Genomic DNA, 57,671 nt, shown 5'->3' with positions numbered 1-57,671 from the left:
GTCAATCAATTCTTTGATGAGGCGGGTGGCATGAACAGTTCCTTGGCTATGGGACGCGATAATGAATGGCCGACCGTTATTATGTTTTTCCAGATAGTATTCGAATGCTTTTTTGACATCGGAGTAGGCGAGTTGTAACGAGGAGTCTTTGTCGGCCTTATTCGGTGTTACAAATGCATAGTAATGAGCTTGGCGGTAGCGTGGAGCATAGACACGACCCGCTGCATTAAATATGGTTGCTTGATTTAAGATGGTAGACGAATCGACTTTATGATTCAAATACTGATCTTGAATATTTGCGTTCCATTGAAAGGGGGTATTGGGTGCGTAGGTGTAAATGGTTGGATGGATAAAAAAAACATCAGCCTGTGCTTGGTCTTGTTCATCCTTTAGGGGTGATTTTGCGGGAACTGCGTCCGCTGCATCTTTGCGATTCGGCAATGCGGCCCAGTTTTCTGAAAGGGCATAATTAATCTCAGGGGGTATTGGGCTTTCTTTCCAAGCAACAGAAAGGTTTGCGGGAACCTGAGTTTTACAAGCCGCTGCTAAACAGAGGGTTATGCTCAGAAGAAATATTTGCCGAAGAATCAACATATTTGAAATAATTGGTCAAAGCTACTAAGAAATTAAGCGTTTAGGAAGCAATATTGATTTAATGGATGTTAAGATTTGTTTTCAATTAAAATATTTTCGGAAAAATTGGTATAATTTTAATATGAAAGATTGGGCAAATTCTCAAATCTTGTTTAGCTTTGTTTCAGAAGTGGAAAAATATTCACAACAACTTCAAACAATTACATTTATGAAAAAACTTTTTACTCAAATCTTGCCGATTTTCACGGTCATCTTTTTACTTGCGTTTGTAGCGAATGCGCAGACAAAAGTAGGGGGAACAGTTAAAGATGCGGCATCCAAAGAACCATTAATCGGGGTAAGTGTTTCGGTTAAAGGAAAAGTAATCGGTACGATTACCGATGCAAATGGTCGTTTTTCATTTACGACAACAACGCCCGTTCCATTTACGATCTCTGTATCGATGGTGGGATATGAGCGTCAAGAAATTGCGGTTAAATCAGCAAAATCTGATATTTCTATTGACTTAAAAGAGCAGTCTGTTTTAGGGCAGGATGTGGTAGTTTCTGCTTCTCGTATTGAGGAATCTGTTTTACAATCACCTGTGTCGATTGAGAAAATGGACTTACGTGCGATTCGCGAAACTCCTTCTGTTAACTTCTATGATGCCTTGCGCAACATGAAAGGGGTTGAGGTAAGTACACAGTCAGTGAACTTCTCTTCAGTGAACATGCGTGGTTTTAATAGCAATGGTAACGTTCGTGTGGTTCAATTAATTGACGGTATGGACAACCAAGCGCCAGGTTTGAACTTCTCGGTAGGTAACATCGTAGGTATTTCGGAGTTGGATTTGGAGGGTGTCGAGGTATTGCCAGGTGCAGCATCTGCTCTTTATGGTCCGAATGCGATGAATGGTATCATTTTGATGAATTCAAAGTCTCCATTCTTGTATCAAGGTTTGAGTGCTCAGGTAAAAGCGGGTGCGATGTACGCAGGTAATCGTACAGAGGCATTGACGCCATACAGTGATATCTCTTTGCGTTACGCAAAAGCAATCAATAACAAGTGGGCTTACAAGATCAACTTCAATACATTAAGTGCGGAAGATTGGCAAGCAACTGATGATCGTGATCAAAGTTTGTTAAATGGATCGTCGTTAAGCTTCGGGAGTCGCTCATCTAATTTGGCGTACAATGGAGTAAGTATTTATGGAGATGAGACGAATGCGAATATGTTATCGTCATTATCTCCTTTATTGGGAATTCCTACAAACCCATTAACTGCGGGTATTAATCAAATTTCTAAAGCCACTGGAGGGTTGTTAACTCCTTCGGCTATTTTGGGATATATCGTTCCCAATGTGAATATTTCACGTCAAGGTTATGCAGAGCGCGATATCGCATCTTATGCGAACCGCAATATGAAATTCAATGCGGCATTGCACTATCGTTTTAATGACAAAGTTGAATTGATTTTACAAGGTTCTTATGGTCAAGGTACTACCTTATATACGGGAGCTGACCGTTACTCTATTAAGAACTTCTCAATGGGTCAATACAAGGCGGAGTTGAAGGGTGCTAATTTCTTCTTACGTGCTTACACGACACAAGAGAATTCAGGAGATGCTTATGCAACAGGTACTTTGGGTCAGTTGATCAACGAGGCAGCTAAGCCTAGTACGGCTTGGTATCCGGAATACTTCAGCACATTTGCTGGTTTAGCATTGACAAACTTTAGTACTGTATTACAAACTACTTTAGCACAAACGAAAAACCCAACTACTGCAGTAGGTGCAGCGATTGCTAGTACACAAGCTAGCTTCCCATTCTACCATGGAACGGCTCGTTCGGTAGCTGATGCGGGTCGTTTGATTCCAGGTACTGCAGCGTTTAATACAGCTGTGGAAGCCATCAAAGGAAGACCTTTACCACAAGGAGCGAAGTTTACGGATAAGTCGGCCCTATACCACTTAGAAGGTATGTACAATTTCACAGAGAAGTTGAACAATAAATTAGAGGTAATTGTGGGTGCTAACTACCGTCAATATGCGTTGAACTCAGAAGGAACTTTGTTTGCTTTGCAAGATAATGGCAAAGAATTTACAATCAACGAATTTGGTGCATATGCGCAAGTAGCTAAGAAAATGTTTGACGATAAGTTTAAGTTAACAGGTTCGATGCGTTATGATAAGAATGAGAACTTTGATGGTCAATTTAGCCCACGTTTAACAGGGGTTTATACAGAAGGCCGTTCGAACTTCCGTGCGTCTTACCAAACTGGTTTCCGTATTCCTACGACACAAGATCAATACATTGATTTGAATACCCCATCCGCTCGTTTGTTAGGTGGTTTGCCAGTCGTTCAGGATCGTTACAAGTTATCAGGTAATTCATTTACGCTTCAATCGGTATTAGCTGGGAAGCCTTCAGTTTATCAATCTAAAGCTTGGAAGCCTGAGCAAGTTCGTACCATGGAATTCGGTTACAAAGGGTTCTTAGGGGATCGTTTATTAGCAGATTTCTACATCTACCAATCGAACTTCACAAACTTCTCAGCTGGACAGGTTGTTGTTCAGACACCGGCTCAACACCAAGATCCAACGGTCTTAGGAAACAAGCTTTTCTCGTTCCCATCTAACGTGGATAACGAAGTTGTTACAAACGGTTGGGGCTTAAGCTTAGATTACCAATTAGGTTCGAACTGGACTTTGGGTTCAAACGTGTCTTACAATGCGGTGAAGGACAACGGTGGATTGGGTGATTACCAATTAGCGTTTAACACACCAAACTATCGTACAAACGTTTCTTTAGGAAATCGTAATATCGGTGGTTCAGGTTGGGGTGTCAATGCAGTTTGGAGATACCAAGAGAAATTTGTTTGGCAATCATCGATTGTTAATCAAGTGGTTAACCAATCTCAGTTGAGTTTAATTCCAGCATTCAATACATTAGATGCTCAGGTGAGCAAGAAATTGCCGGGCTTGAAGTCAATCTTGAAGGTGGGTGGAACCAACTTGTTTGGTACTCCTTATACGACAGGATGGGCTAACCCAACAGTGGGTAGCATGTACTATGTAAGCTTAACATTTGATGAGTTATTGAACAAATAAGATAATCTCATTTTTCTTGAGGCTGCCCCGAAAAGGGCAGCCTCTTTTTTTGTACCTTTAAGGATTGAATTTTTAGGAAAAGGCATGGACTTAACGGGTTTTTCACATATTGAGGTATTGGGTGCGCGTGAGCACAATTTGAAAGATATTGATGTTTCCATCCCAAGAAATCAATTGGTTGTCGTTACGGGTATTTCAGGTTCAGGGAAGTCATCGCTGGCTTTTGATACGATCTATGCCGAAGGACAGCGCCGTTATATGGAGAGTTTCTCTGCTTATGCGCGCTCATTTTTAGGAAACATGGAGCGTCCGGATGTGGATAAAATTGAGGGGCTTTCTCCGGTGATTTCCATTGAACAGAAAACGACGTCTAAAAATCCCCGTTCTACGCTGGGGACAGTCACTGAAATCTATGATTTCTTACGTCTCTTGTACGCCCGTGCCTCAGAAGCGTATTCGTATTTGAGTGGGGAGAAGATGGTTAAGCAATCGGTCGACCAGATTATTGGCACCTTGATGTCTCAATTCGCCCAGGGGAAAGTCATTTTGTTGGCCCCGGTTGTCAAGGGTCGTAAAGGGCATTACCGTGAATTATTTGTTCAGATTGCCAAGTGGGGTTATACCAAGGTACGTGTGGATGGGGAAGTCATGGACATCGAGCCAAAAATGCAATTGGATCGTTTTAAGGTTCACGATATCGAGGTCGTAGTTGATCGTTTGGTTATCTCGGAAGATGAACGCGTACGTTTATCCCAAAGTCTACAAACGGCAATGAATGTGGGGAAAGGTCAGGTTTTTGTGTTAGATGCATCAAATAAATTGCATTATTTTTCCCAAACCCTGATGGATCCCAAGACGGGTTTATCCTATGATGAACCTGCGCCCAATACATTTTCTTTCAATAGCCCATACGGGGCATGTCCTTGTTGTTCGGGACTCGGGGTCGTAGAGGAAATCACGGAAGAATCTGTTATTCCAGACCCATCATTAAGTATCGTACGTGGAGCAATTGCGCCGATTGGGGAGTATCGGGAGTTATGGATTTTCAAGCAGTTGGAGGTGTTGTTGAAGCCCTATCAAGTTAGTTTATCGACGCCCATTGCGAAGTTTCCGCGGGAAGCTGTTGAGTTGATGTTGTATGGAACCGATGAGCCCGTTCCGGTACCTTCGAAGAAATATGTGGGTTCGGAATGGAATTCGAAATACGATGGTATTATCAACTTTTTGAAAAGGCAGCAAGAGAGTGGTTCGGAGAAGACGCAGGATTGGTTACAAGATTTTTTAGTGATAAAAACGTGCCCGGAATGTCAAGGCTATCGCTTGAAAAAGGAGGCATTGCATTTTAAGATTGATGGGAAACACATTGGGGAATTAGCCCAAATGGACATCGCGGAGTTGGCGATTTGGTTGAGTGATGTGGAGACTCGTATTTCGGAACGTCAAGTTCAAATTGGGTCGGAGGTACTTAAGGAGATTCGTAAACGGGTTTCGTTTTTAACTCAAATTGGCTTGACGTATTTGACTTTGGACCGGCCGATGAAGACCTTGTCTGGAGGGGAATCTCAACGGATTCGTTTGGCTACGCAGATCGGTACACAATTAGTGGGCGTATTGTACATTATGGATGAACCTTCAATCGGCTTACATCAACGTGATAATGAGAAGTTGATTCAGGCCTTGAAGGATTTGCGGGATTTAGGAAATTCGGTCTTGGTGGTGGAGCATGATAAGGATATGATGTTGGAGTCAGATTATATTCTGGATATAGGTCCGGGAGCTGGCCGACATGGTGGTCAGGTAGTGGGCTCGGGTACTCCGGCTGAATTTATCAAATTAGGTACCCCGACCGCTCAATTTTTAAATGGAAGTTTAGCGATCAAAGCTCCTGCAAAGCGACGTGAAGGAAATGGGCATCGCATTGAATTGAAAGGCGCAACGGGCAATAATTTAAAGGGTGTCTCCGTGTCTTTTCCTTTAGGGAAATTCATTACCGTGACGGGAGTTTCGGGCTCGGGAAAATCGACGCTTATTCATGATACCTTAGTGTTGAAACTGAAGCAACATTTTGATCGGACTAAACGAGATCCATTACCCTTTAAATCAATCACAGGATTAGAACATATAGATAAAATCATTGAGGTAGATCAATCCCCGATTGGTCGGACGCCTCGTTCCAATCCAGCGACCTATACGAATATGTATACAGATATTCGTGCCTTGTATTGTGAACTACCCGAGTCGAAGATTCGTGGGTATAAGGCGGGAAGATTTAGTTTCAATGTGAAGGGTGGCCGATGTGAGGATTGTGAAGGAGCGGGGCGCAAGAAGATTGAGATGGAATTTTTGCCTGATGTGTTAGTGGAATGCGAAACATGTAAGGGCAAACGATTTAATCGGGAGACCTTGGAGGTTCGTTTCAAAGGGAAGTCGATTTCGGATGTGTTGGATATGACGGTGGAGCAGGCCTTGGAATTTTTTGAGAATCAGCCTCGCATTCATCGCCGTGTACAGACCTTGTCTGAGGTTGGCTTAGGTTATATTACGTTGGGCCAGCATGCCACTACTTTGTCGGGTGGGGAAGCCCAACGTGTAAAGTTGGCCGAGGAATTGTCTAAAAAGGATACAGGGAAGACTTTGTATGTTTTGGATGAGCCGACAACCGGTTTACATTTTCAAGATGTGAAATTATTATTGGATGTCCTTCAAAAGTTAGTTGATAAAGGGAATACCGTATTAATTATCGAACACAATTTAGATGTCGTTAAAGTGTCGGATTATGTGATTGATATGGGACCTGAAGGAGGGAATGCCGGAGGTAAACTTGTTGCGGCGGGTACACCGGAAGAAATATGTAAGGTGAAAGGCAGTGAAACAGGCCGTTTCTTGAAGAAAGAAATGTCATAGCCCAAGCGGACGCTAATTCGAATACGATAATTTAATTTAATCTCCTTGGATTCGCGTCGAATTCGTTTAACTATTTTGGTAGAAATTATCATCATTTTGATTTTTTTCTCTCGTGATTTTGCGCTAGTTTGGTATTGGATTTCGTTGATGCTTTCGGGTGAAAAAACTTGAGCGTATTAACAAGCAAACACTTCATTATGAACCAAATTATCTTCATCCTCCTAATGGGCTCGATGGGCTACTTAATTGCGCGTCGATTTGCACTTATTGCGAAGACAATGCATCTAGCCAAGCCTATTCATGTGACCAATTCTGCGGCGCGTTGGAAGCGTGTATTGCTTCTCGCTTTTGGGCAAAAAAAGATGTTTGAAAAGCCGCTGGTAGGTGTTTTTCATTTTTTGATTTATGCGGGATTTGTTTTAATAAATATTGAAATCCTTGAAATTAGCTTGGATGGTCTTTTGGGGACGCATCGAATTTTTGCACCTACCCTGGGTGCTTTTTACGTGTTTATCATTAATTTTTTTGAATTATTGGCTGGCGGGGTAGTCATTGCCTGTCTCGTATTTATCTTTCGGAGAATTTCAAAAAATCCGGAGCGCCTAGATCCTGATAAGCAACGTGAATTAAAGGGATTTCCTGTGAAGGATGCGATGAACATCCTCGTTATCGAACTCGTTCTTATGTCAGCTTTGTATGTGATGAATGCGGCTGATCCAGCATATTCCTTTGTCATTTCAAAGCATTTAAAATCGCTTCTCCCGGAAGGGAATCTGCATTTTATTGAGCAGGCTGCCTGGTGGATACATTTGGTGGGCATACTTCTATTTGCCTTGTATGTGACTTATTCCAAACACTTACATATCTTTTTTGCCTTTCCGGCGGTTTATTATTCCAATCTTGATTCTAGCGCGCGCATGCAGGATATGCCTCATGTGATGAATGAGGTGAATATCATGTTGGGGAAACCCGGAGAGCCTTCCAATACAGAGGTGAAGTTTGGTGCACAGGACATCAAGGATTTGACAATTAAAAATGCTTTAGATGCTTACAGTTGTACCGAGTGTGGGCGCTGTACGGAACAATGTCCCGCCAATCAAACGGGAAAGTTGTTATCTCCACGTAAAATCATGATGGATACCCGAGATCGCCTGGAAGAGCTTCAAAAAGATCCGAATTCGACCAATACACTTTTGGGGAATTACATCAGTGCGGAGGAGTTACGTGCTTGTACAACCTGCCAAGCCTGTGTCGAAGCTTGTCCGATTCAATTATCCCCATTAGATATTATCTTAGAATTACGTCGCTATCAAATCATGGAGCAATCAGATGCTCCGGGGGCATGGAATGCCATGTTTGCGACGATTGAAACAAATCAAGCACCCTGGAAGTTTGATGCAAATGACCGCTTAAATTGGGCAAAATCATGAAAAAAATCCTCTTTGTTATTCTCGCTTTAGTGGTTCTTTATTTCCTCGGGCCACATCCGGATGCACCGACCTTACCCGGCCCATCTTGGAATGACATTCCGCAAGATCCCATGGCAGTTAGTGCCTATTTGAAAGCCAAGGAAGCCACAAATCGTAACCTGAAGCCGGATAACGAGGGCCAGATTATTTGGGCTGATTCGGCGAATCCGCAAAAAACAAAGACGGTTGTTCTCTATGTACACGGTTTTTCAGCCTCGCCAATGGAGGGGAATCCTTTGCACAAGGCGGTTGCGAAGGCGTTGAAGGCCAACTTAGTTTTGGCGCGTGTGGAGGATCATGGGGAATTCCCAACAGATTCGACAATGGCTAAAGCCACCGCAGATAAATTTTATCAGAGTGTTGAAAATTATTATGCACTGGCAAAAAAGCTCGGTGATGAGGTCATTGTTTTAGGTACGTCCTTTGGGGGTGCGATGTCTTTGGTTTTAGCCTCGAAACACCCGGACATAAAGGCTTTGATGCTTTATGGGCCATGCATTGCGATCAAGGATCCTACTGCCCCCTTGGTGGATAATCCGTGGGGATTGCAATTAGCGCGAGCTGTGATGCGAAGTGATTTTCGCGATATTCCATCGGTTAGCTCGGGACATAAAAGTTTTTGGAGTTTGCATTATCGTTTGGAGGGAATTGTGGCCATTCAGAATTTCTTGACACACGAGATGACCGAGGAGACGTTTTCACAGGTTAAAGTGCCTGTTTTCCTCGGTTATTATTACCAAGACGAAGAACATCAAGATAACGTCGTTTCAGTACAGGCTATGCGCGACATGTTCCCTAAATTAGGAAGTAAGATCAAACAAGAACAAGCATTTCCGCTTTCAGGTTATCATGTAATCACTTCGGATATTCTTGGAAAGCGAGTGGATTTGCCTATTAAAGCCTCGATTGAATTTATCAACAAACTATGACGCCTCAATTAATACTATATGCCGTTCCCTTTTTTCTGGCGACGGTACTTTTTGAGTCTTGGCTTTCTTACAAGGAGCAACGAGATTTTATTGAGTCAAAGGACTCGTTAACATCGATTGGTCTTGGATTAGGGAATTTGGCCGTAGGGACGATTACGAAGAGCTTAGCCTTCGTGACCTACTTTTATATTTATAATAATTGGCGTTTGGCTGATTTCCAGTTTAATTGGTGGCCTGTATGGGTATTTGCCTTTTTCGCTGAGGATTTTACCTATTATTGGGTTCATCGGATTTCACATGTTGTGCGGTTTTATTGGGCTTCGCACATGGTGCATCATTCCTCGCCTCGGTATAATTTGGCGGCAGCCTTGCGACAAACTTGGACTGGCAATTTAACGGGTGGGTTTTTGTTCTGGGCTTGGTTGCCTCTTTTGGGCGTTCATCCGTTTATTGTGTTCTTTTTCCAACAAACCAGCTTGCTTTATCAATATTGGATTCACACCGAATTCATTCAAAAAATGCCAAATTGGTTTGAGCAAATTTTTAATACCCCATCTCACCACCGCGTGCATCATGGGACGGATTTGGAGTATTTAGATACGAACTATGCGGGGGTATTGATTATCTGGGATCGAATCTTTGGTTCTTTTAAAGAGGAAAAGGCTCGGCCACATTATGGTTTAACCAAACAAATTGTGAGCTATAATCCTGCCAAAATTGCTTTTTACGAATGGGTACAAATTGGAAAGGACTTGGCGCAGGCAAAATCCATGAAACAGGTAATCGGATTTTTGTTTGGCCCTCCAGGTTGGAGCGATGATGGGAGTCGGCTGACCGTAGAACAAATGCGAGCTTTAGAAAAAAAGAAATAGTCATGGAACTGCAAGTAACAACGATGGCCGAATGGGCTGCAAAAGGAGAGAGCCCTGATTTATTGTTTTGGGTAGGTTGTGCGGGATCATTCGATGACCGACATAAAAAAGTGACACGCGCCTTGTGTGAAATATTGAACCATGTAGGTGTCAAATTCGCTGTTTTGGGCACTGAAGAGTCCTGTACGGGGGATCCAGCTCGGCGAGCGGGGAACGAGTTTTTGTTCCAAATGCAGGCCATGCAGAATATTGAGGTCTTGAACATGTATGGTGTAAAGAAAATAGTAACGGCATGTCCTCATTGTTTTAATACATTGAAAAATGAATATCCATCATTGGGTGGGAGCTATGATGTGATTCATCATAGCCAATTGCTATCGGAATTATTGGCAGCCGGAAAGATTCAATTCAATGAAGAGAAAGAAACGATTGCCTTTCATGATTCGTGTTACTTAGGGCGTGGGAATGGCGTATATGATGCGCCACGCGAGGTCATTACGGGTTTAAAAAAGGAACTCAAGGAACTGAAAAGCTGTCGGACCAAAGGCCTCTGCTGTGGTGCCGGTGGCGCCCAGGTTTTTAAGGAACCTGAACCCGGTAAAGAAGATGTACAAGTAAAGCGTACGGGAGAAATCTTAGAATCTGGCGTAAATAAAGTAGCTTTGGGTTGTCCTTTCTGTATGGTGATGCTGCAAGATGGCTTGAATAAATCCGGCAAAGAACATGAAATCCAAGTAGTAGATTTAGCTGAATTGGTTCAGCAAAGCTTAAAATAAGATGTATATACCCTTTCAAGATCTACCTGATTCCGCCCGAATTTGGGTATACCAAGCCTCGAGATTCCTAAATTCACAGGAACTCGATTTAATTTCCCACACGCTTATTCAATCTTGTCAAGCCTGGGAGGCACATGGGGCACCTTTACAGGCATCTTTCGAGATTCGCTACCATCAAGTTATTATAATCGCTGTAAATGAAGCGATGAATGCAGCATCGGGTTGTTCCATTGATGCCTCGACGCGCTGGTTTAAGTCATTAGGGGAATCTTTGGAAGTCGATTTTTTCAGTCGGGACGTTGCCGTCATCCGTGACGAGCAAGTTCATTTAGTTGCTTTAGGTCAATTGAAATCCGCTGTTCAAGCGGGTGAATTAAGTCCCTCAGACGAAATCATAACTCCACTATTGCAAACGCTTGGTCAATACCGGTCAACTTGGTCGAGCAAAGCAGCAGATTCTTATTTAAAGCGTTATTTTTAACATGGCAGAAGATTTACAGATTCCGACGGGTTCACGGGAGGAAAAATATGCAGCATTATATCCTCAGATTCAAGGCTTGTTGGCCGGAGAAAATGATCAAACAGCTAACTTGGCCAACATCGTTGCCGCGATTAAAGAAGTATTCAGTTTTTTCTGGGTAGGTTTTTATATCGTGAAGGACGGTCAATTGGTCTTGGGGCCCTTTCAAGGCCCCGTAGCTTGCACGCGGATTCCCTTTCATAAAGGCGTTTGCGGGCATGCTTACACGATTGCCGAGACTGTGATTGTTCCGGATGTCGATGCTTTTCCAGGGCATATTGCTTGTGCATCTGCCTCTAAATCAGAGATTGTACTACCCGTAAAAAATCAAGTAGGTAAGGTTACGATGGTACTAGACGTCGATTCGGATGTCTTGAATGACTTCTCGCTTGTCGACCAACAAGGCCTTGAGAAAATATTGGGCTTAATTAACGAAGCTTGGCAATAACCGTTTCGGAACCGACAGGTTTGTCACCGATATTCACACAAATTTCCGCATCCAAAGGAAGGTAGATATCTATTCGAGAACCGAATTTGATAAAGCCAAATTCCTGACCTTGGGTTACTTGGTCGCCTTCTTTTACATACCAACAAATACGTTTAGCTAAGGCACCAGCAATCTGACGGAATAAGACCTCTGTCCCATTTTCATGTTTAACGACAACCGTGGTACGCTCGTTTTCAGTACTTGATTTGGGATGCCAAGCGACAAGGTATTTGCCTGGGTGATATTTAAAATAACTTACCATGCCGGAAATTGGATTAAAGTTCACGTGTACGTTAATCGGAGACATAAAAATCGATACCTGCTTTCTTTTGCCCTTGAAGTATTCCGGCTCCTCTACTTCCTCGATAACAACAACTTTACCATCTGCAGGTGCAATGATGTGATTCGGATTAATGTCCGTGTGACGTTTAGGTACACGAAAGAATTGGAGGATGATTAAAAAGAAAAGAGAAGTAATGACAACAATACCTTCGCGTAAATATACTTGTTCAGGGAAAAAGTAAGCGACTAGGCCATTAATTACTAAAACGATAAGCAATGAACTGATTAATAATGATTTTCCTTCTCGATGTAATGTCATGTAATTGTATTTTATACTGCGGGACTAGGCAGGAAGGACAAAATTACTACATTTTTTGGACCGTTACCTAAACAATATTCAATTTTTGTATAAAAAAAGTGCATTTTTGGGCTGTCGTTATTCAGATTTATGCGTATTCGTATCGTCGTTTTATTAATCTTTTTCTCCTTAGTAGCTTTATTTGCTACTCGAGCACAGACAATTTCTTGGCGAGAACCAGGTATTTCTACTTGCTATAAAATCGATTTTTTTAATAGCCATTTATATCAATCCAATGCCCAAGGCAGATGGGATGATTTGGGAGTCGTTCATTTTCAAGATGTAAAAGCAGGTGAAGTTTATTCGAGCGCTGATGGATTAAATCCCGTGAAATTAGATGGTCAGGTAGGTACTTTTCTGATCATGGAATGCAGCGGTCAGGTCTATCGGTTCACTTTAGCCTCAAAATCGTTAAAACGCGAGGATTTAACTTTTTTCCGCGGTGCCAATTGTCAAGCGGTGCAATTTGCGCGCAAAAATGAATTGTATAGTTTTGGCGGTTATGGTTTTTGGCAATCGACAAACATCATGACCAAATATAATCCTGTATCCAAAGATTGGCAGCACATTTTGGCCCAAGGGGATATTCCTCGATCTATTCACAAACATTTTGGTGTTTATATTCCTGAGACAGATATTTTTGTTCAAATTGGGGCAAATCGCATTAATCAAACCGAATCCGCCGAGGTGTTGGATCTTGATTTTGGTATCTATAACTATACCTTTTCTGATAAACGATTTAAGCGTTTGGGGGAGGTATTTGAACCCAGGTTACGTCAAATCATTGGGCATAAACGCAATAATTTTATGCTATCGCTGGGACGTTACATTATCATTTCGCCCTATGAAATAACCTCGGGTTACAATCATGACTTACTCTACATTATTGATACGCAAGATTCTTATAAGGGCTATCTGTGGACGAACCCTGCCCGTTTTCAAATTAGAAAGTTTAATGAGGAGCGTGGTATTATTTACGGAGTATTTACTCGAGGGCAAAGTATCTTTTTGCCACAGGTGCAAGAGTCCTATCCTTATGGGAATTTCCAAGTAGCGGAAGTCTCGATACAAACGCTTTTGAAGGAAAGTGAATATATGGGCCCTGTCATGGAGAAACCTTTACTCGAGAATATTCAGCAAATCGCTTTAGCTATTTTAGGGGTGGTCCTGTTGATTGTCATCTTGCGTTTTCTCGTACTTTTAAAGCACCGTAAGAAAAAACAACAGCTCAATCTATTATTAGGTGTAAACGAACGTCAATTCCTAGATTTTCTTCGTTTGAATTATCGCCAAGGCCATGTCTCGGGGCATCAGATTGTTGCCTTCTTTGGCAAACATAAAAGTAGCCCCGAATCACAAAGGCAATTCAGGGCTAAATTAATCGATGGTTTGACCAAGTCCCTCGGACTCGTTTTCCCAGGCGAACAAGTGTTGGACATTCAAGCCGATGAAAAGGATCAACGCATGCTGACCTATCGCTTGACCGATACCATCTACAAGGAACTCAAAAAATTATAAGTTCTTTTCTAAGAAATTCGTCAACATCGTGTATAGGTGTAATCGGGTATTCCCTCCTGAAATTCCATGATTCCGGTTCGGATAATAAAAGCTTTGAAACTGTTTATTCGCCTTAATCAACGCATCTTCTAAGGCCACCGCATTTTGGAAATGAACATTGTCATCCCCCGTTCCGTGTACGAGCAATAAGTTGCCTTTCAATTTATTCACATGGTATACCGGAGAGTTTTCATCGTAACCCGCCGCATTTTCTTGAGGGGTGCGTTGGTAGCGTTCTGTGTAAATCGAATCATAGAATCTCCAGTTGGTCACCGGAGCCACTGAAATCGCCGCCTTAAACACATCTGCACCTTGCATGAGGCAATTGGCCGACATGAATCCGCCGTAACTCCATCCCCAAATTCCGATCCGACTTTTATCCACATAAGGTAAGTTGCCAATATACTTAGCGGCAAAGATTTGGTCTTGTACCTCGATGCGACCTAAGTTTTGGTACGTGATTTTCTTGAAGGCTACTCCGCGGCCACCCGTTCCACGGTTGTCGACGCAATAAATCAAATAGCCTTTTTTCAACAGCATTTGATACCAATAAAAATCAGCCCCCGGGTACGAATCAAGAACTTGTTGGCTTCCTGGTCCTCCATAAACATGCATCAATACCGGGTATTTCTTGTTCGGATCAAAATTTGCGGGCTTAATCCAATAGGCATTCAAATGATCTCCATTCGCCAAAGGAATCTCGAAAAATTCACGTGGGGATAATTGATATTCCGTGATTTGAGCCTGCAATTTTTGGTTATCTTCTAATACTCTCACCAATCCTTTAGTCGAGCTTAACAAAGAGATTGTTAAGGGTTTTTTTGCCGAGCTATTATTTAACATGTAAAATGAAAAGTCGGGACTAAAGCTGGCTGTATTTGTTCCGCCGGATGTAGAGATTAACTTCTTCCCAGTCCCATCGATTTTGATCGCATAAACTTGACGACCAATCGGCCCTTGCTCCGTAGAATTGAAATACAATGTTTTGGTTTTTTCTTGGTAGCCATAGAAGTCATCTACCTCCCAATTTCCAGCTGTGATCGCCGTATATTTACCGGTTGCAATTTCGCCAACATACAGATGTTTGAAACCGCTTCGCTCGGAACTAAATATAAACGATTTCCCATCAGCTAAATAGGTGATGTCATTCCCAATTGCCTCAATCTCAATCGAGGTATCCGTATGTTCATCATACACGAGGCTAGTTGTTGCTTTGCTAATGCTATGGTGCAACAATTCCATGTGATTTTGTAAGCGATTTAGGCGAATAAATCCCACCACATCCGGATTCGTGGTCCATTTCAAACGAGGGATGTATTGGTTCTTTTCGGTACCTACATTAATAGGCTGGATTTTGTTCTCATCCAAAAGGGCCACCGATAAACTCACGATTGAATTTGCCTCGCCTGCCTTTGGGTACTTGTAGCGATAATCTTGTGGATATAATTCACCCCACATCTGCATGTTGTATTCGGGTACCCGACTTTCGTCGAAGGTATAAAAGGCAACCCTCTTACTATCTGGCGACCAAACAAATGCCTTCGCAAACGAAAACTCTTCCTCATAAACCCAGTCACAAGCTCCATGAATCAATTGATTGACCTTGCCATTCGTGGTGATGGCTGTTTCTTTTCCACTTGCTACATCCACCCAAAAAAGATTGTTATTACGAACAAATGCTACACGTTTCCCATCAGGTGATAATGTTGCATGCATCTGTTTGTCTCCCTGGGAGAGTAATTTTAAACTGCCATTTGATCGATTAAACAAATAGTTTGTCTCCTTTGAGCTGCGGCGATAGATCGGTTCTGATGCAGTTCCGATAAGAATCGTTTGTTCATCTGATGATATTTCAAATTCCTGTACATGGATGGTACCTCCCATGCTTGTTTTGTGAATCGCTTCATCAAAAAGAATCTCGAACTTACTTGGGTCAAGGACATTGTATTTGAGAATTTTGCCTTCTTTTAACTCTAAATAGGACTGTCCATCCTTCGTCCAGTTTAAATTTTGAATGTTCTTTTGACGGAATATGGGCTTCGACCAGATGTCATCCAAAGAAATGTCTTTTTGGGCGAATGTTGTCGCTGATCCCAGGATAAGGAATCCTAACAGAAGGTATTTGATTTTCATATTGTTGGAAGTAGGTGTTAATCTTGAAAGATTACAATGGGGTCTGTTTCTACCACATTGCTAGTTTGCAAGGCATTGTCTCGTATGAATATTTGAAATTTAAGGGTGTCGTTTTTTTCAGTAAATAAAGGCGAATAGCCTTTGTAAAAGGCGTAAACGAATTGGGTTGAGTAATCAACTGAGCCTTCGATCGGCCCCGACTTCTGATCTGCTTTGAATTTGAAATTCATTAATCCCCCTAGACTTGGACTAAAGGTAATGGGCACGAATTTGCCATTCTTTTTAAGCATCACATTGACTTCAAAATTGCGGAAATCTTTGTATTTGGTTGGGTTTGCTCTCAACTCAGCCTGTGTGATGCCTAAGTCGCCATCCCCATCTCGGAAATTGATCGACATGACAACCGAATCAATCTTCGCTTGACCTCCGAATCCATCATTACTGATTTTAGTAATTTTCTGAATTTGCTTGAAACTGATCGAAGGGACGGTACTCCATTCGGGTTCTTTCACGCAGGCCAAAAGTCCGCCAACGAAAATCAGTAAGCCCAGAATGCGAATGCTCCATTTCATAATTCGTAAAGTTAATGAATTGGTTTAATTTTGTATGAAATTTCAATAAAAGCCGTGCGCAACGATTCAAACATGTGGGAACCCTGGCGTGCAGAACTCAAGAATAAGGTTCTGTCCATGCAAGAAACTGACTTTGAATTCATTGCCTTGGAAATGTTTCAATATACTTTTGAGCACAATCCTTTATATGCACGTTATGTGCAATTAATGGGCGTGAACCCTGCAAGGGTTGAAGCGTTAACAGATATCCCCTTTCTACCCATCGAGTTATTCAAAAATAATCAAGTAGTAACAGGTAGCGCTCCCGTCTTGTTTAATTTTGAAAGCTCCGGAACGACGGGTCAAATTCCCTCCAAACATCCCGTTTGTGACCCCGAATTTTACCAAAAACAATCGAAACGAATTTTCGAAGAGCAATATGGTTCACTTACGGATTATCATATTTTTGCTTTATTACCCTCTTACCTCGAGCGAAGTACCTCTTCATTGGTTTTCATGATGGACCATTTTATCAAAGAGTCTGGTTCGGAGCTTTCAGGCTTCTTTTTGAATCAATATGAAGACTTGGTGGTCCAAATTAAAAAGGCCCTTTTGACTAATCGAAAGATTTGGGTGATGGGCGTGACTTTTGGTTTGCTTGATTGGGTAGATTCCGGGCAAGATTTTTTATTTTGGCAAGAAGCTATCGCAGCGAGTCGAATTACGGTCATGGAAACGGGTGGGATGAAAGGCCGCCGGGAGGAATGGATCCGTGAGCGGGTACACGATTTCTTAAAAGACAAAATGGGCCTTCCCCACATTGCCTCTGAATATGGCATGACGGAATTGTTTTCGCAAGCTTATGCAGCGCAGGATGGTATTTTTACTCCCGGTGTTTCGATGCGTATTCAGTTACGTGAGGTGACGGATCCTTTAGCCAAGGTAATCAAGCCAGGTCGAGTAGGTGGAATTCAAATCATTGATTTGGCCAACATTGATTCCTGTCCCTTCATTGAAACCAAAGATTTAGGCTCGCTGGAATCCGACGGATTCCGATTTAAAGTCTTAGGCCGTTTTGATAATTCCGAAATTCGGGGTTGTAATTTGATGGTTGATCAAGGGTGGGGTACCAGCCAAGCTGAACCGTCCAAATAAAACTCATTTTTCCAGATAGGAACTTCTTTTTTGAGCGTATCGATTAGCCATTCACAAGCCTTGAAGGCTTCCGCTCGGTGAACCGAACAAACGCCGATGATTACCGCGATATCGCCAATCTCTAATTTTCCGGTACGATGTGATACACTGATTTTACGAATCGGCCATTGTTCAGCGGCTTCGGTCGCGATGCGTTCCATCTGTTTTTTAGCCATAGCTGAATAGGCTTCCATGGTTAAATGTTCGACGTCCTTATTCTGGTTTTTATTTCGAATCGTTCCGATAAACAAACAGATTCCGCCGGCCTCCGGATCCTGTAAATACTGGTAGGTCGCATCAATCGATAAGGCTGTCTCGCTAAGTATGATTTGATGTGTCATTTACGCGAATAGGTTAGGTAACTATACTGATAGGCATTTTTCTCATCAGTCACTCCACGCTCTTGCTCGATTACTTCCCAGCTATCCAACGGGATTTCGGGGAAAAAGGCATCACCCTCAAAAATATCATGCAGCTGGGTAACTAAAATCTGGTCAGCCAAAGGAAGACTCAAGGCATATATTTCCGCACCACCTACAATGAAAATATCTTCGCGTGTTAATGATTTTGCTTTCAAAATCGCCTCCTCTACGGAATGGGTGATGATAGCGCCCTCGATTTGCAGATCTGCTTGCCGACTGATTACGATCGTCGTACGATTCGGAAGTGGCTTGCCTATCGACTCGAATGTTTTCCGGCCCATGATGATAACATGACCCGTAGTTAGGGCCTTGAAGCGCTTCAAGTCGGCCGGTAAATGCCAAATCAACGTATTGTTTTTTCCAATCACTCGATTTTCATCGAATGCAACCAAGATTTTTAGCACGATTTTAGGTTTTAATTGTCAAAAATAAGGGAATTTTTGGCCGGAATAACGTTATCAATTTTATTTTCAAAAACGCTTCACTTTTCGGGTTCAAAGCCCTAATTTTGTACAATTTTTGAGCCTGGTGTTAAGGACTTAAAAATTGCTAATCAATACTCTTAAAATTATATCATCTCGTGCCAAAAGATTCCTCGATTAAATCCGTCCTCATTATTGGTTCTGGTCCCATTGTCATTGGTCAAGCCTGTGAATTTGATTACTCTGGTTCTCAAGCCGCTCGTTCCTTACGTGAGGAGGGCATTGAAGTCATCTTGATCAATTCGAATCCGGCAACCATCATGACCGATCCGATGAATGCGGATCATGTGTATTTGAAACCTTTAGAGAAGGCTTCGATTATTCACATTTTGGAGAATCATAAGATTGATGCGGTTTTACCTACCATGGGGGGGCAAACGGCCTTGAACTTGGCGATTGATTGTGATGCAGCAGGGATTTGGGAGAAATATGGAGTAAAGATTATCGGGGTTGATATTGCGGCGATTGAGACGACGGAGGATCGTGAAAAATTCCGTTTGAAGATGTTGGAAATTGGTGTTGGGGTTTGTAAAGGGCGTACGGCTCGTTCATTCCTGGAAGGGAAAGAGATTGCGCAAGAGACAGGTTTCCCATTAGTAATCCGTCCATCGTTTACCTTAGGTGGAACAGGTGGTGGATTCGTTAATGATCCCAAAGATTTTGATGCGGCCTTGAACAAGGGTTTGCATGCTTCGCCCACGCATGAGGTGCTCGTAGAGCAGTCCATCATGGGTTGGAAAGAATATGAGTTAGAGTTGTTGCGGGATAATTTAGGCAACGTAATTATCATCTGTTCGATTGAGAACTTTGATCCGATGGGTATCCACACAGGGGATTCGATTACGGTAGCTCCGGCGATGACATTGCCGGATACCATTTACCAGCGTATGCGTGACATGGCCATTAAGATGATGAATGCCATCGGTCAGTTCGCGGGGGGATGTAACGTGCAGTTCTCATTGAATCCGGAAACGGATGAGATTATTGCGATTGAAATCAATCCGCGTGTATCTCGTTCTTCTGCCTTAGCATCGAAAGCAACGGGTTACCCGATTGCCAAGATTGCCGCGAAAATGGCGATCGGTTATAATTTAGATGAATTGACCAATGCCATCACGGGAACTACATCAGCTTATTTTGAGCCAGCATTGGACTACGTGATTGTAAAAGTTCCACGTTGGAACTTCGATAAATTTAAGGGCGCTGATCGTACTCTTGGACTTCAAATGAAGTCGGTAGGCGAGACCATGGGTATCGGTCGTAACTTCCAAGAGGCGCTACAAAAAGCTTGTCAGTCCTTAGAGATCAAGCGAAATGGTATGGGTGCCGACGGCAAAGAATTGCGTGATCAAGATGCGATTATGCATTCCTTAGCGAACCCATCTTGGAATCGTTTGTTCCATATTTACGATGCGTTTAAGTTGGGGATTTCGTTTAAGACGATCCAACAAGCCACTAAAATCGATAAATGGTTCTTGAATCAAATTGAGGATTTGGTTCGTGTGGAACGTGAAGTTGAAAAATACAGCATTTCGAATATTCCGAAGGAATTATTGGAAGAAGCAAAACACAAGGGATTTGCGGATCGTCAGATTGCGCATACCCTACGTTGTTTGGAATCTGAAGTTTACGACAAGCGTAATGCGATGGGTATCAAACGTGTTTACAAATGCGTAGATACTTGTGCGGCGGAATTTGAGGCGAAGACACCTTATTACTATTCGACATTCGGTCAGGTAGGTTCGGATGTGTTGGATAATGAGTCCCAAGTAACGCCGAAGAAAAAGGTCGTTGTTTTGGGTTCAGGTCCGAATCGTATCGGTCAAGGAATTGAATTCGACTACTCTTGTGTGCACGGGGTTTTGGCTGCGAAGGAAGCAGGTTATGAGACGATTATGATTAATTCGAATCCAGAGACGGTGTCGACCGACTTTGATATTGCGGATAAATTATACTTTGAGCCGGTATTCTGGGAGCATGTGTATGACATCATTCAGCACGAGAAACCGGAGGGAGTTATTGTGCAGTTGGGCGGTCAAACGGCCTTAAAATTGGCGGAAAAATTATCTAAATACGGAATTAAGATCATAGGTACTTCCTTTGAGGCCTTGGATTTGGCGGAAGATCGCGGAGCATTTTCAAGCTTGTTGAAAGACTTGAATATCCCTTATCCTAAATTTGGTGTTTGTGAGGATGCGGATAATGCGGTGGCACTTGGACGCGAATTAGGTTATCCTTTATTGGTTCGTCCTTCTTATGTTTTAGGAGGTCAGTCGATGAAGATTGTGATCAACGAGCAGGAGTTGGAGCAACACGTAGTAGATATTTTACGGGATATTCCGGGAAATAAAATCTTGTTGGATCACTTCTTGGAAAATGCGATTGAAGCGGAGGCGGATGCGATTTGCGATGGGGAAGATGTTTACATCATCGGTATGATGGAGCATATTGAACCGGCAGGTATTCACTCGGGTGACTCGCACTCGGTATTGCCTCCATTTGATTTGTCGGACAATGTCTTGAAGCAAATCGAGGATCATACGCGCAAAATTGCCGTGGCCTTAAAAACCAAAGGTTTATTAAATATTCAGTTCGCGGTGAAGGATGAGGTGGTATATATCATTGAGGCAAATCCGCGTGCATCGCGTACGGTTCCGTTTATTTGTAAGGCATACCAAGAGCCGTATGTAAACTATGCGACCAAGGTGATGTTGGGCGATAAGAAGGTGAAGGATTTTAATTTCCAACCTGTTAAGAAGGGCTTTGCAATAAAGATACCAGTATTCTCGTTCTCTAAGTTCCCGAACGTAAATATGGAATTAGGACCTGAGATGAAATCAACGGGTGAGGCAATTTATTTCATTGATGATTTAAAGGACGATTTCTTCCGTAAAGTTTATGGGGAAAGAAATTTATACTTAAGTAGATAAGATGTTAAAACTTATTGCGATCATATTGGTTATGATTTATGTTGTGATGCCCTTGCTTCGCTTTTTGATGAAGGCATTTGTCATCACACAGGCGCATAAGATGATGTCGGAACAAGAAATTCGAGCCAAACAAGCGGCTTCGAAAGCTAAAAAAGAAGGGACGATTGATGTCGATTATGTGCCACCAAAAAAGAAATCTAAATCAGATGAAGTAGGTGGTGATTACGTCCCCTATGAAGAAGTGAAAGAATAATATGTTGAAGCAAATTCTTTTGTATTTCTTGCTGGCATTTTGTCTCCTCTCGAAAGATGGGGTCACATTGATTATTGATGCCATGCGGGTCAAGCAATCTGTCTTTGCCCTTATAGAAAAAACGACTGATAATTTAGCGGAAGAAGAGGATGTAGCCGAAGACCTTTGGCATTTTGCCCCGACTGGATTAGAAGATTTATCTTTGCTCTCCATTGAATTTACCGAACAAAAAATACCTTGTGACTCCGATGGGAATCTTTTGCAGGTTCACTTGGAGCGTTTAATTCCCCCTCCCGATAAGGCCTGAGATTCCTTTGCCTTATAGAAACAAAATCATTAAACATTCTTGCAAGTCTATGCTTTTAGCATAGTATTAAAAACGATGAAAACATGCGTCATGACGTCTGTGTTTGTCATTCTTTTTTTTGTTGGCTTCGGACAAGAGAAGCATTACAAGAATCAGATAAACCGGACATTAACTGAAAAAGTGAATATCGAACAAAGTGTAATTGAGCAAGTCAAAAAGCCGAGTTCGGAAACGCCTAAGTACCAACGTGTCGTCCCTAATTTAGGGTGGTCAGATACGAATAAATTGAAAACAAGTCCTCCATCCTATAAACAACATCAGGGGAGGCCAAACAACTAAAAGATGAAAAAATACCTAATCGGATTATTGCTGCTTGCGGCTTGTACAACAAAAAAAGAGGAGGCCGTTGAAGTCCAAACACTCGAGGTTTCCACCCCTATTTCGCTGGATACGACGATCCAACAAGAATTTGTGGCAGATATTCATGCCGTTCAGAACGTCGAAATTCGTGCCCGTGTGAAGGGATATTTGGATCGGATATTGGTGGACGAGGGGAAACAAGTGAAAAAGGGTCAGGTCATGTTTACGATCAATAGTCAGGAATATGTGGCCGATTTAGCGCGGGCAAAGGCTGTCTTAAGCCAAGCGTCTGCCGAATTGAAGGCGGAGGAATTGACCTTAGTTAATACACGCTTGTTGGTGGATAAAAATGTGATTTCGAAAAATCAATTGTCCATTTCTTCGGCGAAGGTTGACGGCATTAAAGCGAAAAGAGAGGAGGCGCTCGCCCATGTTCGTGCGGCGGAATTAAAAGTTGAGCACTCTAATATTCGTGCGCCATTCGATGGGATTGTTGACCGGCTTCCCTTTAAACGTGGTAGTTTGGTTGATGAAGGGACCTTATTGACAACGCTTTCTGATAATCAGAATGTTTTTGCCTACTTCAATGTATCCGAGCAAGAGTATCTGGCATTTAGCCAAAAGGGTGGTGTGAATAATGCTACTCGTGTTAATTTATTATTGGCCAATGGTGAATTGTACCCAGAAAAGGGGATGGTAGAAACGATTGAAGGCGAGTTTGACAAGAACACGGGAAATATTGCCTTTCGCGCGCGTTTCTCAAATCCGAATAAACTTCTGCGTCACGGAGCATCAGGAAAGGTTCAGTTACCGAAGCAAGTGAAGGGATATTGGGCAATTCCGCAAAAAGCGGTTTTTGAGATTCAGGAGAAAAGCTATGTGTTCGTAAAGGATGCAAGCGGTTCTGTTAAGATGAAAAATATTGTTCCAGATATTCGAATTCCGCATTTCTACTTAGTGAAAAGTGGTTATTCAAGTGCAGATACCGTGTTAATTGAAGGTATTCAATTGGTGAAGCAAGGTCAAAAAATCAATTCGACCTACAAGCCGATGCGTCAATTGTTGAACGAATATAAAACACTGTAAGGATGGTACAACAATTTATTACCCGACCGGTACTGTCGATCGTTGTATCGATTTTTATTGTGATTTTAGGCGTGATTGCTATGAAGCAATTGCCTATTACGCAGTTTCCAGATATTGTACCTCCAGCTGTAACCGTCACAACGAAATACACCGGTGCGAATGCCGAGGTTTGTGCAAAAGCAGTGGTAACCCCTTTGGAGCGTGCAATCAACGGTGTAGCTGGAATGACTTACATGACCTCGGTTTCCGGAAATGATGGTACGAGTATCATTCAGGTATATTTTGAGGTGGGAACAGACCCTGATGTTGCGGCTGTCAACGTACAGACACGTGTTCAAACTGTGTTGGATGAGTTACCCGAGGAAGTAATCAAGGCTGGGGTTATCACAGAGAAAGAGGTTAACAGTATGTTGTTGTACGTGAATCTCTTGAGTGAGGATCCGACGATCGACGAGAAGTTTATATACAATTTTGCAGATATTAATGTCTTGCCTGAATTGAAGCGTATCGACGGTGTTGGTTTTGCGGATATCATGGGACAGCGTGAATATGCGATGCGAATCTGGTTACATCCGGATCGATTGTTTGCGTATAAGCTCTCCGCGGAGGATGTAATCCAAGCTTTACGCAATCAAAATGTGGAGGCTGCTCCGGGTAAAATTGGGGAGAGTTCGGGTAAACATCCCCAGGCATTGCAATACGTCATGCGCTATACTGGGAAATTTACCCAGGTGGCTGAGTATGAAAATTTAGTCATCAAGGCTACTGAGACCGGGCAAATTCTTCGCCTTAAAGATTTGGCGGATGTTGAGTTTGGTTCCTTGGATTACGACGTACTTTCGAAAGAAAATGGTCGGCCGTCCGCTGCGATTCTATTAAAGCAACGTCCGGGTTCAAATGCCGCCGAAGTAATTGATAATGTAAAAAAGCGTTTAGCAGAATTGAAGACAAGCACTTTCCCTCCTGGAATGGGCTTTACGATTTCATACGATGTTTCTCGATTTTTGGATGCATCGATTCATGAAGTTATTAAGACGTTATTGGAAGCGTTTATATTGGTGGCATTAGTGGTGTTTATCTTTTTGCAAGATTGGCGTGCGACACTTGTTCCGATTATTGCCGTACCTGTTTCATTGGTGGGTACGTTTACCTTTATGCTGGCCTTCGGATTTTCCATTAATCTATTGACGCTGTTTTCTTTGGTTTTGGCCATCGGTATCGTAGTCGATAACGCGATTGTCGTCGTGGAGGCAGTTCATGCCAAAATGGAGGAAAAAGATATGTCCGTTTTGGCTGCCACCCAAGAAGCGATGCATGAGATTTCGGGAGCGATTTTAGCGATTACGTTGGTGATGGGTGCGGTATTTGTACCTGTGGCCTTTCTTTCTGGACCTATCGGGGTGTTTTTCCGTCAGTTCTCCGTCACCATGGCTATTTCAATTGCCTTGTCGGGTTTAACCGCATTAACCCTAACGCCGGCCCTTTGTGTCTTATTGTTGAAAAAGCCAGAGCACAATCAAAAGACTTTGTTGGGGAAATTTTTCCACGCCTTTAATCAGCGATATGATCAGATAGCTACTAAATATTTAATTTGGGTCGGGGCATTGATTAGTAGACGAGTCTTAATGTGGATGATTCTACTTAGTTCAGTTGCTGGTACCGTAATTTTATCAGGGATCGTACCCAGTGGCTTTATCCCATCGGAGGATCAGGGGACTCTCTATGTAAATGCGACAACGCCGGCAGGAGCTACCTTGGAACGTACGGAAAGCGTCATGGATCAGGTATTTAAATCGATAAAGGGGGTAGATGCGATTGAGTCATTTTCTACCCTTGCGGGGTTTAGCTTGTTGACCGATGGTTCAGGCGCGTCATACGGAACGGGGATTATTACCTTAAAACCTTGGGAAGATCGCAAAGAAACGGTCGACCAATTAACAGAAATTATTCGATCCAAAACAAATGGTATTAAAGATGCAAGTATACAGTTTTTTCCACCTCCAGCTGTACCGGGTTTTGGTAATGCCTCAGGTTTTGAGTTCCGAATTCAAGACCGGAGTGGGTCGGGAGATTTGCAGAAATTAGCAGCTGTATCTAATGAGTTTGCCAAAAAACTCAATGAAGCACCGGAGATTCAAAATACTTTTTCAAGTTTCGATCCGAGTTTTCCGCAATATATGCTAGAGGTCGATCAAGAAGCTGCCGCCCAAAAAGGAGTCAATGTGCTTCCTGCCATGGATAATTTACAAACCTTGTTGGGGAGTTTCTATGCGACTAACTTCATTCGTTTTGGCCAAATGTACAAGGTGATGGTGCAGGTGGATCCGCGCTATCGGGCTCATCCAGATGACGTATTGAAATTTTATGCGAAGAACAAGGCAGGCGAAATGGTTCCTTATTCTTCTTTTGTGAAGATGAAAAGAGTTTACGGCCCAGAACAGTTTACGCGCTATAATATGTTTACCTCTGCCATGGTAAATGGCGAGCCAGCTCCTGGGTTTAGTTCGGGGGCCGTATTGGATATTATTCGCGCGCAAGCTTCGAAAAGTTTGCCAAGAGGCTATACCTTGGAATGGTCCGGTATGACGCGTGAAGAGGATTTAGCTGGGAATCAGGCCATTTTTATTTTTGCTATCTGTTTATTGTTTGTGTATTTACTTTTAGCAGCCCAATATGAATCGTTCTTGCTCCCATTTCCGGTTTTACTATTCTTGCCTATGGGTGCGATGGGTACGTATGCCTTCTTGTATTTGTTTGGATTACAAAATAACATATATGCGCAAGTAGCCCTAGTGATGTTAATTGGTTTACTAGGTAAGAATGCCATCTTGATCGTTGAGTTTGCCATCGCGAAACAGAAGGAAGGTGCTAGTATTATTGAAGCGGCTAAAGAAGGAGCTTTTTCCCGGTTACGCCCTATTTTGATGACTTCGTTTGCCTTTGTGGCAGGCTTGATTCCCCTAATGATTGCATCGGGTGCTGGGGCGATTGGAAATAGAACGATTGGTACAGCCTCTGCTGGGGGAATGATTTTAGGTACTGTGGGTGGTTTATTAGTGATTCCGGGTTTGTATGTGGTCTTTGCCACGCTCTCGGCTAAATGGTCAAAAAATGAGAAATAAGTTTTGGATATTAATTTTTGTATTGACTTTAGCTTCTTGCCAAAAGGCCTTACTAAATGAGCAGAAGAAGGTAGATATCGATTTAGATACGTACAAGCGACCCAATGAAAATACTTCCGTGTCGGATGTTCAAGCTTGTTGGAAAAGAGACACGCTTCTTCTTCAATTAATCGATTCCGTGTTGGTTCGTAGTAACGACATCAAAATCGGATTTTTGGAAATGGCGATGGCCCGGGCAGATTTTGCCAATCAGCGTGGATTGCGAAAGCCTTTCGTTTCGGGTTTAGTTCAACCGAGCCTTCGTAAATTCGGTAAGTATACGATGGATGGTGTGGGTAATTTTGATACACAATTTTCACCTAACATTACCAAAGATCAGATTATCCCAGAAAATCTGCCTGATTTGATGTTGGGCGTACAAGCAAGTTGGGAATGGGATATTTGGGGAAAACTTGCCAAGCGGAAGAAAGCGAGTGCTTTGCGGTATTTGGCTACGGAGTCCGGCCAGCAATGGTTTATTACCTCTTTAGTGGCCGATGTGGCGAGTGCTTATGGGCAATTGGTCGCGTTGGATCAGGAGTTGGACATTCTTAAATCCAATATTGAGATTCAGCGCAAGGCCTTTGAATTGGTTCAAGTTCAAAAAGAAGCGGGTGTGGTGAACGAATCGGCTGTTCAGCAATTAGAGGCACAGTGGTTGAATTCACGTGCGCAAGAAGGGGATGTGCTGCAGCAAATTACCGTGCTGGAAAACCAAATTCAATATTATTTGAATAAGCCTGCTCGACCGATTTTGCGTAGTAAATACCCATTCCAGTGTGCATTAGATTCTACGCTATTTGCCAATGTGAAGATTGATCAATTAGAGCGGCGGCCGGATATTCGTCAGGCGAAATTAGCCTTGGAATCAGCCGTTGAGCTAAAGGAGAGTGCGAAGCTTGCGTTAAAACCCTCGATTGTTCTATCCGGGATTTTAGGGGTTCAAGGTTTTCAGCCGGCTTATTTATTCCAATTACCTGCATCCATGGCCTACCAGTTGATGGGTGGTATTTCAGCGCCCTGGTTGAATCGTTCTGCCATTACTTCCGAGATCTTGCGAACCGATGCACAATGGAAGACACTTGATTTGGCTTATCAAAATGCGCTTGTTAAAGGCTACCTCGAGTGGGACACGCAGGTAAAGTCTTTGAGTTATTTACAAAAGCAAAATCAATTAAAAGAGCGTGAGGTACGATTGACTAAAGGGGCTGTTAATACGGTGGGTACCTTATTCCTAACGGCTAACGCAAGTTACCTGGAGGTCTTAACTGCACAGCAAAATGCCTTACGATCTGAGCTTGATTTGTTGGAATTATCTAGAAAGCGTTGGATGCACGCGATTCAATTGTATCGTGTCCTAGGGGGTGGTTGGTAAAACCAAGTTTTCAATCACCTTGGGGAAGTCCCGGTGTTCTAACACCTGACCTTTTTTGGCTACATCTTCCGGGGTATCGCTCGGTAAAACGGGGAAAGAACTCTGGAAGATGATGGCTCCTTCATCGTAATGTTCATTCACGTAATGTATGGTGATGCCCGATTCTGTTTCACCTGCGGCAACGACGGCTTCATGAACGAAATGTCCATACATGCCTTTGCCTCCAAATTTAGGTAATAAGGCAGGATGCAAATTGATGATTCGTTGTGGAAAAGCTTGTACGTATTCGGAAGGAATTAACCATAAAAAACCTGCCAATACGATCCAGTCGGTCTGTAAAGACTGAATTTTACGTAGCAAAGCTCCATTTCTATATTCCTCCCGCGAGAAAAGACTGCAGGGGATGTCTAGTCTTTTAGCACGTTCAATAACGCCTGCCTCAGGATTGTTGCAAAAAATATGAACGATTTTAACTGCTGTGGAGCCCCTAAAATGTTCTACAATTTTTTCGGCGTTTGAGCCAGAACCAGAGGCGAAAATGACGATGTTCTTCACAGGAGCTAATTTTATTTTTGCAAATTTAGGGCTAATTCAGGAACCTTTCCGTATTTGTCGTAGTTTTGTTTCCGTTTGAATCTTCAAATATGAAAATAGGAATCATTTGTTACCCCACCTACGGCGGTAGTGGTGTTGTCGCTACGGAGCTTGGTAAAGCCTTAGCATCTGTGGGTCATCAGGTACATTTTATTACCTATACCCAACCTCCTCGCCTCGATTTCTTTAGTGAGAACATCTTTTACCACGAGGTCTCTGTAGCGTCCTATCCTTTATTTGAATATTTGCCCTATGAATCTGCATTGGCCAGTAAAATGGTCGATGTTACGGTGAATGAGCAATTGGATTTGATTCATGTACACTATGCGATTCCGCATGCATCGGCTGCCTATTTGGCCAAGCAGATCTTAAAATACAAGGGAATTCATGTGCCCGTGATTACCACTTTGCATGGTACGGATATTACCCTGGTGGGTCGAGATCCATCTTTTGAACCTGTCGTTACATTCTCGATCAATGAATCGGATGGGGTGACAGCGGTTTCAGAAAGTTTGCGCGAAGATACCTATTCGTCTTTTGAAATATTAAGTAACATTGAAGTTATTCCAAACTTTATCGATCTAGGTCGATTCCAGAAACAACCGAAGGAGCATTTTAAAATGGCCATTTGTCCCAATGGGGAGAAGTTGCTCATGCATACCTCGAACTTCCGTAAGGTAAAGCGTATCGAAGATATCATTCAAGTATTTGCTAAGGTACAAAAACAGATTCCGTCCAAATTATTGTTAGTGGGCGATGGCCCCGAACGTTCAGGAATTGAAGCCCTTTGTCGGGACTTGGGCGTAGCTTCGGATGTTCGTTTTTTAGGCAAACTGGATACAATTGAGGAGGCCTTGTCATTGGCCGATTTATTCTTTTTAACCTCGGAAAAGGAGAGTTTTGGTTTGGCTGCTTTGGAGGCGATGGCCTGTGAAGTACCTGTCATTTCTTCAAATGCTGGGGGGATTCCAGAGGTAAATATTCACGGTGAGACCGGATTCGTCAGCGAGATTGGTAACATCGATGACATGGTTGCCAATACCATCAAGATATTACAAGACGAGGACTTGCATACACAGATGAAGGCGAATGCCTTAGCGCGTGCCAAAGAATTCTCGTTGGAGAAAATTCTTCCAATGTATGAGCGATACTACGAGAAAATCGTAGGTCAAAGTTGGCGCTTCCCCGCTCAAAAATTTAGCGATTCGGAATAATCTCGACGGCGCTCGTGTCCTTTGTTTCAATCAGTAATTCTTTCGCGGATTTCTTGAAAACGGGATGAATCCAATCTGCAGCGATTTCATGCAAGGGAATCAAGATGAATTTGCGATCTTGAATATGTGGATGGGGAATTTGTAAGTCACTTTCCTGAATCAATTCTTGGTCGATAAATAAAATATCTAAATCCAAAGTCCGCGGCCCCCAAGTGACTTGGCGCTCTCTCCCTAGGGCTTTCTCAATGGCTTGAATTTCAGCAAGAATTTGATTGGGCGTTAAGGAGCTTTCCAGTAAAACGACTTGATTTAGGAAATCAGCTTGGTCGGTTAATCCCCAGGCAGCTGTTTGGTAGAGGCTGGACTTTTGAAGGATGGGCCCAACTTTATTTTCAATCATCGGATAAGTCCGCTCAAATATTTCCTGAGTATTTCCTAGATTGCCTCCTAATGAGAGGAAAACGTGCTTCATGGGGTCGTTTTTATTTCAAACAAACATACAAAATTCTTTCCTATGCCGAGTCCATCTGACTTAAAACCAGGTGTATTGTTGATTTCTGAACCCTTCTTGGAGGATCCCTCTTTTAAGCGTTCAGTCATTCTGCTTTGTGAGCATACGAGTTCGCATTCGTTCGGTTTAGTGCTTACACAGCCCCAAGAGGTTATTTTGGATTCCATAATGGATGCCAAAATTATGGGGGAGATTCCACTTTTTGCCGGAGGTCCTGTGGATCCTACGATTTTGCAATTCGTACATCGTAGGCCCGATTTAATCCAAGGCGGACAGGAAATCGCTCCGGGGATCTTTTGGGCAGGGGATTTCGAGCAAGCTATTGAGGCTGTTATCGACGGAACGATTTCTTTTCAAGAAATTAAGTTTTTTATTGGTTATTCAGGCTGGTCGGCCGGCCAACTTGAGCGGGAATTAAAATCAGATTCTTGGATTATCTCTCAAGCCCGTGTCTCGGATGTGTTTGAAGAGTCGCCAGAAAAATTGTGGCGTTCTGTACTTTATCAGAAAGGTGGTAATTATCGCGTTTTATCTACGTATCCGGACGATCCTTCATTAAATTAATTTGCTAAGCGCTACCTTTGGCAAACCGGGTAGGATTGCCAAAGGTAAAAAGTGGGGCTAGCTAATTCTAGCCCAGTTCGTCGTGTCTTTGCGCTGTTGCATGACTTGTTCGCGGATCATCAAGTGACGATCAAGGGCTAAATGGGGATCCTCCTCCAGGATTCTAATCGCTGTTTCACGAGCCACTTTTAATATTTCCCCGTCTTTCGCTAAATCCGCAATCATGAGATCAATGGCTCCACTTTGACGCGTCCCCCCGATGTCCCCCGGACCGCGTAATTGCAGGTCGACTTCCGCAATTTCAAATCCATTATTTGTTCGGACCATGGTTTCGATCCGCTTTTTGGTGTCGGCACTTAATTTATAGTCGGTCATGAGTATGCAATAACTTTGCTCGGCACCCCGACCGACCCGTCCGCGAAGCTGGTGTAATTGCGAAAGTCCAAAACGTTCGGCACTTTCGATAATCATGATGGAGGCGTTAGGGACATTGACACCAACCTCGATCACCGTGGTAGCCACCATGATTTTCGTTTCATTCGCCACAAATCGAGCCATCTCGATGTCTTTATCTGCGGGTTTCATCTTGCCATGCAAGATACCCAGCGGGACCTCTGGGAATGCCCGAGAAATACTTTCGTAGCCATCCATCAAATCCTTGAAGTCCATTTTTTCGGACTCTTCAATCAAGGGATAGACAATATAGACTTGACGGCCTTTGGATAATTCATTTTGGATAAATGCAAAAACTTGTAAACGATGGCTGTCATAGCGCTGTGTCGTTTGAATGGGCTTGCGTCCCACCGGGAGTTCATCAATCACGGACACGTCCAGGTCACCATAAAGTGTCATGGCAAGGGTCCGAGGAATGGGCGTGGCGGTCATTACCAACACGTGTGGATGAATTTCTTTGTTCTTATCCCAAAGTTTCGCTCGTTGAGCGACACCAAAGCGATGCTGCTCATCGATGATACATAGCCCTAGGTTATTAAATTTTACGACGTCTTCAAAAATGGCATGGGTCCCTACGAGAATCTTCAATTCTCCAGAGGCCAAGTCCTCAAGCAATCCAACGCGGTCTTTTTTCTTAACAGATCCGGTTAGTTTGGCGATGCTAATTCCCAAGGCATCCGCGAATTTTTTCAGCCCTTGGTAATGTTGATCCGCCAAAATCTCCGTAGGGGCCATGATACAGGCTTGCGTCCCATTGTCGATGGCCAAGAGCATGGAGATAAATGCTACGATGGTTTTTCCAGAACCCACATCACCTTGGAGTAATCGGTTCATTTGTTTGCCCGATTTCATGTCTTGGAAGATTTCTCGGATTACTTTTTTCTGAGCTCCCGTTAAATCAAAGGGCATGTGATCTTGGTAAAACTTAGTCAGCAGCACTGCAGATGAAAAAACCTGTCCAGGAAATTGTTCTTTACGAACCAAGTTTTGCTTGATAAGACGTAATTGGTTGTAAAAGAGTTCCTCAAATTTCAGTCGGCGCCTTGCCTGATGCAACCAATTTTCACTTTGTGGGTGATGTATATGATAGAGTGCTTCTTGCTTGGAAACCAGGCGGAATTGCTGAATGATTTCCATGGGCAAGGTTTCGCGAATATGCGAAAATGCCATTCCCAAAAGTGTACGCTGTAAGCCGGCAATGACTTTACTGTCGATGTATTTTTTCCGAAGTTTTTCGGTAAGCGGGTAAACCGGTTGGAAAAATTTTTCGGAGTGATTGGCACCCTTGTACACCTCCATTTCGGGGTGGGTCATTTGCAAATGCCCATTGAAGGAGGTAGGCTTACCATAAAATAGATAATCGACACCTGTGACAAGTGATTTTTCGAGCCACTTGACACCTTGAAACCAGACCAACTCGATGCAACCTGATGCATCACAGCATTCGGCTATGATGCGTTGTTTGGCACCATTCCCTAATTTTTCCTTGTAGCGAATGCGGCCGATAAACTGCGCATGCTCCATTTGGTCATTGATTTCGGCAATGGCGTAAATTTTTATTCGGTCTTCGTATCGAAAAGGGTAATACTGGATTAGGTCGCCAAATGTAAACAACCCCAGCTCGGTTTGGAGTAAGCTGAGTCGGGCAGGAGTCATGCCGCGTAATTGCGAAAGATCCGTATCGAAAAAATGGCTCTGCGACATAGAACAAAAATTTTGTGAATTTAGGTATATTTACAAAAACTTAACGCGAATCCTAAAATCCTTTATGTCGAATTCCGCATTTTACCCTAAATCCGTTTTGACCTTACTCTTCGTGAGTATATTAAATATCGTTTTGGGGCAAACTACGTCTGTGGTTTCGAATGATCCATGTAAAGACGTTTGGGTAACGGCAAATTCCAAAATACTGATGTTTTCCCCCGAACCCGGGGAGGTGATAAAACCGATTCCGGTTCCCGTGAATGGGTCTTTAAATCCATTAATCGAGTGGACGTGGACTCCAGCATTGGGCATGGTAGATGCGAGTGGGAACGATGGTTCGCGTCTATTGAAGCCTTATTTTGATGTTCGCAAATTAGGGGATCTAGGAGGTAATGCATTTACAACAACCTTCTTCATCACCGGTAGAGCTCCAAGTTTGGGTTGCAATACCTTCGCCATGATTGATGTGATTATTTTGGCGCGAATTAAGCCTTACGATGCGATTACTCCCAATGGCGATGATTTAAATGATTATTGGGCGATTGATAATATTTCTTCCTATCCCGAGGCAACCATTACGGTCATCGATCGTTGGGGTGTTCCTGTATTTGAGGGGACAGGTGATACCTATGAGGAAATGCCTTTCAGGGGTAAATATGGCGGCAAAGCATTGCCTACGGGTGTTTATATGTATCGAATCAAACCCAGTGTAGATTATCCGGATGTCGTGGGTTCACTAACAATTATACGCTAGATGAAAAGTTTGTTGGATCAAAAATTTCAGGAAGACGGTTTTGTGATCACGAAAGTCGAAGATCTTATGAACTGGGCGCGCGCGAGTTCGCTTTGGCCCATGAGTTTTGGCTTAGCTTGTTGTGCGATTGAAATGATGCAGGCATTTGCGTCTGGCTATGATTTAGATCGCTTTGGCGTTTTTCCGCGCCCTTCCCCGCGTCAATCGGATGTGATGATTGTTGCTGGAACGGTAACCTTCAAAATGGCTGATCGGATTCGTCGTCTTTATGAGCAAATGCCAGAACCGCGTTATGTAATCTCGATGGGTTCTTGTGCGAATTGCGGCGGCCCCTATTGGGAACATGGCTATCACGTGGTTAAAGGGGTAGATCGAATTATTCCCGTGGATGTATATGTGCCGGGTTGTCCGCCCAGACCGGAGGCCTTAATTGGTGGTATTTTGAAATTACAGGAGAAAATCAATCAAGAAACGTTGGTCGTACCTCAGCGAATTTTGGAGGCTATCTCATAAACGAAATCGATGGAATTACTCGCTATCAAATCATTTATCGAACAAAAGCTGCATGTCAGTTTGGAGGCCAATGAAAAATTGACGCAACTCACTGTGCCAGCCAAAGAACTCGTTTCGATTTGTGATTTACTTTGGCGAGATCCTCTAACCTATTTCGACTCACTTTCTTGTGTAACGGCCATTGACCTAGGTCCCGAAGTTGATCAAATGGAGGTGATTTATACCCTTTATTCCATTCCTTTTCATGTGACCTTGCACCTAAAGGTACTTATCGATCGAGATAAGCCGGAGGTACCGAGTTTGAGTGGGATTTGGAAGACGGCCGACTGGCATGAAAGGGAGGCCTTTGATTTGCTGGGGGTTCAATTTGCCGGTCATCCTAATTTGACGCGAATATTGTTGCCGGCCGACTGGCAGGGTCATCCTTTGCGGAAAGATTATGTTGAGCAGGATCGTTACCATGGCATCAAAGTCAAGTACGAATCATGAAAATAGCCGGATTTACATTTATTCGAAATGCGGTTCAAAATGATTATCCGATCGTGGAGGCGATCACCTCGATTTTACCCATTTGTGATGAATTTGTGGTGGCCGTAGGGCAATCGAACGATGGTACTCTAGAGTTGATTCAAGCCATTGATTCTGTTAAAATTCGAATCATTGAAACAGTCTGGGATGAGCAGGCGCGTGAGGGAGGACGCGTTTTTTCCATGGAAACCGATAAGGCTTATCAGGCCATTTCGCCGGATACGGATTGGGCATTTTACATCCAAGGTGATGAGTGTGTGCACGAGGATGACCTGCCGAAGATTCGAAAAGCCATGGAAGATTATGCTACGAACCCCCAAGTTGAGGGCTTGCTTTTTCATTACAAACATTTTTATGGGTCTTATGATTATGTAGCTGTTTCGCGTCGTTGGTATCGTCGGGAGATACGTGTCGTAAAATATGACCCTGCGGTTCAATCCTACAAGGATGCTCAAGGATTTCGGAAGGCTGGAAAAAAGATTCATGCCAAATTGATTGATGCGTCCATTTACCATTACGGGTGGGTAAAACCCCCGCAAGGGCTCAATAATAAGGTGCGGAATTTTACCCATTTCTACCGGGATGATGCTTGGATGGCGGAACATGTTCCGGAAGATTATCAGTTTGATTACGAAAATGCCGAGCGCTTAACGCTTTTTGAAGGTACACATCCTGCCGTTGCGCAGGCTCGTATCGCACGGATGCAATGGCCTTTTCATTTTGACCCCAAGGTACTTCGGGCAAAGATGAGTTTTCGTCGGAAAGTCTTGCAACAAATCGAAGATTGGACGGGTTGGCGAATAGGGGAATATCGAAATTATAAGCTCTTGTAAGTGGATCAAATTCAATCCTTTCCTGCCCCAAAGGCTCCCGAAAAGCCCTATTTTTCCATTCTCATTCCGAGTTGGAATAATCTAGCCTTTCTGCAATTGTGTATACGGAGTATCCGGACTCACAGTGTGGTGCCTTTTGAATTGATTGTGCATTTGAATGAGGGGAAAGATGGCTCCTTACAATGGGTTCAAGATCAAGGAGATATAGCGTATTCTCATTCTGAAACCAATGTAGGTGTTTGCCATGCGATGAATGCCATGCGCACGTTAGCCCGCGCAGATTATCTCTTGTACATCAACGATGATATGTATACGCTCCCGGGTTGGGATTTGCTTTTGAAACAAGAAATTGAGGCCTGCTCGGATGAATATTTCTTTATTTCTTCGACGATGATTGAGCCTCGTGCGCAGAGTTCTTGTTCGATTGAGGCTAATTTTGGGACGAGTATGTCAAGTTTTGAGGAGTCACGCTTGTTGGCCGGATACCAATCTTTCGAAAAGCCTGATTGGCAAGGTGCGACCTGGCCGCCAAATGTTGTTCATAAAAAACTCTGGGATGCAGTCGGTGGGTATAGTGTGGAATTTACCCCAGGCATGTATTCCGATCCGGATTTCTCCATGAAGCTTTGGCAGGCTGGCGTGCGATTATTTAAGGGTTTGGGGCAAAGCCGCGTATATCATTTTGGTTCGATCTCTGTGAAAAGGGTTAAGCAGAACCGAGGATATTATCAGTTTATTCGCAAGTGGGGGATGACTTCCAGTACGCTTTCAACATATTATTTACGTCGGGGAGAGCGCTTTGATGGTCCATTGGTTCCACAACATATTCCTTTGTTGGTTCGCCTCAAGAATTGGTATTATCGAATTAGTACAGCGCGAAAAACAATTTAAAACAATAAGCAAATCTTCCGAAGGCGGATTTGCCTTTGTAAGCCAACATGTCATCTCGGTGTTTCAGGGCAATTCGAACCCGATTGATTCGATGCATAAGTCCGCTACCTTGACATGCTATGTAAAAATCGTTGAGTACTTGCTGTTCGGTCCCTGTTGGGCAACGGCTTTGTAGTAGATTTAGGCGCGCTAGAATTCGGCTATTTTTTTCTTTCCGACTCTTATAGGGCTTCGGGGCTTTTTTTAAATTCGCTCCGATGGTGTTATTCGCATGTTGGCGATAATGAACAAGCGTTTCAGGAAGGTAGACGATGCCATTCGTACAGGTTGCGGCAAAACCAATCAGGTAATCATGTGTGACGAATTCAACAAATGGAAGGGCAAACTCAAGTAGCTCTCGTTTGAATAACATACCATGACCCGGCGCCCATGCACCAAAGGTATACATGAGTGGGTTTTTGTAAGCGATTTGTCGTTTGATGTCGGACATTTTTTGCCCAATTAAGTTGCCTTCATCATCCACTAAAGCTGAGTCGGCATAGACCATCGATGCTCCCCCAATGGTGTTTATAAGTCTACTGATTTTCGTTGGGATCCAATAATCATCTTGGTCAGAGAGTGCGATTAATTCTCCTTTTGCCAATAAAATTCCTTTTTCAAAGGATTTTCGGTAGCCCAAGTTTTCAAGATTTTGGATGATTTGCATGCGATGATCTTTGGATGCATATCGTTGAAGGATAGCCTGAGTGGAATCGGTTGATGCATCGTTTACACAGATAATTTCTATGTTTTGGTAATCTTGGGCAAGCAGACTTTCGAGTTGGATTGCAAGGTATTTTTCGCCTTGATAGCAAGCCATGACGATGCTAATGAGGGGTGAATCGAATCTTGTAAGCAAATTGTTTCTGAAAATTGTCGTAATTTAATGCAAATTTTGAAATAGATTCCTTGAAAACATATTTACGTTTACTGTCTTATGCCGTTTCGATTCGAAAATATGTATTTCCATATTTTAGCTTTTCGTTGTTGGCCAGTTTGTTTGGAATCCTGAATTTCACGCTGTTAATTCCTTTGTTGAATGTCTTGTTTAATCAAGCCTCAACGAATCAAGCGGTAGTCTATCGTGTCATGCCGGAATTCTCCTTGAGTCCGAGTTATTTCTCCTTTTTATTCAACCATTATTTTTATGGGGCTTTGGAGGCTTATGGGCGTTTGGGGGCGTTGCAATACGCCTGTGCGGCGATCATGATATCGGTTGTTTTGGCGAATATTTTCCGCTATTTGTCCCAGCGGGTTTTGAAGACAGTGGAGGCGGATATGATTGCCTCATTGCGTCAGGCGGTTTTTGCTAGGGCGATTCGTTTGGACTTAAGTTATTTTTCGGAGCAGCGTAAGGGAAATTTGATGTCGCGCTTGACGACCGATGTGCAGGAGGTAGAGAATAGTATCGGCAGGGCCTTTACGGCGACATTCAAGGAGATTTTTACCTTGATTATGTTTTTTGTTTTCTTGGCGTGTATGTCCGGGAAATTGACCTTGTTTTCGCTGATTATTCTACCACTTTCGGGTGGGGTCATTGCGACCATCACGCGGCGTTTACGTCGTGCAGCAGGTGAGGTTCAGCAGCATTTAAGTGGATTGATTAGTTTGCTGGATGAGACCTTTGGAGCCATGCGAGTCGTGAAGGCTTTTCGAGCGGAGAAGGTGATGGATGCACGTTTTCAGGAGGGAAATAATCGATACCGAAATTCTTTATTGCGTATGGTTTTTCGGCAAGAATTGACTTCACCGGTTTCGGAGAGTTTGGGGGTTTTGGTTGTGACTGGCATTTTGTTGTATGGGGGAAGCTTGGTGATTTCAGGGGATGGAGAATTGAGTGCGTCGACCTTCATTGCGTTTATAGCTACCTTTTCGCAGGTTATGCGGCCTGCCAAAGCAATTGCGGATGCTTTTTCAGGTATTCAGCGAGGTGTTGCTTCCGCCGACCGCATCATCGAAATTTTAGATACGGAGTCAGAAATCAAGGTGGAGGAGCCTGTTCAGCGATTGTCGGCCTTCCAAGATAAAATCCGTTTCGAAGAAGTAGGCTTTTCGTATGTCAAAGGACGTTCGGTTTTGAAGTCGGTGAGTTTCGACATCCCCAAAGGGAAAACGATTGCCTTGGTAGGCGCATCCGGAGGTGGCAAATCAACGCTTGCGGATTTGTTACCCCGATTTTATGATCCTACATCGGGTCAAATTACCGTTGACGGAATTCCTTTGAAACATATTCCTTTAGAGGATTTTCGGGCTTTAATGGGAATCGTGACGCAGGAGTCGGTGTTGTTCAATGATAGCATCTTCAACAATATCGCTTTTGGAACAGATGCGACCTTGGAGGCGGTCATTGAGGCAGCTAAAATTGCGAATGCACATGAATTTATCGAGGCGAGTGCGGATGGTTATCAAACAGTGATAGGGGATCGCGGTTCGAAGTTGTCTGGCGGCCAGCGGCAACGATTATCGATTGCTCGGGCGGTGTTGAAAAACCCTCCGATATTGATTTTGGATGAGGCGACGAGTGCCTTGGATAATGAATCCGAGAAGATGGTCCAGTCGGCCTTAGGTAATTTGATGAAGAACCGAACGGTCTTAGTCATTGCGCACCGTTTGAGCACGATTCAGCATGCGGATCAGATTTTGGTGGTCGACAAGGGAGAGATTGTCGAGCGTGGTACACATGCAGAATTACTGGCGAATCCGAAGGGGGTTTATACGAAGTTGAGCCAACAACATTAATCAAGCTTTTTGTGAATTTAATTAGCTTTTAAGCGATGAAATGGGTAATTTGCGCCCGATTTCAACCATCGTATTTATATATATGTCATCATCCTTATTAGCCCAACGCATTCAAGCATTAGAAGAGTCATCTACGTTGGGAATGACAAAGAAAGCGCGTGAATTAGCTGCGCAAGGTCATAAAGTAATTAGCCTATCGGTAGGTGAGCCGGATTTTAAAACACCCGCTCATATTTGTGAAGCAGCCAAAAAAGCCATTGATGATGGTTTTCACGGCTATTCTCCTGTTGCAGGATATCCTGATTTACGTTTAGCGATTGCTAATAAATTAAAGCGTGACAATGGATTGGAGTGGGGTTCGGAGAACATTGTGGTTTCTACGGGAGCGAAACACTCCTTGGCCAATGCGATTGCAGCTTTAATTAATCCAGGAGATGAGGTAATCATTTTCTCGCCCTACTGGGTTTCATATTCTGAAATGGTCAAATTAGCGGATGGAGTATCTGTTGTTGTGCAAGGTGCTTTTGATAATAATTTCAAGGTAACTGCGGCGCAGTTTGAGGCGGCGATTACGCCGAAAACGAAGATGGTGATGTTTGCATCGCCAAATAATCCGACGGGTTCTGTGTATACGGAGTCCGAGTTACGTGATATTGCGAATGTTGTAGCTCGTCATGCGAATATTTTTGTATTAGCAGATGAGATTTATGAATACATTAACTTCACCCAGGGTGGTCATTTCTCTATTGGTTCAATTCCAGAGATTAAGGATCGTGTCATTACGGTGAATGGCGTGGCGAAAGGTCATGCGATGACGGGATGGCGTATTGGATTTATTGCGGCGGCTAAGTGGATTGCGGATGGTATCGAGAAGTTGCAGGGTCAAGTGACCTCAGGAACGAACTCTATTGCGCAAAAAGCAGCAGTAGCTGCGTTTAATGGTTCATTGGATCATGCTTATGAGATGAAAGCCGCTTACGATCGTCGTCGTAAATTGGTCGTTGGTAAATTACGTGAAATCCCAGGTTTCAAGGTAAATATGCCAGATGGCGCATTTTATGCGTTCCCTGATATTTCGTATTACTTCGGTAAGTCGGACGGCAAAACAACCATCAATGATTCAGATGATTTCTGTACATGGTTGTTGAACGAGGCTTATGTGGCAACTGTTGCGGGTTCAGGTTTTGGCGCACCGGATTGTATGCGTATTTCAACGGCTGCAGCTGATGAGCAATTGGAAGAAGCTTGTGAGCGTATTAAAGTTGCGGTAGCAAAATTGAAATAATGGGTTTAGCCCTTGTTTGATATTTGAAAGTCAGGGATGCAAATCCCTGACTTTCTTTTTTATATTTACGGCATGGAAATTATTTCAGTTCTCATTTTTGTGATTGGATATTTGGCGATTGCCTTTGAACATCCAATTAAAATCAATAAGACGGCATCTGCCTTAGTTACGGGAGTTTTAGTGTGGGTAGTATATGCCTTGGTCAAAGGTCCTCACGAATTGGAGGTATTGGGTCATCACCTAGGAGCTACATCAGAAATTTTATTTTTCTTATTGGGCGCCATGACCTTGGTGGAGTTGGTGGATGCGCACCAGGGATTTCAATTTGTGAGCCGACTGATCAAGACGAAAAATCCGGCGACAATGATGTGGGTCGTGGGTTTGTGCGCCTTTTTCTTTTCAGCAGTTTTAGATAATTTGACGACCTCAATTGTCATGGTCACGCTTTTACGCAAGTTGGTCAGTGATACTTCTACCCGTAAATATTTCGTGGGTGTTGTGGTGATTGCCGCTAATGCGGGCGGAGCTTGGTCGCCGATTGGTGATGTGACGACAACGATGTTGTGGATAGGTGGGCAGATTTCAGCCTGGGGGATTGTGAAATCATTGTTTGTTCCTTCGGTTGTTTCGTTGTTGGTTCCACTTGCGGTGGCCGCATTTTGGGTAAGGAAAAACGATTTGGGGCATGCCGTGGAAGTCGACCCAATGTCTGCCGAAGAGGAGCGGAATGGCCGAATTATGTTAACGGCGGGAGTCATCAGCTTATTGGGGGTTCCGGTCTTTAAAACCTTGACACATTTACCCCCATACATGGGAATTTTATTGGCATTGGGTTTAGTGTGGATTTTATCCGAGTATCTACATGCCGACAAGGATGAAGAGGCGAAGCAACCTTATACGGTGGGTCACGCGCTGACGAAAATTGATACGTCGAGTGTCTTATTTTTCCTTGGTATATTATTGGCGATTGGCGCCTTGGAGTCTTTTGGGTTTCTGGGTCAGTTGGCCGCATACCTCGAATCAAGTTTAGGGAATCAATATGTAATTGTTACGGCAATTGGATTGGCCTCCTCGGTGGTTGATAATGTGCCTTTGGTGGCCGCTACGATGGGCATGTATTCGTTGCTTGATTTTCCGATGGATCATGCCATGTGGGAATATTTAGCTTTCTGTGCAGGTACGGGGGGGAGTATCCTGATTATTGGATCGGCGGCGGGTGTCGCCGTGATGGGCATGGAAAAAATTGATTTTCTTTGGTATGCCAAACGAATTGGCATCTTGGCGCTGTTAGGTTATTTCGCTGGAGCAGCCTGTTATTTATTGGTCCATTAAAACGTGTAACTCAGCCGAGCTGCATAGTAGTTGGGCGCAACGATGGGTTCCCATTCCACGGCGGTCTTATTCATTACTTTTTTAAATTTGGGATAGGCCCAATCGGCAATTTCTGCAGAAGCAATGCCGATGGCAGCACCCATGAATATGTCTGTTGCCCAATGTTTATTATTGGCCATTCGAAAAGCACCAGTGGCACTGGCTAAGGCATAACCTCCAACGGCGATCGCGGGGTATTTTTTTCCATAAGCTTTGTCAAGCATTCGAGCTCCGAAGAAAGCCGTTGTCGTGTGGCCCGATGGGAAGCTGCGTTCTGTTCCATCCGGACGGGTTTCATTGATGCCATATTTAAGTCCTTGCGCAATGACTACATAGGTGCTAGTTCCAATAATGAATTTTCCGAGTAGCTCTTTTTTAGAAGATTTATCCTCTAGACCGGCCAAATGCAAGCCGATGTTCAGTAAAGTTGGGCTATACTGAAGAATATTATCAGCGGAGGTATGGAAGTTACTCAGATTGGAATCATAGTATTTTTTTTGTGCTTCTTTGGAGGCATCATTGTACAATAAAATACTGATACCGGATAGGCCGGCAGCATAGGCCCAGGCTTTTTTTTGTGCTTGGGATGATATGCTTACTAGGAGCAAAAAGAGAATAAGGATTCTATTTTTCATGTAACAGGCTTTGGACAGTTTGTTCAAACTCATGAATCCAATCCGTGTAGTAAACGCCTGTTCCGGGACCCGAGAAGCCCGTGTGTATTTCTCGGACCTTTCCTGATTTGTCTAAAATAAAGGTCGTAGGATATCCATTGATTTTATGAAGCATGGGAAGGACTTTAGCAATGGTTTCGTCATTTGGCTGTCCGGCGAACAAGATTTCGTAATCCAATCCGATGCGCTTTTTGAAGTTTTCAATTTTCGGCCCTGAAATGCTGATTTCTGGGGAATATTCAAAAGCGAGTCCAATTACCTCTACGCCTTGATCTTTCATTTTTTTATAGAAGGGTGCCAAGTATCGTGATTCATCTAGGCAGTTAGGGCACCAAGAGCCCATTAGCTCGATAATCACTACTTTGTTTTTATAACGATCATCATCTAGGCTGACTAATTTTCCTGCTGGATTGGGAAGCGAAAAGCTGATTCGGTCAAATTCGGGTTTCAAATAGGTGAGTTTTTTGAGGTCAGGAAGGCTAGCCTTTTCATCCTTTTTTGCCAAGAAATTTCGTTTGCCAGCTAATCCCGTGAAAAAGTTTCCGGTGAGTTGATCTCCTTGTAAGCGCGCGCGAAACTGCATCGCTCCACTGCCGTCAAAATAGCTTAATAAAAGACTATCTCCGCTAACATTGCCTTGCAGGAATCGGTAATCGCCACTTGTTTTTAAAACGGTTCCCGTTACTTGATTTCCTTTTTGGGAAAGTACCATGACACCGGGGCTATGATTGCTTTCGTCCGACCAGAAGTCGGCCGCATACTTACCACTCACATTGATTTTAGCAGGCGAAAGGTTGGTGAAGCGTGCCTCACTTCCTGCCTTTGCTTCGAAAGGGATTCGAAATAGCGTCTTTCCATTCCGTTTTTTTTGCCAATAACCGATGAATGATTGAGCGTTTTGTAAGGAGCCAATGAGCTCGGAATCATATAAATCGAAAGGAATAACTAATGAATCACCCCGAAAATAGGAATCACCCAGGTTCGCTTTTTCAGAACCATTTTGAATACGGATATCCATTTTGGTTTTGGTCGGTTTTGCTCCTACGATAAAATTGAAAGGTAGTTTACCACCCAGGTGGTCGATCTCCCCGCGCCAAGGACCTGACTGGGGTAATTGGCTGAAGCACATTGTTGACAAAAACGAGAAAATAGCAAGTAAAATGAGGGATTTCATAGGCATGATAAATTTGTACAAAGATAGGGGATAAACCTTGTCACAAAAAAATCAATATCCTGATAAAAAAGCTTATGCTTGCCGAGAGATAATTTGTAAATTTGAATTATGTCTGAAAGTTCGTATCACACCTCGGTTTTGTTGCATGAATGTTTGCAGGGTTTAGCAATTAAGCCAGATGGGATTTATGTGGATGTGACTTTTGGCGGGGGTGGGCATTCGAAGGCGATTTTGGCACAATTGGGGCCCAATGGTCGACTCTATGCTTTTGATCAGGACCCGGATGCTTGGAAGCAAGCTGATTTAATTGATGATGAACGATTGACCCTGATAACAGCCAATTTTCGTTATTTGGAGAAGTATTTACGTTTGCAAGGCGTGAAGCAAGTGGATGGAATTTTAGCCGATTTAGGAGTTTCATCTTTTCAATTGGATGCGGCTGAACGCGGGTTTTCTACCCGCTTTGATGGTCCTTTGGATATGCGAATGGGGCCTTCGGCTTCGACCACGGCGGCTGAGGTGTTGAATACTTATTCGGCGGGGGATTTACAGAAGTTGTTTGGGATGTATGGGGAGATTAAAAATGCGAAAACATTGGCCTTGGCGGTGGTTCAAGCAAGAACCCAAAAGCCATTGGAAACGACGGGCGAGTTTAAGGAGATTTTATTTAAATTAGCTCCAAGGAATAAGGAGTTTCGTTATTTTGCTCAGGCATTTCAGGCAATTCGAATTGAGGTCAATCAGGAATTGCGCGTGATTGAAGAGTTTTTGGAACAATGTCCCAAAGTCTTGGCTCCTGAGGGGCGTTTATGTGTGATTTCGTTTCATTCCTTGGAGGATCGTTTGGTAAAGAATTACATTCGGACGGGAGATTGTTTTGGGAAAGAAGATAAAGATATGTTCGGGGTGGTCCACAAGCCCCTGGAAAGTGAGATTCGCAAACCGATCACTGCTTCCGAGGAGGAATTGAAGGGAAACCCGCGTTCGAGAAGTGCAAAATTGAGAATAGCTAGTAAAATTTAAGATGGCAAATGCAGTAAAAAACACGGAGGGAGAATCCAAATCGAAGCCTCAGACAGGGGTAATGGATTTGTTGTTTAACATTGATTCATTAACAGGTGGTGAATTGCCTATACCGCTTTTGAAAAAAGTCGTTTACACGGCATTCTTGATTTTGATTTATATCTATTATACGATGATGGCGGAGAGTAAGATTCACCGGATCGAAAAAGTGAAGTTGGAATTAGATGAGATTCGGGCGGATTACACGACCCAAAAGGCTGAGTATATGAAAGTCGGTAAGCAAAGCTATTTGTCATTAGCGATGAAAAAATACAAATTAGAACCGAGTTTAATTCCGCCAATCAAGGTGGTAGCAGAATCTGAAAAAGTGAACGAGTAATGGCGAAGTCAACGACACAAAATATCCGACAAATCATCACGCGTCGCTTTAATGGTTTTTTTATCATTATGCTGGGCGCCTTTGTCTTGTTATTATTTTTCTTGTTTAAGGTTGTTTTTATTGATGGGCCTAGCTTAAAATCGGATGCCTCAGCGAAGTATGTACGCGAGCGATCTATTGAGGCGGTTCGGGGAAATATATATGCCAGCGATGGAAGTTTATTGGCGACGTCATTACCTAAATACCGCCTGGGAATGGATTTTTCGGTCTATAAGACCAAGGCCATGCAAGATACGTTCAATCGGCATTCACGCGCATTGGCCGAGCATTTAGCTGCTTTTTACAAGGATCGCACAGCGGATGAATATTTTTATAAATTGAAGAAGGGCTTCGATCAGAAGAGGCCCTACATCATGATTAATAATCGTTTGTTGGACTTTCAAGAGCGTAAAAAAGTTTTAACTTTCCCGATTTTCAATCTGCATCCGAATAATCCTATTAAGACGGGTGTGGTATTTGAGAAGAAAAATGTACGTTATGCACCCTTTGGACAGACCGCTTACCGGACGATTGGTTACCTCAAGGATAAGAATAAGGTAGGTTTGGAGAAAGCATTTAACAAGGAATTGGCGGGGATTCCGGGTCATGGATTCTTTGAAAAGATGGATAAGAATGTATGGCGTCCGATGGATGGAAGTAAGGAGATTTTGCCACAACGGGGTTTGGATCTTCATACGACCTTGGATGTGGATATTCAGGATATAGTGGAGTTAGCCTTGATGCGCTCTTTGGATACCTATAAAGGTGATTATGCAACTGCCATCGTGATGGAGACCTCCACGGGTGAAATTAAAGCGATATCCAATTTGATGAAGAACGCGAAATCGCCGACGGGTTATTCGGAGGCACTTAACTATGCCTTGGAGGTATCTGAAAACGACCCAGGGTCTGTATTTAAGTTGCCCGCCATGATGGCCATGATGGAGGAATCAGGGATGCCTTTGACGGAAACAGTTACAACAGGAGGAAAATATACCATCTTTAACAAAACGATGTCGGACTCCCATGATTATGGGACCTTGACGGTTCAGGGAGTCATTGAACATTCCTCAAATATTGGTACCATCAAATTGATGCAACGCGTATTTGGGTCAAAGTCTTGGAAATGGTATAATTACCTAAAAGCATTTCATCTATTAGATCCTTTGGATTTTCAGATCAAGCCCGTGACGGGACGTCCCAAATTTAGGCTGCCGGCCAAATGGGATGCATTAACTTATATGTGGACATCCGTTGGCTATTCTTCTAATACGTCACCTTTGCATTTGTTGGCTTTTTACAATGCGATCGCCAATAATGGTTATTGGATTCAGCCTATTCTAGTCAAAAAGGCTACGCAGGGGAATGAGGTCATGGTCGATTATACGCTGACTCAGAAGAAAGATTCGAAACCACTGTGTTCGAAGGAAACCTTGTTGAAGCTACAAACAATGCTAAAAGGTGTCGTAGAACGCGGAACCTCTGACAATTTGAAAGGTACGAAATATGGCATAGCTGGAAAGACAGGAACAGCCCAGCGCCGTGTCAACGGTCAATACATCAAGGGAACTTATTATGTTTCTTTCATTGGTTATTTTCCGGTAAACAATCCGAAGTACACGGTTTTAGTAGCGATGGATTATCCTAAGGGAAGTTCAGAGGCAACTTATGCGCGTCAAGTAACTGCTCCCGTGTTTAAGGATATTTCAGAGCGGATCTATGCTCGGGACATGAAGCTTCAGCAAAAACTTTCGGGGTATTTACCAGACTCATTGAATAACGCAGCTTTGCGTCATCTGATTCACCCATTGGATCATGGGGTGTTGTATTCGAATTTGGGACTTCCGAAAATTGAAGAAGATGGACGCTGGTTATCTTTCCAAATGAACAAGAAGGAGGTGAAAAATTATGCGGTGAGTTTCGCGCCCAAAAAGGTTCCCAATGTCGTAGGAATGAATTTGCGGGATGCACTTTTTCTACTAGAAAATCAGGGATTGAAAGTGCGCGCAAATGGATTAGGTCTTGTCAAGGCACAATCGATCCCCGCAGGATTTCCGATTCAAAAAAATGCACTTATCACCATACAGCTGCACTAACATATGACGTACCCGTCCACGCAATTAGTTCAATCACTTGCCATTCTCCAACAAATTGGGAATGACCAAATGATTAATCATCTCTGTTTTGATTCGCGCCAAGCGGCTGCGGGTTCCTTGTTTTTTGCCATACCGGGAACACAAGTGGATGGACATCAATTCTTACCCCAAGTATTTTCACAAGGTTGCACAGCCTGTGTCGTGGAAAAGATTCCGGAGCAATTACCTGACGGAGTCTTGATTATCCAAGTTCAGGATTCTAATGAGGCGATGGCCCTGGTCGCTTCGCAATTTTATGGAAATCCGTCCGCTCAATTGAATTTGGTAGGTATTACAGGTACGAACGGAAAGACAACGAGTGTGACTCTTTTGTTTGAATTGTTCAAATTGCTTGGGCATCGTTGTGGTTTAATTTCAACGGTACAGAATAAAATTCAGGATCGAGTGATTCCTGCCACGCATACGACTCCCGATTCCCTGAATTTGAATGCACTTCTAGCAGAGATGCTTTCGGACGGATGTACGCATGTATTCATGGAGGTGAGCTCACATGCAGTTGTTCAGAAGCGTATTTTTGGCTTAACGTTTAAAGGCGCTATTTTTTCGAATATCACGCGCGATCATTTAGATTTCCATGAAACTTTCGATGCCTATATCAAAGCCAAAAAGGGCTTCTTTGACGAATTGCCTAAGTCTGCCTTTGCGTTAACAAATGCCGATGATAAGCGCGGTTCTGTCATGCTTCAAAATACCAAGGCACGTAAGTTGACTTATGGAATTCTTGAAACTGCCGATTTTAAGGCAAGGGTGAAGGCGAATGTACTTTCCGGATTGCAATTGGAGTTGGATGGTCAGGAAATTCATACCCAATTAATTGGTCAGTTTAACGCGTATAACTTGTTAGCGATTTATTCAACGGCCATTTTAATGGGGGAGAATCGGGAAGAAGTCCTAATTGCTTTGTCTGGTTTGAAAACCGCGCCGGGGAGATTTGAGCAGATGCATGGGCCGGCTAATAAAATGGCTATTGTCGATTATGCGCACACGCCTGATGCCTTGGAGAATGTATTGAAAACGATTCAGGCGATTCGTCAAAAGCACCAACAAATCATTACGGTTGTTGGCTGTGGAGGCAATCGTGATGCAGGCAAGCGTCCGCTTATGGCAGCTTTGGCGGCAAATTTAAGCGATAAGGTTGTTTTGACTTCGGATAATCCCCGTTTTGAAGATCCCGAACTTATTTTGGATCAGATGGAAGCGGGCATTCTTGAAAAACAAGCGGCAGAAGTCTTTCGCATATCAGATCGGAAGCAGGCAATTGTGGAGGCTATCCAACATTTGGCGGGGGCAGGCGATATTATTTTGGTGGCAGGCAAGGGTCATGAAACCTATCAAGATATTCAAGGGGTTAAGTATGATTTTGACGATAAGCAGGTCATCGCCTACGCCTTTGCTAAAGTTTGATTTCGCCGTAAATTTTTGCAAATTTGTCAATTCAAATAATTTTTCAATCACCTCCAAAAGCAAGGCATGTTTTATTACCTCTTTGAATACTTAGATAAAACCTTAAATATTCCGGGTGCTGGAGTTTTTCAATACATAACCTTTCGTGCGGTTGCTGCGGTCATCACATCTTTGGGTATTGCAGCTATTTGGGGGAAATCAGTCATTTACCGTTTGCAACGTTTGCAGATTGGTGAGGAGATTCGCGATCTAGGTTTGGAGGGTCAAATGGCCAAAAAAGGAACCCCAACTATGGGTGGATTTATCATCCTGTTGTCTTTATTGATCCCTACGATATTATTTTCAAAAGTTACGAATGTCTACATCGTTTTGTTGTTGACTTCGGCAGTTTGGCTTGGAGCAGTGGGTTTTGCAGATGATTACATTAAGGTATTTAAGAAAAATAAGGACGGTCTTTCGGGAAAGTTTAAGATTGTTGGCCAAGTAGGTCTCGGTATCATCGTGGGTTTGACCATGTACTTTAATGAGCACATCAAGGTGCGTGAATTTGCGGCGGATGGGACTTATGTTGACCACAAATCTTTATTGACCACAGTTCCCTTTATGAAGGGGAATTCCTTCGACTATAACATGTTGTTGCCAAGTTTTATTCCCGATCAATATGTGTGGGTGGTCTATGTTTTGGTCGTTATTTTCATCATTACGGCCGTTTCAAATGGAGCGAACATAACGGATGGGATTGACGGTTTAGCAGCGGGTACTTCGGTGATTATCGGTATTGCCTTGGCTATTTTAGCTTATGTCTCTGGAAATAAAGTCATTTCGCAATATTTGAATGTGATGTTTATTCCTAATTCGGGTGAATTGGCTGTCTTTTGCGCCGCATTCGTAGGGGCATGTATCGGCTTTTTGTGGTATAATGCATACCCTGCTCAGGTATTCATGGGGGATACTGGAAGTTTAATGTTGGGGGGAGTTATCGCCACATTGGCCATTGTAATCCGCAAGGAAATGCTAATTCCGGTTCTTTGTGGAATATTTCTAATCGAAAATCTTTCGGTCATCATGCAGGTGGCCTATTTTAAATATACCAAACGGAAGTACGGAGAAGGTCGACGAATTTTTTTAATGTCGCCTTTGCATCATCACTTCCAAAAGAAGAATTACCATGAGGCTAAAATTGTAACCCGATTCTTAATTGTGGGGATTATTCTAGCCGTTATTTCATTAGTAACTTTAAAATTACGCTAAGCGTATCTTTATATTTTGAGTCAAATTCGCCTATATCCTCGTCATAATTCCTTTCAAGAAATCATTCCTTTGCCGTCCTCCAAATCGGAAAGTAATCGTGCATTGGTGATTAATGCCTTAGCGGGTGGGGATAAGGATCAATTGTCAAATTTAGCGGAGGCTCGGGACACGCAAACCATGTTACGTTTGTTGGCCGATACAAGCAATCCAATTGCCGATGTACTTGATGCGGGCACCACGATGCGTTTTTTGACGGCATATTATTCAATTACGGGAGCGAATAAAACGATGACAGGCACAGCACGGATGTGCGAAAGACCTATCGGGATATTGGTGGATGCGCTTCGTACATTGGGGGCGAATATTACCTATGAAAAAAATGAGGGATATCCACCTTTGCAATTAACGGGGTTTCAGTACTCGGGTTCTCGTGAATTACGAATTCGTGGAGACGTGAGTTCGCAGTTTATCTCTGCCATCTTAATGGTTTCACCCTTGTTGCCCGACGGCATTGCATTGACCATTACGGGTTCTTTAGGGTCTAAGCCCTACATCGAAATGACTTTGGCACAGATGGCCCAATTTGGCATTCAGGCTCGTGTAGATTGGTCAAAAGGCTTAATCGATATTCCTGCTCAGCGTTATGTGTCAGCACCCTTTGCGGTTGAGTCAGATTGGTCAGGTGCTAGTTACTGGTACTCAATGGTTGCACTTTCGCCCTTTGAAGATAGTTCATTGGAGCTGTTGGGTTTAAAAGAAGAGTCCCTACAGGGAGACGCGGCTATCCGGGATATTATGTTGCCATTGGGCGTGAAAAGTACATACACCGGTCGGGGGTATCTATTAACAAAATGTGAGGCCGTTTCTGAATTAGCCTGGGATTTTACGGATTGCCCAGATTTGGCTCAAACCATTAGTGTGGTTGCAGCAGTAAAAAATATCACCCTTCACTTAACGGGCGTTGAATCTTTAAAAGTGAAGGAAACCGATCGAGTTTTAGCACTTCAAAATGAACTAATTAAGCTTGGGGCATCGTTGAAAGAGGTTAAATCGAAGGAATTATATACAGTTTCGGGATCATTTTCCACGGAAGGTACCGTACCCGAGATTGAAACCTATGATGACCACCGAATGGCCATGGCCTTCGCTCCTGTCGGTCTTTTGCGTGAAATTCTCATTCATGAGCCGGGTGTAGTGGCTAAATCCTATCCAAGTTTTTGGAAACATGTGGATTTGTTGTTGAATTCATCAACGAGCGAATAAAATTCCTCATTTATCTATTTCTTGAATACAAGACGTCGTTTTTTTTCGTAGAATTGTCGGAAATGTAAACGCTGCTGGGCTTAGAAACCCCGACTGCGTTACGCAAAAAACAAACAAACGATGAAGAAGATTTTACTGCTTATTTTGTTAAGCCCCATGGTCTTATTTGGCCAAAAAACGCTATTATACTGCGGAAAAATGGTGGATGTGAAGGCTGGAAAAGTTCAAACTGCCTTGACTATTGTGGTAGAAGGCAAAAAAATTCAAAGTATTCAACCGGGTTATATTCCCGCCGCAAAAGGTGATCGCGTTATCGATTTAAAAAACAAGACGGTTATGCCCGGATTGATTGATATGCACGTTCACTTGGAAAGCGAGACGAATCCGAATGCCTATTTGGATCGTTTCACTAAAAATCCAGGCGATGTGGCTTATCAAGCTTTGGTTCATGCGAAGAAAACACTCAATGTAGGATTTACCACCGTTCGTGATTTAGGTGGTTCCCATGTCGTGATAAGCTTGCGTAATGCAATTAACAAAGGAATCGTTGAGGGTCCTCGTGTATTTACGGCAGGTGTTGCGATTGGGTCGACAGGTGGTCATGCGGACGATGCGAATGGGTTGAATGAATCCTTTAAAAAGGATTTGGGACCCGAGGACGGCGTCGTCAATGGTTTGTCAGATGCAGCAAAGGCTGTGCGTCAACGTTACAAAGAAGGATCTGATTTGATTAAGATCACTGCGACCGGAGGGGTATTAAGTTATGCGAAAGATGGGATGGGCGCTCAATTTACCGAAGAGGAAATTCGGACGATTGTTCAAACCGCGAAAGATTATGGATTTAAGGTGGCGGCTCACGCACATGGGGCAGAAGGGATGAAACGTGCGATTATTGCGGGTGTGAATTCCATTGAGCACGGTACCTATATGACACCAGAAGTGATGGAATTGATGAAGAAGTATGGGACATATTATGTGCCAACCATCATTGCGGGTCGTTCGGTTGCGGATTCGGCTAAAATACCTAATTATTATCCTGAGATGGTGAAAAAGAAGGCGGAATCGATAGGACCAATTATTCAGTCAACCTTTGGGAAGGCTTACAAAGCAGGTGTTAAAATTGCTTTTGGTACGGATGCGGGTGTATTTGGTCACGGTAAAAATCTAAACGAATTTATTTTGATGACGGAAGCTGGGATGCCCGCGATGGAAGCTATTCAATCGGCGACTATAGCGGCTGCAGATTTATTAGGCCAATCGGATTCCATCGGTTCCCTTGAACCCGGTAAGTTGGCCGACATTGTTGCCGTCGATGGTGACCCCACTCAAAATATACAAGACATCTTGAAAATGAAGTTTGTCATGCGAGATGGTAAGGTCTATAAACAAGATTAATGAAAAAGCCCGAATGTGAATTTGGGCTTTTTTATAATTTCTTTTTCTTCTAATGCTGTGGAGCTAAAACCTTTCGTTTGAACAATTCGAAACCGCCAAAAAGAGCGGTTGAGAAGAAGAACTGGCTGACAATTGCGTTCTTTAAAAAGGGTAAGGCAGCGGCATAACAGCTCATCAGTCCAGCCAAATCCTTGGAATAAACGACAGCGTTTCCAGCTTTAAAACCATATCCGATTGCATCTCCTGCCCAAACAGCTAAATTGGAAAGGATAAAAAATCCAAGAACAGCCGCTAGGTTTGATCCTACGAACGAAGTCAAGTTTGAGATGCGTGTACCTAAGATTGCGATCCCGGCAAACAGGCTTAGGTGAACAAAATCGAGTCCCCAAGAAAAACCTTCAAAATATTGTGGATAAACAAAGTTGTTTAGCATTAAATTGGAAATCCAGATAGGTAATAAGGCCCAAATAATCGCTTGACGTTTATTTAGAGCATAAGCTCCGGCAAATAATGCCACTGAACCTACAGGAGAGAAATTAGCCCAAGAAGGATTCACTAAAACTAAAAATCGGCTGGCGACTGCTAGGATTAAAAATCCAATCAGAAGCATGGTGCGCTTTGTCATTTGATATTTCTTTGTTTGGGAAGCTAAATAATTTCCAAAGGTAAAACAAAAGCCGTAATTTTATCTATTCTATTTGAATTTATGTATAAAGCTTTACCGTCTATTGGGCTTTTGGGAGGTGGTCAGTTGGGCCGCATGTTGTTACAAGCAGCCATTGATTTGGACATTAAGGTATCTTGCCTCGATCCAGATGCCGAGGCGCCTTGTCACGAGTTAGCGCATTTTTTCAAGCATGGTTCATTTCAGGATTATGAGTCAGTTTATCAGTTTGGCAAGCATTTTGAGGTAATAAGTATTGAGATTGAGCATGTGAATATTGAAGCTTTGGAGGCTTTGGAAAACGAAGGAAAGCAAGTCTTCCCTCAGCCGCATCTTTTGCGCATGATTCAAGATAAGCGTTTGCAAAAGCAATTTTTTGCGGATCATGGATTTCCCACAGCGCCGTTTGTGTTAACGGAAAGTCAGGCGGATATTTCTTTGCATGCTGATTTTTTGCCCGCTTTTCACAAGCTCGGGAAGGGAGGATATGATGGGAAAGGTGTACAAAGAATTTCGAGTTTAGCGGATCAATCGAAGGCGTTTAATGCACCGGGTCTATTGGAAAAGGCGGTTGATTTCGAAAAAGAATTGGCGGTCATTGTTGCGAGAAATCCACAAGGTGAAACAAAAGCTTTTCCTGCCGTAGAGATGGTTTTCCATCCGGAACATAATTTAGTCGATTTTCTATTTTCGCCTGCAACTATTTCAACGGAGGTTGCTCAGAAGGCGAAAAATATCGCCTTGGAATTGATCGAAAAAATGGGTCTTGTGGGTGTTCTAGCCGTTGAGATGTTTTTGACGAAGGAGGGAGAAATTTTGATTAATGAGGTAGCTCCTCGTCCACATAATTCAGGTCATCAGACGATACGAGGAAATGAGACTTCGCAATATGAACAGCATTTGCGTGCGATTAGTGGTTTGCCGCTGGGAAGTACCCAAGCGAAGGGAGTATCGGGGATGTTGAATTTACTTGGGGAGGATGGATTTAGTGGGGTAGCCAAGTATGAGGGTTTGGATGAGGCTTTAGCCATTCCAGGGGTATATCCATTTCTATATGGAAAAAAGATGACGAAACCTTTTCGCAAAATGGGTCATGTGACTATTTTAGGGGCGAACAAGGAGGAGATTATTGAAAAGTCGGAACACGTAAAAAACCTAATCCGTGTGATTAGCTAAACAAATAGTATGGTAGGAATCATTATGGGAAGCAGCTCTGATCTGCCCGTTATGCAGGATGCAATTCAAGTTTGTAAGGATTTTGGTATTCCTTATGAAGTGGATATCGTTTCAGCGCATCGCACGCCAGTAAAAATGCTCGAATATGCCCAAACGGCAAAGTCACGCGGAGTTCAAGTGATTATCGCCGGTGCGGGCGGTGCTGCCCATTTGCCGGGCATGGTCGCTTCTGCCACCATTTTGCCGGTTATTGGTGTTCCGGTTAAGTCGTCTAATTCCATCGATGGTTGGGATTCCGTACTTTCCATTTTACAAATGCCAAACGGCGTCCCTGTGGCAACCGTTGCTTTAAATGCATCCAAAAATGCGGGTATTTTAGCTGTTCAGATGATTGCGATACACGATGTTGCCTTATCAGCAAAGCTGGATCAATACAAAGTAGAATTGATTGATAAAGTTGCCGAAATGAGCACGAAAACAAAGGATTTAAAATAAAACTACGCTTCACCTTTCTTACCTATGAAAGAGAATAACTCAGCTAACCTGCCCTTAATTACGCTACTTGTTTTGTTGGCTACGGTAGTAGCCCTTTTATTCGTTGGATATGAACACTTTTTAGGTCCCGAAACGAGCAGTTTGACAAAAGCGCAGACCATCGAAATGAAGGAAGAATTGCCTGTTGAAAACATTGCCTCTACGATGGTTATTAGTGATTCGACGGATACGGACACGACCACAGTCAGCCCAGATCAGGCAGCTATTGATTTGGAGCAGCAAAGGAAAGAAGCTGAAGCGGAAAAAGTGCCTGAAGAGTCGGTAGAGGAGCCAGCTGGTAAGTCCTTCAGCTACCAGGCCGAGTCTGGTGAAACAGCAGAATCGATTGCCAAAAGTTTTGGGATCACGGTGGAACAGTTGAAGGCGATGAATCCGAGTGGAGTTAAAGCGGGCTCAAAAGTAAAAGTTAAAATTCAGGCAGTTCATCTTGTAGGCAAAGGTGATGTATTGCGCGTTGTGGCGGAGAAATACCATGTTTCCAAGAAGGCCTTAATGGAAGCAAATCATAAAAAAGAGGACGTAACCATGCGCGGGGAGGAATTAGTTATTCCCTTAAAATAATGCGTTTTGCCCTCCTGATGGCTCTTCTTTTGTTCAGCAGTTCATTAGTTGGGCAAGTTGATTCGTTGCAGATTGTTTGTCAAAAGCAATTGGTTCGTAGCGTTGATGGGCAGGATTTACTGTGGATGTTCCGACAACGCGATACGCTTCAAGCACGGAGTCCGCAAGGTTTACTTCGTTTCATTATTGATGGGAAATCAATATCCTATACCGACAGCTTAAGTTTGCGTTACTCGGCTAGTTTGAGTCAGGAATATCCTGCATTAGACTCTATTTGGTATCCGGTTCTCGCGGATGAGATTCAAGCATTTAAGTTACTTCAAGATAGCTTACAAATCCGGATGAATAAATTGGGATGGACGATGCGTTATTTGCAAACGGCTAGGGATTTAAAGCGCCAACGGCAATTAAATAGCTCGGGGCGATCGCAGGTTCAATTGTCATTCCATAATTTTCAATTGGCGGCAGATGTAGGCCTATATTTTCGGAGGAGATACTTGAAGCGATCGCCCCGTTATCTTCGTTTAGGTCAAGAGGCAAAAAGTATAGGGCTTTTTTGGGGGGGTGATTTCGTGGGATTCCCGGATCCAGGCCATGTGCAACGCTTTGCGAATAGCGCAACATTCATTGAGAAATACCCTTTTGTTTCCTTTGAATTTGAACGCTACCGGAATGTCTATCAGCAGGCATACCTAAAGAAGAAGTCATTGGGTCGTATCGATCTCGTTAAAGATACGGAGGCATTGCTGATCTCAATGAATCGTCAGCGTCTAGGAAAGGTATGTGCTTGTCAAAATGCTATAATTCCAGCAGGTGAATATCCTTCCGGCGAACAGGCTAAGGTCATGGTAAACACGCAACAAAATTGGGTATTTATACAGCCAAAGGATTCAAACGGGTATTACTATTCCTTGGGAAGGTGGGCCTACCGAGCTAAAAATTAAAGTTGTATCCGCGCAGAAACTCGTCAATTTTCATTCGTTTTTTCCCCTCCATTTGCCATTCAAGGATTTGAATATAACCATCTTGGCAACCTACGCGTAGGTAGGTTTTTTGATCAGTATCCCAAATTCCAATACCCAAATCAGGTAAAATTTCCGGATGGAATTCAATCTGAATTAACTTGCAATTTTTGCCTTGAAATGTGGTGTGAGATCCCGGAAATGGATACATTCCGCGAACTAAATTGTGTATCTCCGCCCCGGTTTTGGACCAATGAACTTCCCCGGTAGCCCTGGTTAATTTGGGTGCCGACTTTAATGCCTTGCTCTCGTCTTGAGGTACAGGTTTCGTGTTACCGGATTGTATGGCCTGTGCTGTTTTTACCACGAGTTTTGCGCCACGCTTCATCAATCGTTCATAAACATCCCCCGTTGTATCATTCGGAGCGATGGGTTCGGTTTCTTGAAATAGCAAATCCCCAGTATCGATTTCGTGTTGCAAAAAGAAGGTCGTGACGCCCGTTTCGGTCTCTCCATTGATTACTGCCCAATGGATCGGGGCGGCGCCACGGTAATTGGGAAGCAAAGAGCCATGCAAATTAAATGTACCCAGAGGAGGCAGGTTCCAAATGATTTCGGGTAACATGCGAAAGGCTACGATTACTTGCAGGTCGGGTTTATATAATTTGAGTTCCTCAACAAAACTTGGGTCTTTCAATTTTAGAGGTTGCAGTACAGGCAAGCCTTTCGTTTCGGCATATTGTTTGACAGCAGAGGATTGAAGCTGTTGGCCTCGCCCAGCTGGTTTGTCTGGAGCTGTAACCACGGCGACTACATTAAATTGAGCTTCAATGAGCGCGTCTAGGCTAGCAACGGCAAAATCAGGGGTGCCAAAAAAAACAATACGCATAGTAGAGGGGGCTAGGGGAAAAT

The 57,671-nt window shown here is 43.2% G+C and carries 52 protein-coding genes (1 of these 52 running past the window's edge); 38 read left to right on the top strand and 14 right to left on the bottom strand.

Annotated features, from left to right (window positions below; genetic code table 11):
• Positions 1-594, bottom strand: partial view of a DUF3089 domain-containing protein gene (locus ACMH5P_RS06355; protein WP_459493504.1) — the 5' portion only. It extends 450 nt beyond the left edge of the window; the window shows 594 of its 1,044 coding nt (coding positions 1-594); its start codon is at positions 592-594; its stop codon lies off the left edge, out of view.
• A 208-nt stretch (positions 595-802) separates the two neighbouring features.
• On the opposite strand from ACMH5P_RS06355, the gene ACMH5P_RS06350 reads away from it, so the two are divergent.
• The 8 genes from ACMH5P_RS06350 (at position 803) to ACMH5P_RS06315 (ending at position 11,600) form a co-directional block, all read left to right on the top strand.
• On the top strand, positions 803-3,682 hold the full coding sequence (locus tag ACMH5P_RS06350; RefSeq protein ID WP_459493503.1) for a TonB-dependent receptor: 2,880 nt from the start codon (positions 803-805) through the stop codon (positions 3,680-3,682).
• An 84-nt stretch (positions 3,683-3,766) separates the two neighbouring features.
• Positions 3,767-6,586, top strand: a complete 2,820-nt coding sequence (uvrA, locus tag ACMH5P_RS06345) for an excinuclease ABC subunit UvrA (RefSeq protein ID WP_459493501.1) — start codon at positions 3,767-3,769, stop codon at positions 6,584-6,586.
• 197 nt (positions 6,587-6,783) lie between these two features.
• Entirely contained in the window at positions 6,784-8,016 is a 1,233-nt protein-coding gene (locus tag ACMH5P_RS06340) for a 4Fe-4S dicluster domain-containing protein (RefSeq protein ID WP_459493500.1), read from the top strand.
• On the top strand, positions 8,013-8,984 hold the full coding sequence (locus tag ACMH5P_RS06335) for an alpha/beta hydrolase (RefSeq protein ID WP_459493499.1): 972 nt from the start codon (positions 8,013-8,015) through the stop codon (positions 8,982-8,984). Before ACMH5P_RS06340 ends, ACMH5P_RS06335 begins: the two co-directional genes overlap by 4 nt.
• A complete protein-coding gene (locus tag ACMH5P_RS06330; protein ID WP_459493498.1) occupies positions 8,981-9,856 on the top strand; it encodes a sterol desaturase family protein in 876 nt (291 codons plus the stop codon). Before ACMH5P_RS06335 ends, ACMH5P_RS06330 begins: the two co-directional genes overlap by 4 nt.
• Before the next feature lie 2 nt (positions 9,857-9,858).
• Positions 9,859-10,632, top strand: coding sequence for a (Fe-S)-binding protein (locus ACMH5P_RS06325; RefSeq protein WP_459493497.1), 774 nt, complete (start codon positions 9,859-9,861; stop codon positions 10,630-10,632).
• Between the two features lies 1 nt (position 10,633).
• Positions 10,634-11,113, top strand: a complete 480-nt coding sequence (locus tag ACMH5P_RS06320) for a hypothetical protein (protein WP_459493496.1) — start codon at positions 10,634-10,636, stop codon at positions 11,111-11,113.
• Between the two features lies 1 nt (position 11,114).
• On the top strand, positions 11,115-11,600 hold the full coding sequence (locus ACMH5P_RS06315; protein ID WP_459493495.1) for a GAF domain-containing protein: 486 nt from the start codon (positions 11,115-11,117) through the stop codon (positions 11,598-11,600).
• Here ACMH5P_RS06315 and ACMH5P_RS06310 read toward each other — a convergent pair.
• Complete coding sequence (locus ACMH5P_RS06310) at positions 11,581-12,240, bottom strand: phosphatidylserine decarboxylase family protein (RefSeq protein WP_459493494.1); 660 nt, start codon at positions 12,238-12,240, stop codon at positions 11,581-11,583. The genes ACMH5P_RS06315 and ACMH5P_RS06310 overlap by 20 nt on opposite strands.
• A 129-nt stretch (positions 12,241-12,369) precedes the next feature.
• Between ACMH5P_RS06310 and ACMH5P_RS06305 the strand changes: the two genes are divergently transcribed.
• Complete coding sequence (locus tag ACMH5P_RS06305) at positions 12,370-13,797, top strand: hypothetical protein (RefSeq protein ID WP_459493493.1); 1,428 nt, start codon at positions 12,370-12,372, stop codon at positions 13,795-13,797.
• On the opposite strand, the gene ACMH5P_RS06300 is transcribed toward ACMH5P_RS06305, so the two are convergent.
• Both ACMH5P_RS06300 and ACMH5P_RS06295 read right to left on the bottom strand, forming a co-directional pair.
• Positions 13,792-15,969 (bottom strand): S9 family peptidase, encoded by a 2,178-nt coding sequence (locus ACMH5P_RS06300; protein WP_459493492.1) that lies wholly within the window; start codon positions 15,967-15,969, stop codon positions 13,792-13,794. The two genes, ACMH5P_RS06305 and ACMH5P_RS06300, sit on opposite strands and share 6 nt — an antisense overlap.
• Positions 15,970-15,986: 17 nt before the next feature.
• The gene (locus ACMH5P_RS06295; protein WP_459493491.1) at positions 15,987-16,541 is read right to left on the bottom strand and encodes a hypothetical protein; all 555 of its coding nucleotides are present in this window, start codon (positions 16,539-16,541) and stop codon (positions 15,987-15,989) included.
• Positions 16,542-16,613: 72 nt separating this feature from the next.
• On the opposite strand from ACMH5P_RS06295, the gene ACMH5P_RS06290 reads away from it, so the two are divergent.
• Positions 16,614-17,675, top strand: a complete 1,062-nt coding sequence (locus ACMH5P_RS06290) for a long-chain-fatty-acid--protein ligase (protein ID WP_459493490.1) — start codon at positions 16,614-16,616, stop codon at positions 17,673-17,675.
• On the opposite strand, the gene ACMH5P_RS06285 is transcribed toward ACMH5P_RS06290, so the two are convergent.
• Together ACMH5P_RS06285 and ACMH5P_RS06280 are read right to left on the bottom strand one after the other, a co-directional pair.
• A complete protein-coding gene (locus ACMH5P_RS06285; RefSeq protein ID WP_459493489.1) occupies positions 17,636-18,055 on the bottom strand; it encodes a molybdenum cofactor biosynthesis protein MoaE in 420 nt (139 codons plus the stop codon). The two genes, ACMH5P_RS06290 and ACMH5P_RS06285, sit on opposite strands and share 40 nt — an antisense overlap.
• On the bottom strand, positions 18,052-18,540 hold the full coding sequence (locus ACMH5P_RS06280) for a dihydrofolate reductase (protein WP_459493488.1): 489 nt from the start codon (positions 18,538-18,540) through the stop codon (positions 18,052-18,054). Before ACMH5P_RS06280 ends, ACMH5P_RS06285 begins: the two co-directional genes overlap by 4 nt.
• A gap of 176 nt (positions 18,541-18,716) precedes the next feature.
• On the opposite strand from ACMH5P_RS06280, the gene carB reads away from it, so the two are divergent.
• From carB to ACMH5P_RS06245, 7 genes are all read left to right on the top strand, one after another.
• Positions 18,717-21,548, top strand: coding sequence for a carbamoyl-phosphate synthase large subunit (gene carB, locus ACMH5P_RS06275; RefSeq protein ID WP_459493487.1), 2,832 nt, complete (start codon positions 18,717-18,719; stop codon positions 21,546-21,548).
• Position 21,549: 1 nt separating this feature from the next.
• The gene (locus tag ACMH5P_RS06270) at positions 21,550-21,801 is read left to right on the top strand and encodes a DUF4834 domain-containing protein (protein ID WP_459493486.1); all 252 of its coding nucleotides are present in this window, start codon (positions 21,550-21,552) and stop codon (positions 21,799-21,801) included.
• A gap of 1 nt (position 21,802) precedes the next feature.
• Positions 21,803-22,108, top strand: a complete 306-nt coding sequence (locus ACMH5P_RS06265; protein ID WP_459493485.1) for a hypothetical protein — start codon at positions 21,803-21,805, stop codon at positions 22,106-22,108.
• A gap of 75 nt (positions 22,109-22,183) precedes the next feature.
• Complete coding sequence (locus tag ACMH5P_RS06260) at positions 22,184-22,447, top strand: hypothetical protein (protein WP_459493484.1); 264 nt, start codon at positions 22,184-22,186, stop codon at positions 22,445-22,447.
• Between the two features lie 3 nt (positions 22,448-22,450).
• The gene (locus tag ACMH5P_RS06255) at positions 22,451-23,554 is read left to right on the top strand and encodes an efflux RND transporter periplasmic adaptor subunit (RefSeq protein WP_459493483.1); all 1,104 of its coding nucleotides are present in this window, start codon (positions 22,451-22,453) and stop codon (positions 23,552-23,554) included.
• Between the two features lie 2 nt (positions 23,555-23,556).
• Complete coding sequence (locus ACMH5P_RS06250) at positions 23,557-26,676, top strand: efflux RND transporter permease subunit (RefSeq protein WP_459493482.1); 3,120 nt, start codon at positions 23,557-23,559, stop codon at positions 26,674-26,676.
• Positions 26,666-28,090, top strand: a complete 1,425-nt coding sequence (locus ACMH5P_RS06245; RefSeq protein WP_459493480.1) for a TolC family protein — start codon at positions 26,666-26,668, stop codon at positions 28,088-28,090. The genes ACMH5P_RS06250 and ACMH5P_RS06245 overlap by 11 nt, the downstream gene beginning before the upstream one ends.
• Here the strand turns inward: ACMH5P_RS06245 and purN are convergent.
• A complete protein-coding gene (gene purN / locus ACMH5P_RS06240) occupies positions 28,073-28,645 on the bottom strand; it encodes a phosphoribosylglycinamide formyltransferase (protein ID WP_459493479.1) in 573 nt (190 codons plus the stop codon). The genes ACMH5P_RS06245 and purN overlap by 18 nt on opposite strands.
• Positions 28,646-28,734: 89 nt before the next feature.
• Between purN and bshA the strand changes: the two genes are divergently transcribed.
• Complete coding sequence (bshA, locus tag ACMH5P_RS06235) at positions 28,735-29,898, top strand: N-acetyl-alpha-D-glucosaminyl L-malate synthase BshA (protein ID WP_459493478.1); 1,164 nt, start codon at positions 28,735-28,737, stop codon at positions 29,896-29,898.
• Here bshA and folK read toward each other — a convergent pair.
• Positions 29,882-30,370, bottom strand: a complete 489-nt coding sequence (folK, locus tag ACMH5P_RS06230) for a 2-amino-4-hydroxy-6-hydroxymethyldihydropteridine diphosphokinase (RefSeq protein WP_459493477.1) — start codon at positions 30,368-30,370, stop codon at positions 29,882-29,884. The genes bshA and folK overlap by 17 nt on opposite strands.
• A gap of 42 nt (positions 30,371-30,412) precedes the next feature.
• Here folK and ACMH5P_RS06225 point away from each other — a divergent pair, with 42 nt between their 5' ends.
• Entirely contained in the window at positions 30,413-30,973 is a 561-nt protein-coding gene (locus ACMH5P_RS06225) for a YqgE/AlgH family protein (RefSeq protein ID WP_459493476.1), read from the top strand.
• Between the two features lie 57 nt (positions 30,974-31,030).
• Here the strand turns inward: ACMH5P_RS06225 and recG are convergent, their stop codons facing one another.
• Positions 31,031-33,130, bottom strand: a complete 2,100-nt coding sequence (gene recG / locus ACMH5P_RS06220; protein ID WP_459493475.1) for an ATP-dependent DNA helicase RecG — start codon at positions 33,128-33,130, stop codon at positions 31,031-31,033.
• A 64-nt stretch (positions 33,131-33,194) separates the two neighbouring features.
• Between recG and ACMH5P_RS06215 the strand changes: the two genes are divergently transcribed.
• From ACMH5P_RS06215 to ACMH5P_RS06195, 5 genes are read left to right on the top strand one after another with little or no spacing between them, the layout of a single operon-like run.
• On the top strand, positions 33,195-33,884 hold the full coding sequence (locus ACMH5P_RS06215) for a T9SS type B sorting domain-containing protein (RefSeq protein WP_459493474.1): 690 nt from the start codon (positions 33,195-33,197) through the stop codon (positions 33,882-33,884).
• Positions 33,885-34,397 (top strand): NADH-quinone oxidoreductase subunit B, encoded by a 513-nt coding sequence (locus ACMH5P_RS06210; RefSeq protein WP_459493473.1) that lies wholly within the window; start codon positions 33,885-33,887, stop codon positions 34,395-34,397.
• Between the two features lie 9 nt (positions 34,398-34,406).
• The gene (locus tag ACMH5P_RS06205; RefSeq protein ID WP_459493472.1) at positions 34,407-34,886 is read left to right on the top strand and encodes an NADH-quinone oxidoreductase subunit C; all 480 of its coding nucleotides are present in this window, start codon (positions 34,407-34,409) and stop codon (positions 34,884-34,886) included.
• Positions 34,883-35,758, top strand: coding sequence for a glycosyltransferase family protein (locus ACMH5P_RS06200; protein WP_459493471.1), 876 nt, complete (start codon positions 34,883-34,885; stop codon positions 35,756-35,758). The genes ACMH5P_RS06205 and ACMH5P_RS06200 overlap by 4 nt, the downstream gene beginning before the upstream one ends.
• Entirely contained in the window at positions 35,759-36,649 is an 891-nt protein-coding gene (locus ACMH5P_RS06195; protein ID WP_459493470.1) for a glycosyltransferase family 2 protein, read from the top strand. It abuts the gene before it with no gap.
• Here ACMH5P_RS06195 and ACMH5P_RS06190 read toward each other — a convergent pair.
• On the bottom strand, positions 36,624-37,508 hold the full coding sequence (locus ACMH5P_RS06190) for a glycosyltransferase (RefSeq protein WP_459493469.1): 885 nt from the start codon (positions 37,506-37,508) through the stop codon (positions 36,624-36,626). The two genes, ACMH5P_RS06195 and ACMH5P_RS06190, sit on opposite strands and share 26 nt — an antisense overlap.
• Before the next feature lie 89 nt (positions 37,509-37,597).
• On the opposite strand from ACMH5P_RS06190, the gene ACMH5P_RS06185 reads away from it, so the two are divergent.
• The 3 genes from ACMH5P_RS06185 to nhaD all read left to right on the top strand — a co-directional run bounded on the left by ACMH5P_RS06185 (position 37,598) and on the right by nhaD (position 42,044).
• Positions 37,598-39,427, top strand: a complete 1,830-nt coding sequence (locus tag ACMH5P_RS06185) for an ABC transporter ATP-binding protein (RefSeq protein WP_459493468.1) — start codon at positions 37,598-37,600, stop codon at positions 39,425-39,427.
• Between the two features lie 82 nt (positions 39,428-39,509).
• Positions 39,510-40,712: a pyridoxal phosphate-dependent aminotransferase gene (locus ACMH5P_RS06180; RefSeq protein ID WP_459493467.1), complete on the top strand. Its 1,203-nt coding sequence runs from the start codon at positions 39,510-39,512 to the stop codon at positions 40,710-40,712.
• Between the two features lie 72 nt (positions 40,713-40,784).
• A complete protein-coding gene (nhaD, locus tag ACMH5P_RS06175; RefSeq protein ID WP_459493466.1) occupies positions 40,785-42,044 on the top strand; it encodes a sodium:proton antiporter NhaD in 1,260 nt (419 codons plus the stop codon).
• On the opposite strand, the gene ACMH5P_RS06170 is transcribed toward nhaD, so the two are convergent.
• Positions 42,041-42,718 (bottom strand): phosphatase PAP2 family protein, encoded by a 678-nt coding sequence (locus ACMH5P_RS06170; protein ID WP_459493465.1) that lies wholly within the window; start codon positions 42,716-42,718, stop codon positions 42,041-42,043. The genes nhaD and ACMH5P_RS06170 overlap by 4 nt on opposite strands.
• A complete protein-coding gene (locus ACMH5P_RS06165) occupies positions 42,708-43,931 on the bottom strand; it encodes a peroxiredoxin family protein (RefSeq protein ID WP_459493464.1) in 1,224 nt (407 codons plus the stop codon). Before ACMH5P_RS06165 ends, ACMH5P_RS06170 begins: the two co-directional genes overlap by 11 nt.
• A gap of 108 nt (positions 43,932-44,039) precedes the next feature.
• Here ACMH5P_RS06165 and rsmH point away from each other — a divergent pair, with 108 nt between their 5' ends.
• The 7 genes from rsmH to ACMH5P_RS06130 all read left to right on the top strand — a co-directional run bounded on the left by rsmH (position 44,040) and on the right by ACMH5P_RS06130 (position 52,841).
• Positions 44,040-44,954 carry a 16S rRNA (cytosine(1402)-N(4))-methyltransferase RsmH gene (gene rsmH, locus ACMH5P_RS06160; RefSeq protein ID WP_459493463.1) on the top strand — a complete coding sequence of 305 codons (915 nt, stop codon included), beginning with the start codon at positions 44,040-44,042 and terminating at the stop codon, positions 44,952-44,954.
• Position 44,955: 1 nt separating this feature from the next.
• The gene (locus ACMH5P_RS06155) at positions 44,956-45,333 is read left to right on the top strand and encodes an FtsL-like putative cell division protein (protein WP_459493462.1); all 378 of its coding nucleotides are present in this window, start codon (positions 44,956-44,958) and stop codon (positions 45,331-45,333) included.
• Entirely contained in the window at positions 45,333-47,468 is a 2,136-nt protein-coding gene (locus ACMH5P_RS06150; protein WP_459493461.1) for a penicillin-binding protein, read from the top strand. Before ACMH5P_RS06155 ends, ACMH5P_RS06150 begins: the two co-directional genes overlap by 1 nt.
• 3 nt (positions 47,469-47,471) lie before the next feature.
• Entirely contained in the window at positions 47,472-48,932 is a 1,461-nt protein-coding gene (locus tag ACMH5P_RS06145; protein ID WP_459493460.1) for a UDP-N-acetylmuramoyl-L-alanyl-D-glutamate--2,6-diaminopimelate ligase, read from the top strand.
• Positions 48,933-48,998: 66 nt separating this feature from the next.
• Positions 48,999-50,183: a phospho-N-acetylmuramoyl-pentapeptide-transferase gene (gene mraY, locus ACMH5P_RS06140; protein ID WP_459493459.1), complete on the top strand. Its 1,185-nt coding sequence runs from the start codon at positions 48,999-49,001 to the stop codon at positions 50,181-50,183.
• A 15-nt stretch (positions 50,184-50,198) separates the two neighbouring features.
• Positions 50,199-51,446 (top strand): 3-phosphoshikimate 1-carboxyvinyltransferase, encoded by a 1,248-nt coding sequence (locus tag ACMH5P_RS06135; protein WP_459493458.1) that lies wholly within the window; start codon positions 50,199-50,201, stop codon positions 51,444-51,446.
• 120 nt (positions 51,447-51,566) lie between these two features.
• The gene (locus tag ACMH5P_RS06130; RefSeq protein ID WP_459493457.1) at positions 51,567-52,841 is read left to right on the top strand and encodes a metal-dependent hydrolase family protein; all 1,275 of its coding nucleotides are present in this window, start codon (positions 51,567-51,569) and stop codon (positions 52,839-52,841) included.
• Positions 52,842-52,890: 49 nt separating this feature from the next.
• On the opposite strand, the gene ACMH5P_RS06125 is transcribed toward ACMH5P_RS06130, so the two are convergent.
• Positions 52,891-53,466 (bottom strand): DUF6580 family putative transport protein, encoded by a 576-nt coding sequence (locus ACMH5P_RS06125; protein ID WP_459493456.1) that lies wholly within the window; start codon positions 53,464-53,466, stop codon positions 52,891-52,893.
• An 81-nt stretch (positions 53,467-53,547) separates the two neighbouring features.
• Between ACMH5P_RS06125 and ACMH5P_RS06120 the strand changes: the two genes are divergently transcribed.
• From ACMH5P_RS06120 to ACMH5P_RS06105, 4 genes are read left to right on the top strand one after another with little or no spacing between them, the layout of a single operon-like run.
• Complete coding sequence (locus ACMH5P_RS06120) at positions 53,548-54,681, top strand: 5-(carboxyamino)imidazole ribonucleotide synthase (protein ID WP_459493455.1); 1,134 nt, start codon at positions 53,548-53,550, stop codon at positions 54,679-54,681.
• Positions 54,682-54,690: 9 nt separating this feature from the next.
• Positions 54,691-55,176 carry a 5-(carboxyamino)imidazole ribonucleotide mutase gene (purE, locus tag ACMH5P_RS06115; protein WP_459493454.1) on the top strand — a complete coding sequence of 162 codons (486 nt, stop codon included), beginning with the start codon at positions 54,691-54,693 and terminating at the stop codon, positions 55,174-55,176.
• Positions 55,177-55,200: 24 nt separating this feature from the next.
• Positions 55,201-55,797 carry a LysM peptidoglycan-binding domain-containing protein gene (locus ACMH5P_RS06110; RefSeq protein ID WP_459493453.1) on the top strand — a complete coding sequence of 199 codons (597 nt, stop codon included), beginning with the start codon at positions 55,201-55,203 and terminating at the stop codon, positions 55,795-55,797.
• Positions 55,797-56,741 (top strand): M15 family metallopeptidase, encoded by a 945-nt coding sequence (locus ACMH5P_RS06105; protein WP_459493452.1) that lies wholly within the window; start codon positions 55,797-55,799, stop codon positions 56,739-56,741. Before ACMH5P_RS06110 ends, ACMH5P_RS06105 begins: the two co-directional genes overlap by 1 nt.
• Here the strand turns inward: ACMH5P_RS06105 and fmt are convergent.
• A complete protein-coding gene (gene fmt / locus ACMH5P_RS06100) occupies positions 56,731-57,648 on the bottom strand; it encodes a methionyl-tRNA formyltransferase (protein ID WP_459493451.1) in 918 nt (305 codons plus the stop codon). The genes ACMH5P_RS06105 and fmt overlap by 11 nt on opposite strands.
• Positions 57,649-57,671 lie beyond the last annotated feature (23 nt).

The organism is Aquirufa sp. 5-AUSEE-100C1 (assembly GCF_054558655.1).
Note: the sequence above shows the minus strand (reverse complement) of the source record. Positions and strands in the feature narration are given on the sequence as shown.

Bases quoted from the DNA above. Each gene is read 5' to 3' on its own strand.
- ACMH5P_RS06350 (WP_459493503.1), top strand. From the start codon at position 803: ATGAAAAAACTTTTTACTCAAATCTTGCCGATTTTCACGGTCATCTTT.
- uvrA (WP_459493501.1), top strand. From the start codon at position 3,767: ATGGACTTAACGGGTTTTTCACATATTGAGGTATTGGGTGCGCGTGAG.
- ACMH5P_RS06340 (WP_459493500.1), top strand. From the start codon at position 6,784: ATGAACCAAATTATCTTCATCCTCCTAATGGGCTCGATGGGCTACTTA.
- ACMH5P_RS06335 (WP_459493499.1), top strand. From the start codon at position 8,013: ATGAAAAAAATCCTCTTTGTTATTCTCGCTTTAGTGGTTCTTTATTTC.
- ACMH5P_RS06330 (WP_459493498.1), top strand. From the start codon at position 8,981: ATGACGCCTCAATTAATACTATATGCCGTTCCCTTTTTTCTGGCGACG.
- ACMH5P_RS06325 (WP_459493497.1), top strand. From the start codon at position 9,859: ATGGAACTGCAAGTAACAACGATGGCCGAATGGGCTGCAAAAGGAGAG.
- ACMH5P_RS06320 (WP_459493496.1), top strand. From the start codon at position 10,634: ATGTATATACCCTTTCAAGATCTACCTGATTCCGCCCGAATTTGGGTA.
- ACMH5P_RS06315 (WP_459493495.1), top strand. From the start codon at position 11,115: ATGGCAGAAGATTTACAGATTCCGACGGGTTCACGGGAGGAAAAATAT.
- ACMH5P_RS06310 (WP_459493494.1), bottom strand. From the start codon at position 12,240: ATGACATTACATCGAGAAGGAAAATCATTATTAATCAGTTCATTGCTT.
- ACMH5P_RS06305 (WP_459493493.1), top strand. From the start codon at position 12,370: ATGCGTATTCGTATCGTCGTTTTATTAATCTTTTTCTCCTTAGTAGCT.
- ACMH5P_RS06300 (WP_459493492.1), bottom strand. From the start codon at position 15,969: ATGAAAATCAAATACCTTCTGTTAGGATTCCTTATCCTGGGATCAGCG.
- ACMH5P_RS06295 (WP_459493491.1), bottom strand. From the start codon at position 16,541: ATGAAATGGAGCATTCGCATTCTGGGCTTACTGATTTTCGTTGGCGGA.
- ACMH5P_RS06290 (WP_459493490.1), top strand. From the start codon at position 16,614: ATGTGGGAACCCTGGCGTGCAGAACTCAAGAATAAGGTTCTGTCCATG.
- ACMH5P_RS06285 (WP_459493489.1), bottom strand. From the start codon at position 18,055: ATGACACATCAAATCATACTTAGCGAGACAGCCTTATCGATTGATGCG.
- ACMH5P_RS06270 (WP_459493486.1), top strand. From the start codon at position 21,550: ATGTTAAAACTTATTGCGATCATATTGGTTATGATTTATGTTGTGATG.
- ACMH5P_RS06265 (WP_459493485.1), top strand. From the start codon at position 21,803: ATGTTGAAGCAAATTCTTTTGTATTTCTTGCTGGCATTTTGTCTCCTC.
- ACMH5P_RS06260 (WP_459493484.1), top strand. From the start codon at position 22,184: ATGAAAACATGCGTCATGACGTCTGTGTTTGTCATTCTTTTTTTTGTT.
- ACMH5P_RS06255 (WP_459493483.1), top strand. From the start codon at position 22,451: ATGAAAAAATACCTAATCGGATTATTGCTGCTTGCGGCTTGTACAACA.
- ACMH5P_RS06250 (WP_459493482.1), top strand. From the start codon at position 23,557: ATGGTACAACAATTTATTACCCGACCGGTACTGTCGATCGTTGTATCG.
- ACMH5P_RS06245 (WP_459493480.1), top strand. From the start codon at position 26,666: ATGAGAAATAAGTTTTGGATATTAATTTTTGTATTGACTTTAGCTTCT.
- bshA (WP_459493478.1), top strand. From the start codon at position 28,735: ATGAAAATAGGAATCATTTGTTACCCCACCTACGGCGGTAGTGGTGTT.
- folK (WP_459493477.1), bottom strand. From the start codon at position 30,370: ATGAAGCACGTTTTCCTCTCATTAGGAGGCAATCTAGGAAATACTCAG.
- ACMH5P_RS06225 (WP_459493476.1), top strand. From the start codon at position 30,413: ATGCCGAGTCCATCTGACTTAAAACCAGGTGTATTGTTGATTTCTGAA.
- recG (WP_459493475.1), bottom strand. From the start codon at position 33,130: ATGTCGCAGAGCCATTTTTTCGATACGGATCTTTCGCAATTACGCGGC.
- ACMH5P_RS06215 (WP_459493474.1), top strand. From the start codon at position 33,195: ATGTCGAATTCCGCATTTTACCCTAAATCCGTTTTGACCTTACTCTTC.
- ACMH5P_RS06210 (WP_459493473.1), top strand. From the start codon at position 33,885: ATGAAAAGTTTGTTGGATCAAAAATTTCAGGAAGACGGTTTTGTGATC.
- ACMH5P_RS06205 (WP_459493472.1), top strand. From the start codon at position 34,407: ATGGAATTACTCGCTATCAAATCATTTATCGAACAAAAGCTGCATGTC.
- ACMH5P_RS06200 (WP_459493471.1), top strand. From the start codon at position 34,883: ATGAAAATAGCCGGATTTACATTTATTCGAAATGCGGTTCAAAATGAT.
- ACMH5P_RS06190 (WP_459493469.1), bottom strand. From the start codon at position 37,508: ATGGCTTGCTATCAAGGCGAAAAATACCTTGCAATCCAACTCGAAAGT.
- ACMH5P_RS06180 (WP_459493467.1), top strand. From the start codon at position 39,510: ATGTCATCATCCTTATTAGCCCAACGCATTCAAGCATTAGAAGAGTCA.
- nhaD (WP_459493466.1), top strand. From the start codon at position 40,785: ATGGAAATTATTTCAGTTCTCATTTTTGTGATTGGATATTTGGCGATT.
- ACMH5P_RS06170 (WP_459493465.1), bottom strand. From the start codon at position 42,718: ATGAAAAATAGAATCCTTATTCTCTTTTTGCTCCTAGTAAGCATATCA.
- ACMH5P_RS06165 (WP_459493464.1), bottom strand. From the start codon at position 43,931: ATGAAATCCCTCATTTTACTTGCTATTTTCTCGTTTTTGTCAACAATG.
- rsmH (WP_459493463.1), top strand. From the start codon at position 44,040: ATGTCTGAAAGTTCGTATCACACCTCGGTTTTGTTGCATGAATGTTTG.
- ACMH5P_RS06155 (WP_459493462.1), top strand. From the start codon at position 44,956: ATGGCAAATGCAGTAAAAAACACGGAGGGAGAATCCAAATCGAAGCCT.
- ACMH5P_RS06150 (WP_459493461.1), top strand. From the start codon at position 45,333: ATGGCGAAGTCAACGACACAAAATATCCGACAAATCATCACGCGTCGC.
- ACMH5P_RS06145 (WP_459493460.1), top strand. From the start codon at position 47,472: ATGACGTACCCGTCCACGCAATTAGTTCAATCACTTGCCATTCTCCAA.
- mraY (WP_459493459.1), top strand. From the start codon at position 48,999: ATGTTTTATTACCTCTTTGAATACTTAGATAAAACCTTAAATATTCCG.
- ACMH5P_RS06130 (WP_459493457.1), top strand. From the start codon at position 51,567: ATGAAGAAGATTTTACTGCTTATTTTGTTAAGCCCCATGGTCTTATTT.
- ACMH5P_RS06125 (WP_459493456.1), bottom strand. From the start codon at position 53,466: ATGACAAAGCGCACCATGCTTCTGATTGGATTTTTAATCCTAGCAGTC.
- ACMH5P_RS06120 (WP_459493455.1), top strand. From the start codon at position 53,548: ATGTATAAAGCTTTACCGTCTATTGGGCTTTTGGGAGGTGGTCAGTTG.
- purE (WP_459493454.1), top strand. From the start codon at position 54,691: ATGGTAGGAATCATTATGGGAAGCAGCTCTGATCTGCCCGTTATGCAG.
- ACMH5P_RS06110 (WP_459493453.1), top strand. From the start codon at position 55,201: ATGAAAGAGAATAACTCAGCTAACCTGCCCTTAATTACGCTACTTGTT.
- ACMH5P_RS06105 (WP_459493452.1), top strand. From the start codon at position 55,797: ATGCGTTTTGCCCTCCTGATGGCTCTTCTTTTGTTCAGCAGTTCATTA.
- fmt (WP_459493451.1), bottom strand. From the start codon at position 57,648: ATGCGTATTGTTTTTTTTGGCACCCCTGATTTTGCCGTTGCTAGCCTA.